This is a genomic window from Psychrobacter sp. CX18 (assembly GCF_057396215.1).
In genome coordinates, this window is the sequence record NZ_JBXYJH010000003.1 from 1 (window position 1) to 57,671 (window position 57,671).

Genomic DNA, 57,671 nt, shown 5'->3' on the forward strand with positions numbered 1-57,671 from the left:
GTCGCATCACCTGTGTATCCTGCTGTACCTTCTGTTGGTACATTCTCAGCGACGGTGGCGTTACCGATTACCGCTGCTCCGTTTACGGGTAGTGCACTGTCTCCTAAAGCTGCTGAACCATCAATGTGACCAATACGCATGTCATCTTCATAGTCTTTGTATACTGAACTATAAGTTAGTGGTAAGTCTGCTTTGATTGGAGCGGTGATTGATATAAGGGCTTCACCATCGTATTGCTTGAAGCCGTTACTTACTTCGGCATCATTGTCTGATGAGGTGGTAATCTCTACTGCGGGTAGTAGATTGTCTGATGCCACATCTGATCTTGCTTGAACACTGGTGTCATCCGCTGCAAAGTCACGTGTTGTTGTGTTGAAGGTACCAAGTGGCCCTGCGTTAACGTTTAAGGTCTGTACGCCAGATTTGTCTGCTGCTGGAGCGTTCTTGATCGCTGCCGCTTCTGCTGTGTCTGTTGCTGCTTGTAATGCAGCTTGGGTGGCCTCTTCTTCAGCTTGGGCTGCGGCTTCTGCTGCTTCTGCGGCTTGTTGGGCTTGGGTTGCTGAGCTTTGTGCGGCTTCAAGGGCGGCGGCTCTGCGATCTACTTCTGCTTGTAATGCTTCTGTATTGCCACCACCAGCGGCTAAGGCGTCTGCTAATGCTTGCTCAGCTTCTGCTAATGCCGCTTGTGCGTCTGCTAAGTCAGACTTAGCCTTCTCTGCTTCGGCTTGGGCACTCTCAGCTTTTGCTTTTTCAGCAGCGGCTTCAGCTTTTGCAGCAGCGGCTTCAGCTTTGGCTTGCTCAAGTTCAGCACTGTTGTCACCACCTCCTGTATCGCCACCTCCTGTATCGCCACCTCCTGTATCACCACCGCCTGTATCACCACCGCCTGTGTCACCACCGCCTGTGTCACCACCGCCTGTGTCACCACCGCCTGTATCACCACCGCCTGTATCAACGCCGCCTGTATCACCACCGCCTGTGTCACCACCGCCTGTGTCACCACCGCCTGTGTCACCACTATTAGGTATGTCAGTAGTCGGTGCATTATAGGATTTAGTTGTAGAGCCATTCGTTCCACAAGCGGCCAAAATGACAGACGTTAAGAGCACAACACTGGCTTTTAACGGGGTTTTTAATTGATTTGATTTAGATATAGAATTTGATGAAATAATTTTATGATGAGACGACATTTGTCTTCCTCCATGAAGCGTATGAGATAATCCATTATGACAACATTTATAAAAAAAGCTTATCTTAATAATAGGTTTAGATAATTACAAATATTATTATAAAAGTCAACAAGTCAAAAATATTTACTAACATAATAGTTATGGTTCAAATAGTAAAAAGCGCTCTAAAGCGCTTTTTATTTAAAACTTAACGAACTTTGGATAATATTACTGCTTCTCAGCGCCAAAGGTACCTTGGAAGGTTGTACCTGTACCAGGAACTGTACCTTTACCACCTTCTACAGAAGCATCTTGGTATATGCCGCCTAAGAACTGAGCATCCTCACCGTAGAAACCACCAGCAGCATCGATACCGTTCACATTTCCAGCAAATGTATTACCATCAATAGTCGCTTCAATACCAATCTTATTACCGTCAGGCATATATTTGAAGTCACCATCAAAGGCAAGCTCACCAGCTACTGAGTTATTCACGAAGTCAACGTCAAAACTTGAAGTACCATTAACGGGTTCAAATCCTACACCGTCACCTAAATGAATGTTCTCAATATAAGTCGCTTTACCTATGTATTGCGCCTTACCTTCATTTACTTGCTTTAAGTAGTCAATATCTGCTTGATTGGTTAAGTGACCTTGTACATACACGTTGGCAACACGAGATAAGTCACCGACGAAACCTGAATTAATCACGCCATAAACATGACCTAATTGCACTTGAGTATCAAAGCTTTCATAAACCGTCTTATAGTTAAAGTTCGGGTTCAGAGCTTCTTTACCTGCTTCAACAGTGACACTCCCTTCATCCTTCAATGAAACTTCAAGTGGTTTTTGTACACTGGTCGGTTGTACCATATCTCCTCGAACGACACCATTATCGAAACTTTGGAAGTTATCTCCTTGACGATTGTCAACTGGTACTTCAGAACCATTTTCTGTCTTGGTTTCTGTATAGTCTGATTTATCATCACGGATGGCAACATATCCTATAGCATCATCTAGAACTACATTGGCAATTGCAATATTCTTTGCCACACTACTTAATGAGGTAGATTGGAAACCCGTTAATTCAGAATCTGGTGCTACATCAGGATTAACAGGTTCATTTGGATCAGTCGGCTCTGCTGGATCAGTCGGCTCTGCTGGATCAACTGGTTGTACTGGATCAGTTGGCCCATCATTATCTTTTTCTGCGCCATAAGTACCTTGAGCACCATTACCAGCATAAACGCCGCCTATGAAGTTAGCGTCTGCACCATAGAATGAACCTTCAGTATTGTACCCTGCATTATCTGCAGCTGCGCCTGAAAACTCATTATCATTGATATTCGCTTTTAGATTAATGTCTCCAACTGTATCAAATGATAATTTACCATCAACTTGCTTTTGTACGAAGTCTGCGGTGAATACTGAGCTACCAAATTCAATGGCATTGCCAATCCCCATCTTGCGATACGTCGCATCACCTGTGTATCCTGCTGTACCTTCTGTTGGTACATTCTCAGCGACGGTGGCGTTACCGATTACCGCTGCTCCGTTTACGGGTAGTGCACTGTCTCCTAAAGCTGCTGAACCATCAATGTGACCAATACGCATGTCATCTTCATAGTCTTTGTATACTGAACTATAAGTTAGTGGTAAGTCTGCTTTGATTGGAGCGGTGATTGATATAAGGGCTTCACCATCGTATTGCTTGAAGCCGTTACTTACTTCGGCATCATTGTCTGATGAGGTGGTAATCTCTACTGCGGGTAGTAGATTGTCTGATGCCACATCTGATCTTGCTTGAACACTGGTGTCATCCGCTGCAAAGTCACGTGTTGTTGTGTTGAAGGTACCAAGTGGCCCTGCGTTAACGTTTAAGGTCTGTACGCCAGTTTTATTAGGTTCTGGCTCAGGTTCTGGCTCAGGTTCTGGCTCAGGATTCGGTTCAGGGCTCGGTTCAGGGCTCGGTTCAGGACTTGGTGTCGGATTTGAATCCCCAACCGTTTCAGAGTTGCCAAACACATCAGACATATCATATGAAGTAGAGCCGCTAGAGGCACAAGATGCAAGGATAACCGATGTTAAAAGTACAACGCTGGCTTTTAAGGGGGTATTTAATTTTTGAATAGATGAGTTGGTATTGACTGAATTGTCATTAGACAACATTAGACTTCCTCCATGAAAGATGTGAATAATCCATTATTTACGTTAGTATTTTTAAATGATAACTGCCTATACAAAGCTTAAATCATATCAATCTAAACTTTATATTTTCAGATTTAGCTATTAAGAACATTAATTAATGCCCTTAACTTTTGAAAGTTTAAAATCAAATCAATTAGAGATTACAGGCTTTGATATGAGAGCTTAACACCAGCAATAAAACCATCATTATCTTCAAACTTACTCACAACACTACCATTTGGCAACTGCCCTGTAGCATCACCAAACTTAAGATACTTACCGCCAGCTGAAACAGCCCATTCAGGCGTGACATTGTATTTTAAACCGCCGCCAATACTATAATATCCATCAACAGTACCTAAAGAGCTTGCTGGATCTCCAGTACCAGAATCCCATCCGACAACCACAGATCCGGCTAGCTTGTCATTAAAACGTTTTGCTAACCCTATATCAACTCTCCATTGATCATCTTTATATTCTATTAAAGGTAAACCCTCTGCAACTGCCCCTTTCGAATAAGCATTGTAGAGAGGTAAATCAATTCTGAAATCGCTCCAAGGTATCCAACGAACATCCAAAGTACCTAATAACTGATGCTTCGCACTTAGGCCAGTTTGAAAATTAAAGTTAACGGACTCTGGTGTTGTAACCGTCGCTTCAGTAATAGCTTCAGGCCCAATATTAGCGGCAAGAGTAGGTGAAATGGGGTTATCAGGATGTAAGTTATTATACTGACCAACATAAACATTTTTAATAAGGGAATTATCAAGTGCAGGCATTAATTCTGATAGTGACGTCTCATGATCAATTTCTGAGCGATAAGTTAAGTTCGCTTTTAAAGCAATCTCAGGCTTACTATATCCTAAACCTGCAACCCAGCCCCACGCATCATCATTATTAGCATTAGCTTCATATCCGGTTAAGGGACCATAAGCCTGACCACGCAGATTCACTTGTGCTTCTGCTTTTTGTAGGACTGGACCACCAAATACCTGGAGACCACTATCTGTTTTAAACCCAATTAAGCCTGTCCATGACTCAGTATGTAAACGAACCTTTGTATGTGTACTATAATCAGGGTCGTCGGCAGTGGCTGAGTTAAGAATATCAGTCGGTACAACCAGAGGACCACCATTAGGACCACCAGTAGCACTGATTAGACTTGCAGTGCCTGGCTGAGATACAAATTTACTCTGACCCTTGTATTCAGCCTCTGCACCATACGGCTCGTCATAGAAGACACCGACACTTATATTGTCATTAACGTCTGTTTTTAACCCATAACGCATAAAAGTATATGGGTCGTCCGTGACATTCCCCGTAGGGTCACCTTTTTTATAGCCAGCTTTGTCCGAGGTAATACCATAAGGGTTAGCGCCGTTGTCATGGCCTGAAACATCGGTATCTATATAAGCATAGTCAATTTCTGCGTAAGTCCCTGGATTAAAGAAGCCTTTAATATCTTGACCCGAGCGATCAATGCCTGAAGCGTACGATAATGAAGCAATGGGAAGAGTTAGTAGTGCTAAGGTGAGCCTAGAAATAGGGAAATTTTGCGACATGTGGAATCCTCCATGAATATAATTTCTCCCGAAAATCCGTCCTAAAGCAGATTTAATGACGAGAGTATCTGGCAGTCCATTACCAAATGAGTAAATACGTTAAAATATTTATAAATTAAATTACAAATATGTATGATATGTTAATTCTTGTAATAAGCATAAATAAAGTCGCTAGTTATAGCAACTACTGTTTTAAGTTTTTCTTAAATAAATAAAAAAACAGCCAAATGGCTGTTTTTTTAAAAAAAGGGTAATACTTTCTAAAAGACTAATTATCCTGATAAGAAATTTGTAAACCTAGTGCATAACCATCATTATCTTTAAAATCACTGACGATATTATCATTAGGAATTTTACCTTTCGCATCACCAAACATTAAGTATTTTCCACCAGCTGAGATCGCCCAGTTCTTATCGAAATTATACTTAGCACCAAGACCAACACTATAATAACCTTCAATAGGTCCTAAAGAAGTTGCAGGATCACCCGCTCCACTGTCCCATCCAACGGTACCCGAAACCGCTAAATTATCAGCTAAACGCTTGCCAAGTCCTAACTCAACTTGCCATTGATCATCTTTATAATCAACTAAATTTAAACCTTTAGGATAAACGCGCTTGGTTGATTCATTATATAGTGGTGGTGTAATAGCAAAATCGCTCCAAGGTACCCAGCGTACTTTTGCTGTTGCTAGCGTCGTTGGGTTAATGCCGGTTTGGAAATCAAAGTTTACTGATTCTGGGGTTGTAATCTTCATATCAGTGGTTTGATTAGGCTCTTGATTAATTCTGGCTAATAACGGCATAGTTTCAGCGGCTGTGACGTCATGATCAATCTCAGAACGGTACGTTAAAGCGGCTTTTAGAGCAATTTCAGGTTTGCTATATTGTATACCTGCAATCCAGCCGTAATCGGTATCACGGTTTACATTAAGGTTATAACCGTTTGCCGTTTCATAACCCATACCCCGTAATTTAACATCTGCTTTAAGACGTTGTGCAACAGGGCCACCGTAAACTTGAAAGTTTTTATTTTGTCCCAGTTTTACACCTAGTAAACCGGTCAAGCTTTCACTACGGACTTCCACCTTAGTTTCTTGACCAATGGTAGACGCTTCTACTTGGGCAGCGCCTAAAACCGCACCAATTTGAGTGGCTTGATCCATTAATTCTTTTGGTGGCGTTCCTCCATTTTGGAGGATCTGTCCAATTTGGTTTCTAACATTGTTATAAGCAGCTTGACCAGCCGCAACGCTCGGAATTTTACCGCCTGAAATATGTTTGACGGTAGCATCTGCATCACCTTTAGCCACAAAGATATTGTCACCTTCGTAGTCCGCAGAAGCGCCCCATGGCTCGTCATACAATACACCAACACTAAACGTGTCATTAATATCAGTTTTAACGCCATAGCGGAAAAAATCATAGTCTTCAGCAATATCATCAATTTTATTACCGTATTTATCTTTACCCGTTACATCTGCATCGATATAAGTATATACGGTCTCAGCATAAGTACCATCTTGTAAGAAGGCAGATATAGTTTGACCAGAGCGATCAAGACCCGCCGCAGAAGCCGTGCTAGCTATTGACAAAACAGTGATTGTGCTTACAAGGGGTTTAATATTAAACAATGGACGCATTGAGTACTCCAAAAATCCATTTATAGGATGACGTTAAGATTAGGAAAGAAAGGTCAGGGGGTATGACTGAAGCAATAGCGAGATAAAGCTATCATTCACGTTACTAGACTTAAAACGTAAAGTAACCACAAGTAAAACAATTATTAATATAGCTGTTACTTTATTACACCATATGTTCAGTTCGTGACAATACTACTCAATCACTAAATAAAATGCAACACTTTGATAATGCTATAAATGTTTTTTAATTTAAACAACGTTAGTTTATATTTAAATTAAGTTTAGAAAAATACAAAATATTCTAGTCTTAAGTCTTAAAGACCATTTATAAGACGTCAATGATAAACATAACGGATATAATGAATATTAGGATCTAATTGAACGTTTAATATATCTAATATATCAGCATCATAAAAGGTTAGGTCCAGTGATAATAGAACTCGCCCTAAGAGAGGCTGAACAGACGTTCGCCTAAAACCGTATTGATACGTTTTAGATGAAGAGTGTCGATATAGGGTTCATTCATAGGTTTAAAATATTATTAAATAATTATTTAATAATGAGGTGGCACTTCAGACTCAGCGTCGAAAGGCGCGATGCCAGAGTCACTTTGCTTATTTAACTGTAGATACATCAGTTGTAGTTGACGCTGTATATCTCGTATTTGCTTATCTTGTTTGGCGATAACCACGTCTAAACTATCCACCGTGAGCTCTAAATACGCCACATTAGCTTGTAACTCCGTGAGTTGTTCTTGAAGCGATAGCGGGTTAATTACAGTGTTTAATGGTTTTGGCATTAAGGGTTTTGACATTTTTTACTTCTTATATAAGACAGTTATAGTGACCTTCGTGCAGACTAATAACGGTATTAGTCTCTAAAGTATTAAGCTCTAAAATAATACGTTCATACCTTGAAACAGTTTATCAGGCAAATAATTTTAATGGATACGAAATAATGTCAACTCATGAACGGCTAAGTGCATGATATACTGTGCTCAATTTTAACACATAACTTACTCTTAAAATAACTCTCTCAAAGTAATTCTATCGAGTTGCTAGTATCAATGTCATTATGTATTAACTACAGTAATAATGGGGTACTAGCACTCTATATAATAATGGTAATCAGAAGTTTATGGCACTTATTCATTTAAAAAATATACATTTGGCCTTTGGCGTTGCCCCTATTTTAGACGGTATTGACTTAAGCATCGAGGCAGGTGAACGCGTCTGTCTAATCGGTCGTAACGGAGAAGGCAAATCCACTTTATTCAAATTAATTGATGGCAGAATTACCCCCGACAGTGGCGAAGTCATTGTTAATAGTAGCGTCAAAGTGGCTATGCTTGAACAGGATGTCCCTGAAAGTACAGGTCGTATTCTTGACATCGTCATGGGCGGCGACAAAAAAACGGCTGAACTATTGATTGCCTATAATGAACAAGCGGATGCCTGTGCCTCAGGTAATATGAACGCTTGTGAGGCAATGTCTGACCTCCAACATGATATTGACGCTGCTCATGGCTGGGACTTAGAACGAGAAGCGCGACAAATTCTTACGACTATGGGGCTTGATCCAGAAGATGACTTATCCTCCCTATCTGGTGGCCGAAAACGACGCGTTTTGCTGGCGCGATCCTTGGTTACCAAGCCTGATATCCTACTGCTTGATGAGCCGACCAACCACTTAGACGTGGCGAGTATTGAATGGTTAGAACAGTTCTTAAAAGATTGGCAAGGTCTTACCCTGCTCTTTGTAACCCATGATAGGGCTTTTGTTGATAAGTTAGCTACTCGTATCATTGAGTTAGACCGCGGCAAATTAACCAGTTATGACGTTACTCAAGGGGCTGGCGGATATGCACGTTATCAAGAGCTTAAAGAGCAGCAGCTATTAGCGGAAGAAAAAAACAATGCCAATTTTGATAAAAAACTAGCACAAGAAGAGGTTTGGATTCGCCAAGGTATTAAAGCACGTCGTACTCGTAACGAGGGTCGCGTACGTGAACTACAACAGCTCCGTGAAGAGCGCAAAAGACGCCGCGAGCAAGTAGGGAATGTCAATATTACGATGACTAGCGGTGATAAAAGTGGCAAACTGGTGTGTAAAGTCAAAAATTTACACCTTGAGTATGATGGTGATGTGTTGGTAGATAACTTTAGTACGACCATTATTCGTGGTGATAAAATCGGTATAATTGGTCCTAATGGGGCCGGTAAGACCACTTTAATCAAAGCCATTTTGGATGAGTCTGATAATGAAATCATTAAAACTGGCAGTGTCACTATGGGCACCAATCTGAAGATTGCGTTTTTTGACCAACTTCGTGATCAGTTAGACTTAGAAGCCAGTGTCGCTCAAAACGTCTCTGAAGGTTCTGACTTCGTTGATGTTGGCGGTAAAAAGACCCACATCATGAGCTATCTGCAAGATTTCTTATTTGCACCTGAACGAGCCCGTACACCTGTTAAAGCATTGTCTGGGGGTGAACGTAATCGTGTTCTTTTAGCAAAACAGTTATTGAAGCCTGCCAACATACTGGTACTCGATGAGCCAACCAATGACTTAGATATGGCCACACTTGAGCTATTAGAGGAATCAGTTGCCAGCTTTAATGGTACTATATTACTCATTAGCCATGACCGCGCCTTTATGGATAATGTGGTAACGTCAACCTGGGTATTTGATAAAAATGACGCCGGTAAGGGTATCGTCAAAGAATACGTGGGTGGCTATCTAGATTATTTGATCCAAAAGCAGCGTGAAAGTGATATAAAACCAAATAACTCTGAGAAAAGTAATACATCTAAAGCCAGAGATAAGTCAAACACGTCTGTCAACAAGAGTAATGACAACATCACCGACACAACACCTAAACGCAAACTTAGTTATAATGAAAAACGCGAGCTTGATGCTCTGCCTGAGCAAATCGCTCAACTTGAACAAGAACAAGCTGAATTACAACTCAAATTAGCGGATGGTAGTTGGTTTACGACAGACTTTGATGCAGCCACGGCCGCCAGCGAGAGACTTGCTGATATTGATGACGCATTAATGCTCAAGCTTGAACGCTGGGATGAATTGGAAAATTAAGATTTCGTAGCAAGCAGCTGACGCTTAATTGTGATGACTGACTATGACAGACTCTATCAATAACCCTAAATTGTCACCTAAGCAGGAATCTAAAAAGATTCCTGTTCACTCTGCAGTACAGAAGTTTAATCCCGAGTCTGCCTCCCTATCACAGTCCGGCAGATCAACTAGGTCAGCAGTTAACCTCTCTGACAACTCATTAAGCTCAGCTCCTAAGCCCGTAGCTATCCCAGAGGGTATGCCAACTATTAGCGAAAATCATAAACAAACCCATAAGGCTAACAAGCAGCCTTTTAAGTTTACCTTCCTACTGCCACAGTACTGGGGCATATGGTTATTTCTTGCTATGTTAATGCCCTTAATATACTTGCCATTACGTTTCCAATTTTGGATAGGAAGGCAACTGGGTATCTTGGTTTATACAGTTGCTAAGAGTCGTCGCAAGGTGACACTTGTCAATCTAGAGCTTGCCTTTCCAGAAAAAATGTCTGAAGAGCGTGAGCGTATGGCAAAGCAGGTCTTCGTCAATCAAGGGATCGGGCTTTTTGAGACGCTATGTGCGTGGTATCGTCCTGATGTCTTTACGCGTACCGTATCTATATCAGGCTTACACCACTTAATTGACGCAAAAAATGCAGATAAAGCAGTCTTATTATTAGGCGGTCACTATACGATGCTTGATCTTGGTGGTCGACTATTTACCCAGTTTCTACCCATTGACTGTGTGTACCGCCCTCAAAATAATAAGCTACTAGACTGGCTAATCTATAACGGACGTCGTCAAATCTTTGATGAGCAAATTGATCACCATAATATGAAAAAACTTGTTTCTAGAATTAGAGACGGAAAAATAGTTTGGTATTCTCCCGATCAAGATTATGGCCTAAAGCACGGCATCATGGCACCATTTTTTGGCGTACCGGCTGCTACAGTTACCGCCCCTCGACGTCTGGCTCGTCTCGGAAACAAGTCCAACCCTCCCGTTGTGATGGCTCTACACACTTATAGACAAACACCAGATAAGCTTCGCCGTGGCAGACGGCCTCATTATCATCTCACCATTACACCGCCACTAGACAACTACCCTACTGATGATGAACGGGCTGACGCTACTCGAGTGAATGAGGTCTTAGAAAGCTTAATTCGAACAGATCCCACTCAGTGGATGTGGTTTCACAAACGCTATAAACATGGTGAATCTGGACGAACTGACTATTATAAATAAGATGCTAATATAAAAAAGACAGCATCAGTCCGGTTTGCTATACAAGCACCCATCAACTGATCTGTCTTTTTTAGTGTAACTTTTCTTGTTTAGTTTAACCTGTCTTTATGTATAACCTATAAATTTTAAAGTCGCTGCTAATTAATCAGCAGCGACCCTATATAATTATCATAAAACTATTTAATTAATGAGATTAAGGACGTTTAACCATATAGTGTCGTGTTAGATAACACCTGATTAAACCTCTGAATTAAATAAGACTGTCTTAAATAACAACAGCACAACTTAGCACTTCATCAACTAAGCAATTTTCAACTGTTAATACATAGTCATTGCCAAGCGCCACTGAAACATTGTCACCGTTTTGACTGGTTTTAGTGCTTAGCACACTGACATCACTAAATAGGTCTGATGAGAACTGTAGCATGTCTTTATAACCTGCATCATTGTTGAAGTCTTTGATAACATCATTTCCTGATAGGGCATCAAAAACAAATATATCGTTGCCTACGCCACCGATTAACGTATCGTTTCCCGCACCGCCATTAATAATATCATCGCCTTCAGCGCCATAGACACGATCATGACCACCCATCGCCATGATGACATCATCGCCACGTCCTGCATGTAAGATATCGGCCTTGCTAGTACCGGTGACAGTATCGTTACCTTCACGAGCGAAAACAGTTTGACCAGCTAGATCATCATCTCCGATAGTGCCTTCTTCATGATCTAAAAAGCTTTTTTGACCACGTTTAAACCACTTCATAAAGAAACGACTGTCTTGTAAGCCACTGTTAGTGATGTCGTAATTGGAATAATGACTGAATATCTCATTTTGGAAGCTGACAGATTCAACATTATCTGCTTCTACTAAATTTATGCCATCTTTATCGACAAAGAATAAGGTGTCATCGGACATTTTGTACATGTCCCAATCACCACTACGCCCTTCTATTCGTACTTCATCAACGCCAGTATTGCCATCGATATGATCAACACCGATGCCAGCTCTGATAATATCATCACCTTGACCACCATCGATATAATCATAGTTAGTGCCGCCTGCTATTTTATCGCCATACTGAGTGCCTATTAAAAAAGCTGAGGTGCCAAAGTGGCTTGAACTGGTAGGGGCAGCGTCATCTTCAACCCAAATCATTCCACGATTAATAGAACTTAAATCGGATACAATAACCGTGCTGTCTTGTTTGGTATCTTCATAAAATGAAGAATCAATCACACGAGAAATAGCATCTGTGGTGATACCATTAATATGTGCATACCAACCCGTTGCTATGTTTATAAAAGAAAATGGGCTGACATCCCATATCGGAGACGCGTATACGTCATTATAGAGCACAAAGTTGTCAGTAGAGCTACTAAACTCCTTATCAGGATTAACAAGGCCAGGGTCTGCAGCTTGAATGGCAGATAAAAAATCAGGTTCATTACCTGTCACACGATGCGTCACATCATTTTCATAACCGACGTTTAGGACCACATCACCATTGTCATAAATCGTCGGCACGGCATGCGCAATGAAATCAGAATCGGTAAAAAAGCCATCTACGATATTTTCTCGCTCTGCTGCCAACACATTGGTAACAGATGCCCCCAAGCTATAGCCACTAAATACCACATCAGTAGCATCTAACCCATTATCAAGGGCAAAATCACGCACCATTTCTAAAATAGGCTCATACAGCTCAACACCCTCACGCGTATTCAGATTAAAATAATCAAGTATGTCTGCGAGAGCATTCGTGCCCGCTACATTAAAGTTAATACGGACCAGATCACCAGCCTCATCATACTGACCAAAGATTTTGGCTTGAGGTCCTGGTAATGCCGTGCCACTATACAGACTTGGAATCGTAAAATAACCGGCATGATCGACACTGTCCGCACTGACGCCAAAATCAGTTGGCGTTAGCTCTTTCCATCCATCGGGTATGCCAACATTGGTTTCATTGGCAAATAAGTCACCCGTAAGTGTACCGAGTATATTAAGAGCATCAGCACCTGGTATAAAGTTAAAAAAGTTAAGCGAATTGGTATATGCAGCCAGTTTACTGGTGTCTTCTACTAGTTTTGTAGATTCTTGAACGGAGTAGTTTTTATAGTCGAACATGCCCATAACGTGTATCCTTACGTAGTTGAGGGAGTATGATAATTGAGTTGATGAAGGAAGAGGTAATAGCTTGTATGCAATAGCGTTTTATCCTTAAGTACGCCATATCACTCAATTATTATGTAAAAATTTCAAATAATCAACTTAAAAATTTCATTAAGATCAGATTAATATCGAAAGATAAGTTATTTGGAATGGGTTGAAAGATGATAAAAACCTCTTATGCTTGATAATTATTGAACTCTCATTCAGAAAAACAACAAAGATTTGATATACTGTTCCATTACATTTTTAGGCACTTATTTATTCGTTGAAATTCGACTATTAACCTGACTCCCTTACCCCCTTATCCATAACAACTCAAATAAGCTATTTTATAAATCGGGAACATTATGAGCCACACTGATGCCAATCAAACACAAACAACCTCAATAGACAGTCAACCTAAACGTATCTTAACCGGAGTTACCACAACAGGTATTCCGCATTTAGGAAATTATGTCGGTGCTATCCGCCCTGCCATACAGTCCTCACACAATAGCCTGAATGACCAAGACCAGTCTTTCTTCTTCTTAGCAGATTATCATGGCATAATTAAATGCTATGACCCTAAGCAAATTCATGAGTCAACCAAAGCCATTGCCGCAACGTGGCTAGCTTGTGGTCTAGACCCAGAAAAAGTAGTATTTTATCGTCAATCAGATGTCCCTGAAATACCAGAGCTTGCATGGATTTTAAATTGTTCTTGCTCAAAAGGGCTGATGAACCGTGCGCATGCTTATAAAGCGGCGGTTGATGCTAACTTAGAGAAGACCAATGTCGACGCTGACCATAATATTACCATGGGTCTGTTTGGGTATCCGGTATTAATGGCAGCAGATATATTAATGTTTAATGCGACCCATGTGCCGGTTGGACGCGATCAAATCCAACATATCGAAATGGCGCGTGATATTGCCGGCACCTTCAATCATAAGTACAAAGACTTATTTGCCCTGCCCTCTGCAGTTGTTGATGATGATATGCCATTGCTGACAGGTCTTGATGGTCGTAAAATGAGCAAAAGTTATGGTAATACTATTCCTCTATTTGGGGAATACAATCCACAAACAGATCCTGAAAAGCAGCTTCGTAAAGCAGTGATGCAGATTGTCACTAACTCACAAGCCCCAGAGGAACCCAAAGACCCAGATGACTCGGTAATCTTTGAGATTTATAAAGCCTTTGCGACTTCTGGAGAAGTTGCAGACTTACGCACTCAGTTTGAAGCAGGGATTGCATGGGGCGATGCTAAGCAAATCCTATTTGAAAAAATCAATGGCGAAATTGCGCCCTTCCGTGAGCGCTATTTTGAGCTAATGGCTAATCCTAAAGAGCTTGAAGAAATCTTGCAGATGGGCGCAGATAAGGCTCGTCGCCATAGCCGTAAACAGCTTGATAAAACGCGCCGTGCTATTGGCATTAAACCACTGGCTAAGCTAAAGTAAATGTAGGATGATCATTAGCGACTTCACTCACTTAGATTAAGGTAAATACGGACTTGAATACGCTCTCAGGCAACTTGAAGCAGCAGGCAGAACAGATTGATAGTGACTCTGAATCTACTCCTGCAAACGAGCTTAGCATTCGGATTTATACGACGCCGGTGCAATCATTGCCTGAGGACTTATACATTCCGCCTCAGGCATTTGCTATTTGGCTAGACCAGTTTGAAGGGCCCCTTGATTTTCTGCTGTATTTGGTCAAAAAAAATAACTTTGACATCACCGATACTGCAATCTTGCCCATTACTGAGCAATATCTGGCATATATTGAAGAGCTTGATGCTGATCACTTTGAGTTGGCAGGCGATTATTTATTGATGGCGTCCACTTTGATCGCAATTAAAACAGAACTCTTGTTGCCCCTACCTGAAAAGATAGAGGATGAGCGTGACCCGAAAGCCGAGCTGATCTCTCGTCTTGAGGACTATGCACAAATTAAGGAAGCTGCGCGACGTTTAGATAACTTGATACGTTTGGAACGAGATGTCTTTTTGGCGATGGCAAGCTTGCCTGACCCTGAGATTATGGCGGCGGAGCTACCCAGCTATCCGGCAACGATGCTGGTTGAAAGCCTCCTTAAAATGCAACTAAAACCTGATTACCAGATGCACAATATAAAAATTGACCCTATCCCATTATCAGATCGTATCGCCAGTATTAGCAGGCAATTAAGTGAGCGTGGTGAAGGCAAATTTATTGAGTTGCTTGACTCTAGCCAAGGTCGACTGGGTGTGGTGGTTAGTTTTGTGGCGGTATTAGAATTAATGAAACGACATATTATTGATGTTGTTGATAGTCCATCATCTAATGGGCTACAACAGATGGAGCATTTATCAGACCAGAAACCTTCAAATCAGCAATCTTCAGACCAGCAACAAGGCATCCCTTCTAATAATAATGATGCGGAGAAAGACAGTACTACCTTACACTCACTTTCTGATATGATTGACAGCACTGAACCGGCTTATACCTTATCAAGTTTAACTCTAAAATGGGTGGCTTAAGACCGTCGCATTTGATATTTATGAACGTTTCAAATATTGGCGTTTCCTATATTTGTATCTCAAGCATTAGGCAATTAAAGACATCAACCTTCATTGCCTTAAAACAAATGCCACAACTCAACTCTCCCTTTATTGATATTTACTTCTACTATGTCTAACGATACATCTATGTCAAATTTACCAGATCAGACAAGCCCTCAGGCTCCGACAGATTTAACCACTTTCAATCGTTATGACCAATTAAGTCGTCGAATCGAGGTATTGTTACACGCCTCAGAAACCCCATTGACCGCCGCTCAACTAAAAAAATATTTATCTCTCTCGAAGCAAGAGCTTGATACAGCACTGGTGGTGCTACAACAACGCCTGACCACAGGGGTGTTGAGTGTCACTGAATCTGCCAGTGGCTATCGGCTCCAGATTCGCAATGAATACAGCGCCTTGATTCAGGAAGTCTTCCCGCAGCGATTAGAGAACCTGAGCCAAGCCTTACTTGAGACCCTCAGTGTCATAGCTTACAAACAGCCTGTTACCCGCAGCGATATTGAGCAAGTGCGCGGCGTAACGGTCTCGAGCAATATATTAAGACAGCTATTTGATAAAGGCTGGATAATGGAAAAAGGCCACCGCGACACGCTAGGTCGCCCTGCTCTCTTACATACCACGCCTGAGTTTTTGGATGCGTTTGGTCTTGAAAAGTTAGAGGATTTACCGCCTTTACCGGATATGAATTTAATCAAAGAGAACGTAGACAGCTAAGTCTCTAGATTAACAAAATAGCTATAGTCAACACTGAATTTTACTCAGCAATAGTAGTAGCGTGTGGTGAAGCGAAGTGTAACCCAATGATTTTTAGAGGTCTCTTATAACTCAGATTTAAATATATAAAACGGAACATAATAAAGTAGCACTTCCTGCCAACCGCTTGTATCTGCCTAGCCAATGGCGTGCAGACTATCATGTCTTGAGTCATTGCTGTTACCTCGACACTGCCTCAAGCCACAGTCTGCATCGCCATTGACGTCGTCAGGATACCGCTCATGTCAGGGCTAGCGGTAACATCGAGTTCTTACAGATAGTTATCGTGGACAAAACTCGTAAGATGTTTTGTAGGGTGGCGTTAGCGAAGCGTAACCCACCATATATAGATCATAATTATTATTTTTACGGCAAGTAAAAGCTGGGTTACGTTTTTTTCTCTACCCACGCTACTTCATAACACGACTCCCTGTTTTCAAAAGAAGCAAAGATGAATGTTTAAGGCTTTGAGAGATTCCCAAACAAGGTTTTTTAGCCCCGATTGTAGCGGATATCCTTGGTGAAGCACTGTGATGCGTGCGCTTGGTAAGTGGCGTTATCGTGGCAGCAGGAACGACACTTAGCATTAGCGCACGCCACAGTGCGAGCCAAGATAGCAGCGAAAGCGGGTAATAGCTCCGACATTATCTAATATACGCTATAAAAGACCATTCATTATGCAAACTAAAAGGTGAGCCAGTTAACTGACTCACCTTTTTATTAACTTCTTTATTGACTTCTTTATTAACTTCAAATCTAGCGCTATTGATAGATATCTGATAGGTTAAGCTTAGCTAACCCCACCTTACATAAAAAGCCAAACCAACTTTAAACACTCTTAGCGCAGCCATGCTCGTGCGTTACGGAACATACGCATCCAAGCACCATCTTCAGACCATTCATCAGGCTTCCAACTATGGTTAATCGCGCGTAGATTACGCTCAGGATGCGGCATCATCAAAGTCACACGACCATCAGTGCTACAGATACCAGTTACGCCGCCAATCGAACCGTTCGGGTTCAATGGATACGTCTCAGTTGGGTTGCCACGACTGTCCACATACCGCATGGCGATTTGTCCATGGTGAGCCATCCCATCAATATCAGTTTGGGTAAGGGTGGCAAAACCTTCACCGTGGGCGACCGCAATCGGTAAGATGCTGTCCTGCATACCTTTGAAGAACAATGATTTATTCCGCTCAATTTTGACATTGACGGTACGGGCTTCAAATCGGGCTGATTTATTGTAAGTAAAGCGGGGGAAGTTCTCTGCGCCTGGGATTAAGTCTTTTAGCTGCGCTATCATTTGACATCCGTTACACACCCCTAAGCTAAAGGTATCCGGACGGGTAAAAAAGCGCACAAACTGCATGCGTAACTCGTCATGGAATAAGATAGAGTTTGCCCAGCCAGAGCCCGCCCCCAAGACGTCACCATAACTAAAGCCACCACAGGCGACCAATCCATTAAAGTCGCGTAGGTCAATGCGACCTGCCAGCAAGTCACTCATGTGGACATCGACAGCATCGAAACCTGCGCGCACAAATCCTGCTGCCATCTCTAACTGACCATTGACACCTTGCTCACGCAAGATAGCCACTTTTGGTTTATTTGGACGACTGTTTAGATAAGGCGCTTCAACTTTTTGATTTAAGTCGTAATTTGCTTGAGCAATCAAACCGTGATGCTTGGTGTCGGCAATTAAGTCAAACTCTTGCTGAACACAGTCAGGATTGTCACGACGTTTGGCAATGTGATAGCTCACTTGTGACCAGGTTTGCTGTAAATCACTGCGATTGAAGACTAAAGCATCCTCACCTTGATGAAGCGGGGTAATAATGGTGAGCTGGTCTTGATTGCTTCCGCCTAATGGGGTTTCAAACGTTTGGCCGATGAGACTCATCATATCACTAACGCCATGCTCATCAGCCAGCGCCATCACCGCTTCAAGATGCTCAGGTAACACTTGAATCACAGCGCCTAGCTCCTCGCTAAATAACTGACCTAGCAGATTGTCATTGGTAAGGTTTAGATTGATCGCTAAGCGATTGGTAAACTGCATTTCAGCCACAGTCGCTAATAAACCACCATCCCCGATATCATGATATGCACTGATAACGCCATTTTCATTACCAGCTTGGATGAAGTTAAAGAAGTTAATGAGATCTTGTGGATCAGCGAGATCGGGACACTCATTACCCAGTTGACTTTGGGTTTGTGCCAAGATAGAGCCGCCTAAGCGCAGTTTGCCCTTTGATAAGTCTAAGCGGTAAAGCGCGGCATCTGTATTTTTAAGCTCAGGTGTCAGGGTTTTATTCACATCTTGCACAGGGGCAAAGGCAGTAATTACCAGACTCATGGGGCTAACGACCGATTTATCCTGTTCATCCTCCGTCCAGTTAGCACGCATAGACAGTGAATCTTTACCCACTGGAATGGCAATACCTAATGCAGGGCACAGCTCTTCGCCGATCGCATAGACAGCATCGTATAAGGCAGCATCCTCAGTATCTTCGCCACAGGCGGCCATCCAGTTTGCGGATAAGGTAATGTCAGAAATCTTGTTAATACGCGCGCCTGCGATATTGGTAATGGCTTCGCTCACCGCTAGCCGTGCTGACGCAGCTGGATTAATTAACGCAACAGGTGGACGCTCCCCGACACTCATCGCCTCACCGGTGTTTGACAACAAGCCTGAGCTGGTCACGGCACAGTCAGCCACGGGTACTTGATAACGACCCACATACTGATCTTGAGTGACCATACCGGTAATAGATCGGTCACCGATACTGATTAAGAAAGATTTACTCGCCACGGTCGGATGACGCAATACATCATGCACCGCTTGCTTTAGATCAAAGCCTTGATGCTGCTCTGCTCCTTCATCTTGATTGCTTACTTGATTGCTTAAAGGCAGATCTGCTAAATCTAATGGTGCAAGCTCTCTGCTTTCACGCTCAAATGAACGCTTCATTTGCGGTGTACCGCCAAGCAACACTTGCATTGGCATATCGACTGGCTGCTCCTCTAGCAACTCATCGTCTACCTGTAAGTGACGTACTTTAGTCGCCGTACCCAAGATGGCATACGGACAACGCTCACGTTGACAGATTGCATCAAATAAGGCTTTACTCTCTGGACGTATCGCCAATACATAACGCTCTTGCGCCTCATTTGACCATATTGCCATCGGTGACATGCCCGCCTCTAAAGACGGAATATGACGCAGATTTAATATCGCGCCCATTTCATGGTCATTGACCAACTCAGGCATGGCGTTAGATAACCCGCCTGCCCCAACGTCGTGAATTGAGACAATCGGATTGCCATCTTTACTGGCCTGACTGGCATCTGCGTCATCACCCGCGAGAGCCCAACAGCGGTCAATCACTTCTTGGCAACGACGTTCCATCTCCGCATTATCACGCTGTACTGAGGCAAAGTCTAATCCTTCATCAAGCTCACCACTGTCTACGGATGACGCCGCACCACCCCCGAGACCGATTTGCATCGCTGGACCACCCAGTACGATCAGTAAATCGCCCTCGATAATGCTATTTTTTTCTACCAAGTTACGCTTAATATTACCGTAACCACCAGCGATCATGATTGGCTTATGGTAGCCACGCATTTGACTACCATCTTGCTCTTTACTGGTATCTAACTGGAACGAGCGGAAATAACCACATAGATTCGGACGCCCAAACTCATTCGAGAAGTTCGCTGAACCTAACGGGGCTTCAGTCATAATCTCTAAGCTTGACGCCATGCGATCAGGCTTGCCGTAGTCTTTACTACTCACTCTACCTGACTGCTCCCATTTCTCTGGCAAATCAGGTAAGTGTAAATGCGAGACATTAAAACCGGTTAAACCAGCTTTAGGTTTGCCACCACGCCCGGTCGCCCCTTCATCACGGATTTCCCCACCAGCACCCGTTGAGGCACCGGCGTAAGGGGCAATAGCGGTTGGGTGGTTATGGGTTTCAACTTTCATCAAGATATCAATAGATTCATCATGAAAGTCATATCGGTGCATCTCGCTTGATAAAATGTCTTCATCCAGTGCGCCACCAAGCTGAACCGTCGGTAGTGGATAAAAGCGCTCTGCTTTAAAGCCTTCCATAACCGCAGCATTGTCTTTGTAGGCGGATAAGATACCTTGCGGATTATTCTCGTGGGTGTTACGAATCATTTTGAACAATGATTTTGGCTTCACCTCATTGTCCACTGTCCACTCAGAGTTGAATATTTTATGACGGCAATGCTCTGAGTTGGCCTGAGCAAACATCATCAGTTCAACATCGGTTGGATTGCGCTTAAGCGCCTCGCCATATGCGTTCATTAAATAATTAATGTCTTCTGTCGACAGCGCAAACCCGAATTTTTGATTGGCATGCTCTAAGGCGCTACGACCTTCATTCATGATATCTACATGGTTTAGAGGCGCTGGGCTATGATCATCGAATAACGCCTCAAGTTTGCTCATGTCATACACTAAGCTTTGGGTCATACGATCATGCAAGATCTGCTCAGCATCCTGCGGTAGTTTAGAAGGCAGATTGTCACCCATTAAGGTAAAGACCACGACTCGCTCAACACGTTCAACATCGAGTTCACAGTTATTAAAAATGTCAGTGGCTTTACTAGACCAAGGTGAGATAGTGCCAAACCGTGGGCTGACAATCACTTGTATTTGGTCAGATTGCACCTCAATAGGTGCCACTTCTTCCCCTTGATTTAATAGGTCCAACGCCTTTTTACGCTCAGCCTCATTAAGCTCTCGTGATAGGACGTATACTTGCTGAGTCTCTATTTGTCTCACTGCGCCTGTCTTACTTAGCGACGTTTGGCTATTTAACTGCTCAATCAGTTGATTGGTTTTAAACTCGGTTAAAAAACGGTGTCCAGCGAGGGTCATCATAAGGCAATTTCCGAAGTATCAAAGTTTGAAGTAGAAACAATTAGTAGAAACAATATATTAAAAAAGAGTATTAAACGTTAATCAGGCTAGTCTTTGAAATAGTCTAGCGTCGTCTTAATTAGGCGTTATTATAGCAAGAAGTCTGCTCAAACGTTGCCTACTTAACTGAATTCATTCAAAGATTATTTACTTAAAGCTAGTCAAAATTACAAAGACTCACAAGGCATTACTTACTTTATCTACTTTCTATAATGGAGGTTATTTAAGATTCCATTTGTTCAATTAAAATTTTTCGAATTTTTAAACTAACCTTAGGAAATTGTAATGAGTAATCAAGCCCAAATCGACAAAATCGCTGACGCTATTAATCAAGTGACTTATGCGATGGTAACCAGTGTTACCAATGAAGGTCATTTACACTCTTGCCCAATGACCACGGCTGAATTTGGCCTAGGGGCACGTGAAATTTGGTTCGTTGGTAGTAAAGGTTCAGATCTTGTTGAAGATATTAAAAGTAATCCTCAGATCAACTTAGCTTACTCAAGTCCTGACGAAAAAAAGTATGTCTCAATCAATGGTAAAGCTGAATTGGTAGAGGATAAAGACAAGCTCGATGAATTGTGGTCACCCGTTATGGCCTCATTTTATGAGCATGGCAAAGAAGATGACGATATCCAGCTGATTAAAGTCGTACCAAATGGTGCAGAATATTGGTTTAGTGGAAATGGCATCATCAATATATTTAAAATGGCTGCAGCAGCCGTTCAAGATGGAAAAACAGCAGAAGACATGGGTGAAAACTTCTCTATTGAGTTTTAATCAATTGAAGCCTTAATCAGTTGAGTCTTAGGCTCTATTTTTAGCACTATTATTCAAATACTCTTTAAATCTAAAACGCCTCAATGATAAATTGAGGCGTTTTTTAATTAGAACGTTTTTGAAAACATATCTTTCGCGACAAACAAGACAAACAATAGGTTTAGTGAGCTTGACCGATTCTAAACCTATGCCTAAACATTGCCTATAATGGTTAGGTAATTTTATACAGAAGCTATAACCTCTTAAAATAATTCAAGTTTAGCTCTATTTAAAATCCTATCCCTGTTTTAAATAAGGCCAGGCTGCTTTCATATATATCATCATAGACCATAGCGTTAATATGACCGCTGCCATCATTAATATATAACCTATTATCTCAAGAGACTCAATATTTAATAACAGTACCGTAATAGCAACCATCTGAAACGTCGTCTTTAGCTTACCTACATAAGACACCGCCACACTGGTACGTGCGCCTAATTCTGCCATCCATTCACGTAGAGCCGACACCGCAATTTCCCTTGAAATAATAACGATCGCTGCAATAGACATAATGATATTTGGATGCCACTGAACCAGTACGATTAAGGCCGCAGCTACCATCAGCTTATCTGCCACTGGATCCAAAAATCGACCAAAGGCAGAGACTATATTCATTTTACGCGCCAAATAACCGTCTAACCAGTCAGTTAGTGCCGCCAATACAAACAATAATGTCAATAATAAGTGGCGCAGCATACTGTCACTAAAGGCTTCCATGTTCATACCGATATTTGCAATTGCATTATCAGATATCATCGGCACGCCAATACCTAACGCTGGCGGCCAATATGCAATAGCCACAAATAACGGTATCATCATAATACGAGCGATGGTTAAATTATTTGGCAAATTAAAGATGCTTTGCACGGCTGTTGGGTGTGCATGGTTTGACTGGGGTGAGGATTGAGTCATAATTAATGTTGTACATCATTTATTTTAAGTTAGCTTAGCATTTAAACCTAAATTTAGTAAGTCTTTAAATTTAGAAAGTTTTTAAATAAATCAAGTAGGTTCTTGACGAAATTAAGTAATGCCTTAACATTCAACTATAATGCAGTAACTTAGATTATATTAGGGTCTGTTGAACATTCAAATATTAGGACTGCTGATAGCTAAAATTGTTACAAACTAGGCGTAAACCGACGATAATGTCTAGACCTTAGCTAGGTTTATAACAACGTTTGGGACAATTTTAGCATCAGCCCTGCGGGGCGGGGCTATTTTTTGTCAATATATTGCGAAATTTTCTAACTTAGAATGACTAAGCGTCAAAAATTTCCCTGTATATTGCCTAAAAAACAGCCTCCGCCAGTTCCACATTTGAATGTTCAACAGACCCAAATAAAAAGGGTGAATAACGAGAGCTGATTATTGACTATTAGATACAAACTATAGATAACAGCTAACCTAAATACCCATCAAAACGAACCACATCGTTTTGCCAACTAGCATCTGCCTCTTTATTGGCAAATACGGGAGCAGTGACTGGTCTTTTAACAATCACCCTGCCGCCCGGTTTTATACAACTTAATGCAAGTTCTAATAACTGTCGTTCTTCTATCAGCTTTGGCGGTAGAGCGATATGATGCAACGCTTGCATATGTTTGCCTACTTTAGCGCCTTTATGCGTGCTGCTATGCTCATAACTATTTTCAGGAAACATTGGATCAAGATAAATCACATCAAACAAGATATCATCTTGTTTATTGACTTCAAGACTCGTTGTCGTGGATTTTGATTGTATCTGCTTTGATAGCTCTGTCATGTATCCTAGTGCTTCTTCACAGCGTATTTGCAATCTGGCCATTAGTTTTTGCCAGTTTTTTTGCTTAGCCATTTGTTGCTGCTCATAGCTTAACAACAGCGCCATACATGGATTTCGCTCTAATAAGAGACACTGCGCCCCTGTACTGGCTAAAATTAGACTATCATGTCCAAAGCCGGCTGTCGCATCAAGCACTCGGCTATCGTCTGTTATTTTGCACGCTTGTAATAGCAATTCAGACTTTCGTCCTGCACTCACCACTCGGCGTTGCAAATGTTTCCACTCGGGCGACACACTTATTTGATTAATGAGCAAAGACAGTTGCTGCTTATCATCAATAATAAGTAGGGGCTGATCAAAAGTTGCACTTAATTGCTTGCGTATTTTTTGAGTAAGCTTCTGCTCAATTTCAGTGAAATCTAATTCAATGGGTAAATCAAATGCTTTAATCAGGCTATCAATCTCATTGAGGGTATCACCTGCAACAGTTGTATGATAAATCAGCGGCACTTTTAAGACTGTTTTATCCCTCTTTATAACCATTGTATTTAAAAACCTATATTTAACCCTGAATCGTGTAATTAAACATCCATGAGACGACTAATACCAAAATACCTGTGATAATGCGTAGCCATGCAAAGAGTGTAAAATCGCGGCGGCTGACCCAATCTACCAACCAACGAATACACAATAATGCCATAATAAAGGATACCGCAACGCCCACACCCAAGACGACCCAGTCTTCATTACTGGACAAAACGTCTTTATGCTTGAGCATATCAAGCAAGCCTGCACCGATAATAACAGGAATACCTAAGAAGAATGAAAACTCAGCGGCTGCTTTGCGCGATACCCCAAGCCACAGGGCGCCAATAATAGTTGACCCTGAGCGTGATGTCCCCGGAATAAGTGCCAAACATTGAAACAGCCCAATAAGTAAGGCTGTCTTTAAACTAACATCTTCTGCCTCTTCCGCTTTGACAGGGATTGGTTTACGCTCCACATAAAATATAAGCAAACCCCCGATAATTAGCATTGTCGCAACGGTGTAAGGGTTAAATAAATACTGCTTAATTTGATCCGCCATCGTAAAGCCGACGATCATGACTGGGATAGTCGCAACAATAAGACTGAGACCCAATTGACGAGGGTTCTTTAATGCATTTGGTCCCTCAGACTTGCCCGTTATCAGACCCATTAAGGCTTGCCATAATCGCCCCCAATACTCATAAATCACCGCTAATATGGCGCCTAATTGAATAACGACGATAAATAAATCCGCTTTATCTTTCGTCCAAAAGCTCATAATGTCAGCTGATAGTATCAAATAGCCAGTACTGGATATGGGTAAAAACTCAGTAATACCCTCGACAATACCCATGATGATGGCTTTCAGAATTAATAATAGATCCAAAATAAGTGCTCACTGTAAATAATAGGTCATTGAACTTAAAAACAATTTTGTCGGCGTTTAAAACTGCCAACCACCTTTACGATACCTTATTGGCTTGAGCGTCACCTTGCTGTTTAAGGGTTTTCCAAGCATCATTACGTAAGTACACCGGTAGCGCTTCACTAGCAGGGACACCCCCCGCTTGTATATACTGGACAATACCTAATTTAGCAATACTCACTGCATCTGGATGAATATCAGTGAATAACGTTTGTTCAGGCTGAGTCGTTAAAAGCGCTGCACCATTGCCAGCGATTGACAATTGCTTCGGTGTCGACTGTTCATAATCCAATAGATACTCTTCCGTGCCTTTTACTTGAGTCATTACTTTAGCCATATCCTGGGATGCTTCCTGACTGAGTTGATACTCACCGAAATAGACCTGTTTCATCCTAGCATCTAACGCAGTATAAACGTGCTCAATACCGTGCTTGTCATAAGCAGATTGTGCAATAGCCGCTAAACTTGAGACGCCAACACAGGGCAAGTTGTGAGCCACTGACAGTGCTTGAATAACAGCTGTATTGATCCTAATACCACTAAAAGGCCCTGGACCACGGTTAAAAATAAGCGCCGTTAAGTCATTTAGTTTAACGCCAGCTTGTTGCAAAGCCATGTCAATCATGGGAAGTATTTGCTGAGTTTGCTCGCGCTTCCCAGTTTGAGTATGGCAACTTAATACCTGAAAATCCTCACGGACGATGGCCACAGAACACTGGTCAAAAACGGTATCAACTGCCAAAAACATAACTACCTCATCATAAACTGGGTAAAAAAATGGATGTAAAATCTAGGGTCATTAAGAGCTGTATAAGCAGGCCCTAATAACGAAAAACCAGATCACTTATAAATAAGTCATCTGGCCTAGGTTTATCTCATAAAATAGCCACTTTAATAAAAACGCATTGCTAAATTATTTAAGATAAATAAATATTATTTAGGCAAAGTAGACGAAATCTGACTTAAAATGTCATTAATTTCGCTATTGGCTTCTTCTTCTTTGTCTAGGCCACCATTTGGGGTCAGTTGATTAACAACTTCTGGCAATAGCTCTGCTAGACCTTGACGTACTTCCGTTTCATCTGCACCCACTTGCTGTGAGACCTGATGAATTTCTTGGTCATCGAACAGTTTATTGATTTGATTTGGATCTAGGTTTTCATTTTGCTGCTGTGCGCTCATCCACGACTTAGCTTGGTTACCAAAACCCATTTCCTGAACTTTTGATAATGCACCAGATAAGCCGCCATTACGTTGGATCCAGTTAAGTACGATAGGCATAAGTGCGGCAATAAGCATAGCTTTGCCACCGCCGCCTCTACGTGCACCAGCACCGCCGCCTAAAACACTACCTAATATACTGCCAAGGCCACCTGCTCCATTGCTGCCCATCCGGCTACCCATCTGACCGCCTAAAGCACCGCCAATAATATCATCCAAGCCAAAGCCATTTCCTTGGCGACTGTTTGCTTGAGGATTGTTTTGATGACCTCCACCCAGTACGCTGCCTAAAATATCACCGAGGCCACCCGTTGCACGTGGCTGAATGCGCTGATTAATCGGGTTACGCTTACCGTCTTCAGGATCCATTGCTTGACGTGCCACTTGTGCCACTAAATTTCCTAATAAACTCATAAAAACTCCTTAGTATTATTTTAAAAGGTATTATTTTAAAAACTGTATTGTCTTTTAAGACTCCATCATCCCTTAGTTTGACAACTTGACTCGCTATTGTCTATAGCTAAATTTTGACAGTAAAATGTCTGTTTATGTGTATTGTGTAACTTGAATTAAAAAGACATTGTTTTACCACCAGTTAGCTAACACTTTAAGCCGTCTCCACACTGAAGCCTGTACTTGATCTTGCCATATCACAACCGTTTTTTTGCGTGTCATAGGGTATGTGGTGTGGAAAGTGAACTGTATACAGGTTGATAGGCTTTGCACTTTTACCAATTGCGCCTCCCAAAGTACTGGTCGTTGTCCCCGCCGATCTTGATATAGGAGTTGCCAACTGGCCTTAGAATCATCAATATCGCAAGCGGTGATGTGTATGGGCTGATATCTGATTATATGACAAATACCATATAGTATGAGACTAATTATGATTATAGCAATACGCCAACTCCAAGTTAGATTGACATTTAACAAAACCAATCCAGTACATAATAAAAATACTGCGGCATACAATCTTTGTAAGACACTAGAGTGAGCGATGTTGCAATCAAGTTGACGACTCAACGTCTTACGCCTTTTTTAACCACATCTAAGTGAATGACAATAGCATTTAAGCTTATAAAGACTAAGATAAATCACCATGCTGTAATTTTTTTAGCTTTAAAACCAGATCAGCTACCTTAGCATTATCAGGCGTATCTTGGTTCATAAAGAAGTTTAACAAATCAGGGTCTTCATAGGTTAGTAGCGCTGCAAATGTCGCTTGCTCATCGGCACTAGCTGACAAATAATGCTGCTTAACATAGGGATCGATATAAAAATCAAGCTCTTTTAACCCTCTACGCGCCTGATAAATAATCCTTCTTTGCTCATTGGTAGGTTCTGGTTGTGTACTCACACAGCTACTCCTAAAGTTAATGGTTAATCAAACATTTAATACTGCGCAGACGTGATAAAAGTAATGCCTTTTAAAGCTTAATTCTAACTATTGAGTTGTTGCCACAATGCCAAGCCTTGTATAGTAAGACCTACATTATGGGTTCTGATAATACTAGCACCCTGCTGTACCGCTAACAAAGCTGCTGCCATACCAACACCATCTCTATCAGTCGCTTTATTATTTTCAAATATAGACAACTTAGTATGAATCAGTACCTCTCTAAGAAATCGCTTACGAGATATGCCAAACAATATAGGCAACTCTAATTCATGAAAACGACTTAGGTTATTTAATAAAGTCTTATGGTGCTGATAGTCTTTCGCAAACCCAAATCCAGGGTCAATAATTATATTTTGACGTGTTACACCCCCTTGTATGGCACACTCAATACGCTGTGCTAATTCTGACAGCACCTCATTGACCACATCTTCATATTGAGCGTTGTCATCCATGGTCGCAGGCTCACCGCGCATGTGCATCAGTACCACAGGAATATCGAGCTTGGCTGCCATTTGTGGCGCACCGTCACGAACCAGTGCCCGTACATCATTCCAGATATCGGCCCCTGCTTTTACAGCTTGTTCAATGACCATCGGTGAGCTGGTATCTATAGATAACCAAGTCTCATCACCAAACTGATCTCTGATCGCCTCGACCACAGGTACAACGCGATCTACCTCTTCTTGTTCTGACACAGGACTCGCATTCGGACGAGTGGACTCTCCACCAATATCGATAATAGTAGCGCCTTCTTTTAGCATTTGTTCGCAGTGCTGTAAGGCAGTATCAATCGTATTAAATTGACCACCATCTGAAAAGGAATCAGGGGTAACATTCAATATACCCATAACTTGCGGTGTTGATAGATCAAGTTGTTTTTCAAATCCATTTGACGTATTAACATTGATAGTAACGCTTGGAAGAGTATGTAGTTGCATAGCCAATATCTTTTAAGTAAATTTTTCAGAATTAAGGGCCGTTAAGACTTTATAAATTTAATTTATGCATTTATTTTAACAGATATGTCATAAAAAAAAGCCCTTTGCAATCGAAAGGGCTTAATATAACAGTTGGACTGACGACTATGAAACTATTAATTGCTACATAGCGGGTAGTGGTGGCGGGGTTGATCCAGAAGACTCCACCTCTTCTTTTTTAGGGGTGACATCTTTTTCCTGATACACTCGAGGCTCACGAGGTTCATTACCCGCTAAGATATCTTGCAATTGGTCTCTATCAATGGTTTCCCAGTTCATTAAAGCTTCAACCATCGCATGCATTTTATCTTTATTACCCTCAATGATTTCACGGGCAATATCATACTGCTCTTCAAGGATACGGCGAATCTCTTCATCTACTTTTTGTTGCGTAGCTTCCGAGATAGTGCGTGTCATACCACCAAAGTAACCTTGTGAGCTGTCATCATCTTCATAAACCATAACGCCAAGCGCATCAGACATACCATATTTGGTTACCATAGCACGTGCCATTTTAGTGGCACGCTCGAAGTCGTTTGAAGCGCCCGTTGTCTTCTGATTCACAAAGACTTCTTCAGCGATACGGCCTCCGAATAAAATCGCAATGTCATTTAACATTTTTGACTTATCCATACTTGTCTTATCAAACTCGGGCAGCTGCCAAGTAACGCCTAATGCCCAACCACGTGGCATAATCGTCACTTTATGTACAGGGTCAGTACCAGGAAGCATCTCTGCGACTAGTGCATGCCCTGCTTCATGGTACGCAGTAGCCCGGCGTTCTTCCTCACGTAATACCATAGATTTACGCTCAGGACCCATGTACAGCTTATCTTTAGCATCTTCAAAGTCGTGCATATCAACACTGGCTTTATTACGGCGTGCCGCAAACAGCGCTGCCTCATTAATAAGGTTCGCAAGTTGCGCACCACTAAAACCTGGTGTGCCACGAGCCAATGCATTGACATCGACTCCGATGGTAGTCGGAAGCTTACGTAAATGTACTTTAAGGATCTCTTCACGACCTTTAATGTCTGGTAGACCAACATGAACTTGGCGGTCAAAACGACCTGGTCGCAGTAGCGCCTTATCTAGTACATCAGCACGGTTAGTCGCTGCAATAACAATCACACCGTCATTGCCCTCAAATCCATCCATTTCTACTAACAGTTGGTTTAGGGTTTGTTCGCGCTCATCGTTTCCGCCGCCCATACCGGTACCACGGCTACGACCTACCGCATCAATTTCATCAATAAAGATGATGCAAGGGGCGTTTTTCTTAGCCTGTTCAAACATATCACGCACACGTGATGCACCGACACCCACAAACATCTCAACAAAGTCAGAACCTGAAATTGAGAAAAAAGGTACCTTTGCTTCACCAGCAATAGCCTTAGCAAGTAACGTTTTACCAGTACCAGGAGGACCTACCATCAAAATACCGCGTGGAATAGTCGCACCAAGCTTTGTAAATTTATCGGGATCTTTAAGAAAATCGACCACTTCAACAACTTCTTCTTTGGCTTCTTCTGCGCCCGCCACATCATTAAAGTTTACTTTAATTTGATCTTCACCAAGCATTTTGGCTTTTGATTTACCAAAGCTCATAGGGCCACCGGCTTTACCTCCCGCACCCCCTTGCATATTGCGCATAAAGAACAAAAAGATACCAATGATGAGTAATACAGGGAAACTTGCAATCAACAGTTGCATCATTACGCTTTGACGTTCAGGCGTTGCTGCTTGTACTTCTACATTATGCTCACGTAATGTTGGCATTAGGTCATCATCGGCCACCGCTGGTAGAACGGTCTCAAATTCAGAGCCGCTCACCTTCTCGCCGGTAATTTGCTCACCGTCAATTTTAATACTTTTTATCTTATCTTCAGTGACTTGAGTAACAAACTCAGAGTAATTGAGCGTATCAGGCTCATTACCGCTATCAAAGTTGCTAAACACCAGTACTAATACACCGATGACAACTAGCCATAATAAGGTATTTTTTACCATGTCGCTCACAAGCTATACCATCCCTTACTTGTTGATGTGTTCAAAATTCTGCTTAATTTAATATTATAACACGAGGCAGAAAACGATTACGGCCCGTCACCCTGTTTCTACACCACATTTGTTTTATGTCACTTATATCTATCAAATATTTAAAAAGAATTAATAATTGAAATATAAGGAGATAGAACATCAATTAAGGTGAGTAATCAAAAACTTTTGACGAGTCGTTACTTATACTTACCTTTATTAGGTCAACCTTCTAATTTATCAAGCGTAAATTAGATAAATATAGTCTGTTCAACTTAGGTTGTATCTGTTAAGAAGAAGCGTTTAGATAGCAGATATGCGACACAATTTAAATAACGGTTAATCTATAGCTACTTTTCGCCTATCCTTTACTTGTCTATTCCTTTACTTGTCTATTCGCCTATCTATTCACGTCACACTTTACCTATAAATCGCTACTTTGTTGCTACCCAAAATACTTCCTTAGATCTTGCTCTGGAAGCATCAGGCTTAATGGTACGAACTTTTGAGAATTGAGATTGTATTTGTTTGCGTAGCTCTTGGGTGCCCTCACCTTGGAATACTTTCATAACCAGTGTGCCACCCTTAGGTAACACCTTTAAGGCGAAGTCCACCGCTAACTCACATAAGTAAATCATACGTGGCTGATCTACTGCTGCATGACCTGACGTATTAGGTGCCATATCAGATAACACCACGTCTACCTGACGATCGCCTACTTCATTCATTAACTGCTCAAAAACAGACTCTTCTCTAAAGTCACCTTGAATGAAAGTCACATTTTCCAACGTATCCATGGGCAAGATATCCGATGCAATTAGAATGCCATTAGCACCGACAAGTCTTCCTGCCACTTGCGACCAACTACCTGGAGCACTACCTAAATCAACGACCGTCATACCTTTGTGAATCAAATTCATCTTCTCATTGATTTCAAGCAACTTGTAAGCAGCACGGGCACGGTAGCCCTCTTTTTGAGCCAACTGTACATAGTGATCATCTAAGTGTTCTTTCATCCAAGCTTTACTGCTTTTAGACAAGGTCTTATTGGTAATACGTGTTGCCAAAATACCCTCACTATATATCCGTTAAACTATAAACTATTTTTCATACCTCAATTCTAGCACTAATTAATGAACAACCCCTTATATAACTATAAAAGTCTTCTATTAAAAGTATTAATCATTAATCTAGTCATGCAATACCAGCAAAATTTCTCTATAATGACCTTCTCAAGTCCATTAGAAAATAAAAGGGCATAGACTTACTTTTAGAAGTCAAAGCGGAGTTTTTAAGTATTATTATTAATTAAGAATTATTAACAAAGTATTAGGGTTAATTCAGGTTTAATAAAGAATATACTAAATAGCATTTATTTTATAATGGCAGATGACAGTAATTGAGTAAATAAAGTAACTGAGTCTATTAAAACAGTTACTAATTATACTGTTTTTACACTCGAACAACCCATTTCCAAGGCTGGTATAGTTAGGCCTAATAATTAATACTGAGACATTATGAATACAACAAATAACAACCAACCAAAACTTGATAGCACAGAGTTACGTCGCTTAAAGGGTATTGGCCATGATTTAAAACCTGTGGTGACTATTGGCAATAAAGGATTAAGCGAGTCCGTTGTTGAGGAGTTAGATCGGGCATTAAATGATCATGAGCTTATTAAAATTAAGACCCCACCGGGTAGTAAAGAAGAGCGTGACGCTTTTAGTGATGAGCTTGCTCATAAAACAGGCGCCTACCTCGTGCATAGCATCGGACGTATGGCTCTTTTATTGCGTCGTAATCCGAATGCCAATCCTAAGCTATCAAATTTAAGCCGCTATAGCGACTAAACCGTCACTATTCTCGATCATACCTTGGCTCTATTTTTAATCGCTCCCTGACATTGAAACTGCTAAATAATTGCTTAATATTGTTTGCATCAACATAAAAGAGGCTGCTAAATGACAATTTAGCAGCCTCTTTTTATATCTGTCTCTTTTTAAACGTTAAGCTCGTGTTGTCATCTTTGTCATTGTCGCCTGAGATGACAATCACTATTAACTTAATAGCGAACAAAATTATTCCATAGCAAGGTAGATGCCTTCGTTTGACGCATCATTTAGGTAACGTGCATCACGCCAAGTGGTGTACGAATAGCTATCGCTGTAAGGACTTTTTCTAGCTTGACGAAAATCTGATACCCAGTTACTACCATCAAAAATCTGAATATGGCCGTGTGGATGTTTAGCAGATCGGTTATATACGACAATATCACCAACTTGTGGGGACGTGTTATTGCTAATTTTGACAAAGCCTGCTTGAGATAAGGTACCACGAGTCGCATACTGGTAAGCAGAAGGGTTAGGGGTAAAGCTATAACCTGCTGATTGAAGCGCTTGACGTACGTAACGTGCACATAATCCAATGGTTCTAGAATGAGCCGCTCTTGAAGCACGTGCTGCTGCTAATGCAGGAGGTGCAGTACTATCTAAACGAGCGCTTGAATAGGCTGAACGATTGGCCGTCGTAGCGAAAGAAGTGGCTGTATATTGGCTTTCTAATTTCTCAGCAAGGGCGCTAAGCTCATCGCTTTTTCGCTGGGCTTGGCTGGTTAGCAGTTCAATATCTTGCACACGTACTGATGTATTAGATGAGACATTAGAATAGTTGTTAACAACGTTTAATCTTTGAGAAGATGGATTAGCTGTTAGTGGCGTAATAGAAGTATTACTAACTGAAGCTAATGAAGCGCTTGCAGATGGCTCAAAGGTCTGTTGAACCGATGCATTTACTTGTGTGGCACTTAGCCCCATTAACGACAAAATAATAAGTGACTTTTTCATAACGCTCCCAAAATTAATCTTTGTAATAAACTATTCAACTTACCTGTTCAATAGTTACCTTAACTTTCATTTAATACCACATTAAAATAGATATTGAAGGTAAATGACCTTATAAAACGGTTTATACTTAAACGACTTTATATATATTTAAAGGTGATCTACCAAAATCTTTTATCCTGAGGCCTGCAATGCAACAACCTTTAAAACCTAATCACTTAGCAAAACTCATCGATCATCAAAAGTCTGCCGCATCTGCTTTGCCTAAGTCTCTAAAAGAGAAATGGACAGAGTTAAATAGGTTAACGCTAGAGATCAAAAACTTATTAGATAATGGGCTACCCCAAGAAGTGTTACAGTCTCTTTGGGTGGTTAAGTACGACAATGGTCATCTCGTCCTATCTGTGCAGTCTCCAACCGCAGCAAATCATCTTAAATACCAATCAAACAACCTAACTCATATACTAAAAGAACAATCTCTTACATTCGGCCAACTAAAAAATATAGATGTAATAGTCAGTTACCCTGCATCTATAGAAGATTTAAATGACGGTCAAGATTATTTAAAACCGAAATCAAAAAATTCAAAATTAACCAATAGTTTTGATGAAACCCATAATAAATATGGGCTCACCGAACCAACGAAGAGAACTATAGCACACACAATAGAGCATGTCATTAATGATGATCGGCTGAAAAACTCCCTAAAAAAGCTTTTAAAACCTAACTAGAACCTAACTATAATGTTTTTTTATGTAATCAAACGTCGTTTTATTAATTTAATAAGTTAATTTTTTTAATAAACTCAATGGTAGCCATTCAGTATTTCCAATTAATTGACGTCAAAATTTTAATTTACTTTTCGCTGAAAGTTAGAAACTCGTTGGGATTATCCAACCTCAAAAACGATAGACATAAAAAAAAGCGAAACCGAAGTCTCGCTTTGAATAATATTGCCATAATGTTTCTTTAGCCAAGTGATTTACGCTTATATTTACTTTCATTTTTTGCTTTTTCAACTTGAATTATGACAACTTATAGTTTATAGGCTCAAAATTTATGTCATAATTAGTTACAATTTCAAAGTTTTTTGGATCATTATAGAGGGCTCTTATTAATTTATTATTTAAAGCATGTCCAGATTTATAAGCACTAAATTTTGCAATTAAACTATATTTAGCCAAATAAAGATCTCCAATTGCATCCAAAATCTTATGACGGACAAACTCATCCTTATAACGAAGCCCTTCTTGATTTAAAATACCTTGTTCGTCTAATACAATTGCATTGTCCAAACTACCACCCAAAGCCAAGTTATGTGCCTTTAAATATTCAATATCCTTAATAAACCCAAAGGTTCTCGCCTTTCCGACCTGCTGAATGTAATTTTGGGTTGAAAATTCAAAGCTGTAGTATTGAGTATCCCTAGGAATACCTGGATGATCAAAATCAATCTGAAACTCTATTAAAAATCCTTCATAAGGCTCAAGCTGAGCCCACTTGTCCCCATCGCTAACACGTACAGGTTTTACTATCTTTAAAAACTGCTTAGGTTGACGCTGCGCTTCAATTCCTGTTTTTAATATAAGGTCTACATATTGCGAAGCACTGCCATCCATAATAGGAATTTCTGAATCAGAGACTTTAATCAGTAGATTATCAATGCCTAACCCTGCTAAGGCGCTTAATAAATGCTCAACAGTTCCTATTTTCACCCCTTCTACTTCCAAGTTAGATGACATAACGGTATCAGATACTAAAAATGCATCTGCGGCTATTAAAGGCGCATCCTCTATATCCGTGCGTAAAAAATGAATACCTGAGTTTACTGGAAGAGGTTCTAACGTTAAGGTGACGTCCTGCCCGCTATGCAGACCGATGCCAACAGCTGTAATAGGCTCTTTAATAGTCCGTTGTTTCATAAGCTCATACTCTCGATTGATTAATGGCGTGATTTTTTGACCTGACATTTAAGGTGTGTTTTAAATCTATTGTTTTAAAACGTTGATTTGATGAATCATTAGTAAAAAAATCACAATGCCGTTTATGGAACAATGCCGTTTATGGATTAGCAGAATTTTAACATAATAAATTCTAATTATAATTTATCCATTGATTGAGTAAACTTAATCATGCCATCTTATTTGATTGCATCAAAGCAGGTTGATACAAAACCGACAACAAAAAAAGCCAAGCGTAAGCTTGGCTAAATTGAGAGGTATTACTCAAGGTAACAACTCTAGATAGTAATGGACTAACTTATCGGTTCTGCTGACGCTTTAAGTAATCTTTAATACTGTTAGTCTTATCCGGAGCAGGCTTAGAGGTCGTCGTATTCGAGGCATGAGGATTAACAGGCTGGATTTGAGTTTGTGCTTTTTGATGGGTATTTAAAGCACTGGTGTGTGTTGCAGGATCCACTGTTTCAGTACTGCTGGCAGATAAAACGACCTTTTGATCATCATTACGTTCATCTAAAGTTAATCCAGTGGCGATAACCGTAACATGCAAATCTTCACCTAATTTTTCATCAATCACAGTGCCAATAAAGATGTTGGCTTCTTCGATATCAGTAATGTCATTGACCACTTCAGTAATCTGGTTTAGCTCATCTAACGTGACCGACTCAGACGACACAACGTTGACGATCAGCCCTTTGGCATTTTCTAATAATAAATTATCCAATAAGGGAGAGCGGATTGCTTTTTCGGTGGCCTGACGAGCGCGATCATCACCGCTTGCACGACCTATACCCATCATTGCGTGCCCTTTAGCGGTCATCGCAGTACGGATATCATTAAAGTCAATATTTATCACACCTTCGCTAGAAATAGTCTGTGCAATACCTTGAACGGCATGCATCAATACATCATCTGCTTTTTTGAATGCTTCTTGCATTGAAATAGTGCCATAGACCTTGAGCAGCTTATCATTTGGTATGGTAATGATAGAGTCAACAAAGTTAGATAACTGATCAATACCTGCCTTGGCAGCTTTGATTCTTTTTCCACCTTCAAACTTAAAAGGCGTTGTTACGACACCGACTGTCAATATTTGCATTTCTTTAGCAATGCGAGCAACAACAGGCGCCGCTCCTGTCCCTGTACCACCCCCCATACCAGCAGTAATAAATACCATATCAGAATCTTCAAGCAACTTACGAATGGCTTCTTCGTCTTGCTCCGCAGCTTCACGACCCACTTCTGGATTAGCGCCTGCGCCCAGACCACGATTAGTATTCGCGCCTAACTGGAGCTTGTGCTCAGCAGTCAGTCGATCCAAAGCTTGTTTATCAGTATTGGCACAGACAAAGGTTACTCCTTTAACCCCTTGTTTTACCATATGCTCAACAGCGTTACCGCCCCCACCCCCAATACCAAATACAGTAAAGTGGGCTTGGCCGTTGTTTAAATCGTGGCTGTTTGTAGCCATTGTATATTTAGACATTATCACTCCTTGGTGTCATCTAATCAGTTGTCTTAGCCTCGAGAGGTCACTAATTAATGACTGTCAAATTTAAAAAATTAAGTTATAAGATGTTTTTAAAAAAATCAATTAAGTTATGTCTGAACATATTAAATTTAGTCTTTTTATTGATAGCTAGAGCTTCTGGCGAGCTTTTTTCACTGTGCTTAAACTGCTCGCTTTGGCTATACAATAAAGCACCGAATGCAGTTTGCAACGCGCGTTGATTGACCCGGGTACTAAGCTCTTTAAATTTATCATCGCTATCAAAACGATTGTAAGCCGTTATCGCTTCGTGCGGCGTTGTGCTATGGACTGGCATTTGTAAAAGGCGTTTTGAGAAACGTACCATACCGCGTATCTGACTACCTCCGCCAGTTAATACTACCCCACCTTGTAAATAGTCCATTAAGCCGACATCAGAAAGTTCTTGGAATATAATACGGTAAAGCTCGATATATCTAGCTTCAATAATTTGAGCTAATTGTAATATATTTATAGTGACTTCATCTGCCATACCCACCCTTGAGAATATCTCAAATCGGCTTGGGTCTATATCTTTTGTTTCAACGGTGCCACTCTGAATTTTGAGCTTTTCAGCCTCCATCATGGTGATACCGAGTTCGGCTGAGATGTCCATCGTTACTTGATTACCACCTTCAGCGATACAATGCGTAAAAATTAATTTATCCTCACGATAAACACAAACGCTTGTGGTACTTGCACCGATGTCAATGAGGCAAACCCCTTGCTGACGCTCTTCCGGAATAAGGCAATACTCTGCACTTGAAACGGCATCAAACAATACGTGGTCAATACTAACGTCACACGCTTGAATAAGTTTTTGAATGTTTTGTCTGCTGGCAACTGGCATCATCATTAAATGATACATGACGGTCGCTTTATTTGCATGAAGACCAATAGCATCATCAACCATTTGTTGTTGATCGTCTAAAAAGATGCCTTGCTGACAATAATGCATTAAATAATGGGTATTCGGCAAAACACTGGCTTTTGCAATACTCAAAGCCTTAACGATGTGCTGAGTTTCAACGACTTCGCTATCTAAATTAACTTCACCAAACCCATTGTGACTTTGTAATTCAGGTGTCGATAAACTTAACCAAACACTATGGATACGGCAATTGGCCATCTCCTCTGCTTGGATCAAGGCTTGACGGATAGATCCTTTTAATCGATCAAAATGTTTAATTTGACCTTGTTGAAAATCTTCCGTTTTAACCTCACCCACACCTTTAATACGAATATCATTTGCAGCGACAACATCGCCAACAACGACATAGACAGCAGTAGCACTAAGATGGATGACAGCTAAAAGATTTTCGGATTTACTCATAAGGGTACGAACATATATATGTACTGTAACGGATTAATAGTATAAAAATATACTTAATATCCTTAATAAAACAGTTAGGTTAGTATAGGTGTTGCTTTTAATAGTTTTAAATAATCAATGATGAAGACAAAGCTTTTGTCTAATCTGGTTTAAAGTATTTACTATTCACAGTACAGCCTTTTAGAATTAAATCCTTAACTAATAGCGTTTATATAAAGATTATAGTAGATATAGTCATCAATAATAATTTTAGTCAATGACAACGACTGCTATATGAGCCGAAACTGCTATATGAGTCAAAACTAATTAAGCACAAACCAATTAAAAAGGATGGTAATTTAACATACTATACATAATATCTTAAAGATATCATACCTTATTACCACGACAAATCGGCATACCCATCATGATTCGTTCACTATACCATTAACTATCGTATTGATTATTTTGTGGTTAATAGCATTTAGGCCAAATAATATTTTCTAAAAAATGCTATTAAAAGTTATCGGTGTTGATCTACATCAACTAATGTCTCGTCATTATTGTTAACGTCAAACTCATTAGTGCTGTTTTCAGTTAATGTAGTGTCCGCTTCAGTGGCCAAGCTTTCATTTAACGGCTGCCTATCATTAGGTGCTTGATGACTATCAGACGTTTGAAACCCCTCTGACTCTTGATAATCGCTTTTCCAACCAATCACAAAACCATTTTTATATCTCAAATCTACAGATTCTATATCGTCGCGTTTGTCTGCCAGTTGATTTTGCAGTATTTGGCTCAGGTTCATCAATTTTTGTGAGGTATGCTCATTATCGACAATAATACGTAAACCATTATCAAAAAGGATTGCCCAAGTCATTCTCGGCGTTAAGACCATGTCGTCAACTTTAATACCGAGGTTTGAGAACCACTTATTGATTTGCTGCATCTGATTCATAATCAAAGAGGATTGTTCCGCATCCCCTTGCAACATAATCAGGTCATCGTCTGACAGCTCAGATTCATTAACTGGCTTAAAAACCTTACCTTCAACATCGATTAAATATTCACTCCCGAAACGTGCTACCGGCTCACGAGGTAAAGCGGTAATAACAACGCCTTCACCCCATTTGCGCTCAATATCAACTTGACTGATCCAGTCTTGTTTCAATATTTTGTCTTTCAACCAAGGTAACTTAGCGGTAAAGAAACTACCTACTTCTTCATTTTTCATGACATCATTTAATCTTTGATACTCAGCAGCATCAAGATTTTTGGGGCTAATCACTACTTTGGCGGGCTGAGAATGGTAAACTCTGTATGAAACTAATATAAATATAGCAACAAACAGCATTACTGCGATAGCCATCCACACTTTTGTAGATAAAAATTTGCTAAGATTCGGCGACGTTTTATTCACAGAGGCTGCCATCTTTTCCATTTCGTTTAATAGCTTATAATTGTAACGCATTTGCCAGTATAGCGATAGCGCCTATGTTTGTTGAGCATGTATCTTTTTATGACAGTACTCACAATTAATATATGAAACCGCAGCTTTGAATAAAATACACACACCAGATAGTTAATAAATCTTATCGTTAACCAAACTTTATCTTTTAAAATAATTTAATATTTTATTGAGTATATTAACACTTAAAACTAAGTAAAATTGATTTTATGATAGGGTTTGTGCCAAAATATGCCAACACAACTGTTCAAAATCCATCCCCCTAGCCTTAGCTGCCATAGGTACGAGGCTATGACTAGTCATACCTGGGACGGTATTAATCTCTAATAGCCAAAAGTTTCCGTCCAAATCTTGCATAGCATCTATACGACCCCATCCCTTTGCATCCACCGCTTTAAAGGCAGATAAGCTGAGTGCCTGTAGATGCGCCTCTTCTTCATCAGATAAACCACAAGGAATATGGTATGCCGTGTCATTGCGACTATACTTTGCTTCGTAATCATAGAAATTTGAGATATCTGCGGGCTCTAAACGAATCACAGGATAAGCCTCGTCATCAAGGATGACAATCGTAAACTCGCGTCCAGTAATCCATTTTTCAGCCATTACCACATCACCACAGCCTGAGGCAAGCTCATAAGCGGCAGGTAACTCATCAAGATGATTCACTTTACTCATGCCAATACTAGAGCCTTCATGAACAGGTTTAACCATCAAAGGCAGTCCTAAGGTATTAACGACTTGCTGCCAATCGGTATCCGCCGTAAGTACTGAAAAAGGCGCAGTGGCTAATCCGCATCCTTGCCATAACTGCTTAGTGCGTACTTTATCCATCCCAATAGCGGATGCCAATACGCCCGACCCAGTTTGTGGTATATCAAGCCAATCTAACAACCCTTGTAATTGACCGTCTTCCCCGCCACGCCCATGCAGGACATTAAACACACGATCATAATTTTTTAGTTCAGTAATGTCCTGATCTTTAGGATCAAAATGAGTCGCATCTACACCCTGTGCTTGCAAGGCCTTTAATACAGCGCCGCCACTGTCTAAAGACACGTCACGCTCATTACTCTTGCCACCAAATACGACAGCGACCTTGCCAAAAATACTCGGATCTTTGATGTCAGCGGTTTGAGTATGAGTAGCTGGCTGTGATTTAGGTTCTGCGTTATTATTTGATGTGATGGTGGAATTTGTCATAGTCTTTGGCGTCTACAGTTATTAATATCATATAAGGTAAATTAAAAAATAGAATGTATTCAAGGGTGATGTCAATTCAGCCTACTTTATCCGTTATTATAATGAATGAAATCAGATCTAATGAGACCCTCTATCCATTGTTATAAATAAAGATTGCGTTATAAATAAAGATTATGGACTGCAAGCTCTTGACTAACTTGACCAACATTACCCGCACCTTGAGTGATCAAAATATCGCCCGCTTGCAGCACCCGCTTCATAACAGGAGCTAAGTCATCTTTATCAACTAGCATTGGCTCCACTTGACCGCGTAGACGTATGCTACGCGCTAAAGACTTCGTATCAGCTCCGATAATCGGCGACTCACCTGCGCTATAAACATCCAATAACATCAGCTTGTCTACTTGTGATAATACAGAAACGAAGTCATCAAAGCAGTCACGGGTGCGACTATAGCGATGCGGCTGAAACAACATAACCAAACGACGATCAGGATAGCTTTCTCTTGCCGCTTTAATGGTTGCAGCGACTTCTACAGGATGATGTCCATAATCATCAATAAGTAAGACATCCCCGTCCTCTTTTGTCACACAGGCTTGTTGCTCAAAGCGACGACCTACCCCTTCAAACTTGGCTAACGCCCGCTTAATCGCTTCGTCATCCACCCCTTCATCGGTTGCCATAGTAATAGCGGCTAATGCATTCAGTACATTATGCTGACCTGGAATATTTAACGTTAAGGGTAATGGCTCACGATCTTTACGCAATACTGTAAAGTGGGTTTTAGTGCCTTCAACCTTGACGTCTATCGCTTGAACATTGTTATACGGCTCGAGGCCATAAGTCTGTACAGGGCGACCAATATCATCAATCATGCTATACAGCTCTTTGTCATCACCGCACACCACAGCCAATCCGTAAAACGGCATATTTTGTAAAAACTGTATATAAGCCGCTTTTAGTTTATCGAAGCTGTTTTCGTAAGTTTCCATATGGTCTTGGTCGATATTAGTGACAATCGCTGCCATAGGATGAAGCGTTAAAAACGATGCATCGGACTCATCCGCTTCTGCGATTAAGTAACGACTACCGCCCAAAGAGGCATTTTTTCCTGAAGCATTAAGCTTACCACCAATCACATAGGTGGGATCAAAGCCTGCTTCTGTCATCATCATTGTTAGTAAACTGGTGGTGGTGGTTTTTCCATGCGCGCCAGCCACTGCAATAGCATGTCGATAGCGCATAAGCTCACCCAGCATATCTGCTCGTCGTACCACCGGCAGTTGCGCTTTTAGAGCCGCTTGTATCTCAGGATTTTTACGATCGATGGCTGACGAGACCACTACCACGTCAGCATTAGCAATATTTCTAGAGTCATGACCGATAAATACGTCTACTCCCAGCTCTTGTAAGCGTTTAGTCACAATACTTTCTTTAATGTCTGAGCCACTGACACCATAACCTTGGTTTTTCATAACCTCGGCAATGCCGCACATCCCTGCACCGCCAATTCCAATAAAGTGAATGCATTTGATACGACGCATTTCTGGAATTTCAATTAATCTTTTGGGCAAGGCAGCTTTTGACATAACGCTCTCTTAATAACAGTTAAAATTTAAATAACTAACCGAGGAACAAGGTCTTATCTTATTATTTAATAGTCAATACAGACATTCAAATAATACAGACGTTCAAACATCGATTAACTATTAATTGAAGACAATTTTAGTTTAATCTCTTTTATATTAGAATTAAACATCCATTCCCCTTAATAAAGGGGTTATTTTATGAAATTTATCGGGATTCAGCGGTTAATTCAGCACAAATATAGTCTGCAGTCATCACGGTAGAACCCGGATTAGCCAAGGCTCTCCCTTTAATTGCCATGGTTTGACACTTTTCTCGGTCCAGATCCATTAACACTTGTGCTAAATATTCAGGGGTTAATTTACTTTGAGGTATTAAATAAGCCGCATCTTCAATAGCCAATGCGCGAGCATTAGCCGTTTGATGATCATCAACCGCATGCGGTAGTGGTACGAAGATGGCTGCCAGACCGACATTTTGAATTTCAGTAACCGTCAACGCACCTGCACGACATAGTATGACATCTGCCCACACATAAGCCTCTGCCATGTCCTCAATAAAAGGTGCTACCGTCACCTCGTGTCGTGATCTATCGACAATCTCATAACTTTTTAGCGTGCTATCCAAGTTATTGCGTCCACACTGATGATAGACTGAAATAGGCTTATCTACTTGTGCTAACGCTGAGGGAACCGTATGGTTAAGGACGGCTGCACCCAAAGATCCACCAATAATCAATACTCTTAAGGGACTATCGTCATTACTATCATATCGCGATTCTGGCGGGTCAATCTGACAAATCTTTTCTCTGACAGGGTTACCCACGGTCTCAAGCTTCGGGTTGTCGATACTTTCACTATCACCAAACGTGTTAGGAAAGGCTTGCAATACTTTTTGAGCAATCTTGGATAAATATCGATTACTCATGCCGGCTATGGCATTTTGCTCATGAATAATCAGCGGCGTCCCCGTCGCTTTTGCTGCTAATCCACCCGGCGCACTTACGTAACCACCGAAACCAACAACGATATCAATATTATTATTTTTTATGACTTTAATACTTGCCAGTACCGCTTTAGACAACGTAAACGGCATTTTGAATAAACGACCGACACCTTTACCACGGAGACCTTGCATATCAATAGTATGGAAGGTATAACCTACTGGACGTACAAGATCATTCTCCATGCCCTGAGGGGTACCTAACCAATGTACCACTGCTCCTCTTTTAGTGAGCTCCTCAGCGACGGCTAATGCTGGAAATACATGTCCACCAGTACCAGCCGCCATCATTAATACCTGAGGAGATGTTGTCAATTTTGTGGCATTAGGAACCAACTCTTTGTAATTACTATTCATTGCAGAAGACGCAGACACCAGAAACTCTCCCGAGATTTTGTGATATATATGGTTATATAAAAGGGACCAAAATAGGGTAAAAATTAAATTGGAAAATCATAGCATATTTTTAATTCTAACAGGTAATACAACTGGGTATTTACATCAATAAAGCATCATTAAAATATGATGGCCGTTGGCAACTTAATGAGAGTCAAGACGATCAAGCGCAAGTGCTACTTTATTCAGCTTAGGGCTAATACTATCAATTTTTAGTTTGTCCAATACTATAGTCATAGCCACATAAAAAAGTTAAGGTGTTAATCTCGCTTAGCCTACACCAGTAGTACTTACACTCGATTGCCTTGTACCTCATTTATTTGACTACGACTATATAGGAAAAACTTTAGGATATGCAGAAAATTGAAACAGTTCTATATTTCTAACTTAGATACAAAAAGCCAAGTAACATATATCGTTACTTGGCTTTCAAAATTTTAAAAATTCATAAAAAAAAGATTTTAAATTGGTACCCTTTCATTAGTAATGTAACCTATATCTTCATTCACTATTTATCTAAAAGGGTTAACCCAAAACTCTTAATACTTCAAACACCAAATTTGCATAATTTTATCGGCTAGTTTAAATTAACGGCGTTTTAGAATACGAGTCTTACCTAAAAATGAAACACCTTTGTAACCACGTAGCTCAAGCGTATTGCCTTTTAACTCGGCTTTGCCAGAGAAAGTCATACCCGTCTCAGGCTCTATTCCTTTACCACTAATATATTTATTTGGATTATTAGGGTCTGCTTTTAGATTCCAAAGTACAGTGGCTCCGGTTAAAGGTTTGTTTTTAAACTTACCTTTACACGTATCACACACTGCTTTACCTGCTGCACGTGGATCTAAAACTTGAACAATTTTCGCTGAAAGCTTCCCGTTACTTTCTGAAAACTGCAACACGGCATCCGGTTGACCCTTATCGTTATAAGTGGTCCATTTTGTATTGTTTAATTGATCGGCAGCACTAGCGCTAAAACCAAAAGCTAAACCAGCAGTTAATAATAATGACTTGGCTAACATATTCATGATACATCCTTGTTTGAATTAAAAGTAAAAGCAGTTTAAGAATATTTAGAAGGGCTTCTCATACAAAAGCAACCTACATAATAAATCTATTAATGCTTCTAAAAATTTAAATGCTTCAAGAGCTTTAAAACTCATCAACATTTAAAAGCTTCTTAAATTAAGAGTACACTCCCTTCTAAACGATACATTTGATAAAGTGATAAAGTTCGACTGCTTCAACTAAACCAGTTACTCATAACACTTTATACTAAATATTATTTATACTAAAAACTATCTAGAATAGATAATACCCTCTCATAATATAAGAGTATGTAAAAAAATCAACCGTTAGCACCCTATGAGACTGATTATTTTGTAATTTTAGTTAGTTAAATCTTACCGTATTATTACTAGTGACATTTTAACGTTTCATCTATCATTTGAAGAGCTGATGAGCCCTTATAAGCTGTCTAGGCCTTTGGTAAATCGACGTTCAATGGCAATAATGAGATCGGTGGCAATATCTGTCCCACACTGATCATTAATCTCTCGAATACAGGTTGGACTGGTGACATTAATCTCAGTAATCTTCCCGCCAATAACATCTAACCCCACAAACATTAGGTTTTTCTCTTTTACGATAGGAGCGACTTTTTTTGCCACTGCCATTTCCTCAGCAGTAACCGCCATGGCGACACCTTGACCACCAGCTGCAAGATTACCACGGGTTTCCCCTTTAACCGGTATGCGTGCTAGACTAAAGGGAATCACCTTTCCATCAACGATTAAAATTCGCTTGTCACCGTCACGAATCTCAGGCAAATAGCGCTGAGCCATAATCGGTAGTGTTTCAAGCTCGGTGAGCATCTCAAGTGTCGAACCAATGTTCGGGCTGTCTGCTGTCAGTCTGAATATACCTGTTCCGCCCATACCATCTAATGGCTTAACAATCACGTCTTGTTGCTCACTGATAAAGCGGCGAATATGCTCCTGTTTACTTGTCACAATGGTCGGACTCATTAAATCACTAAACCACGTGGCAAATAGCTTCTCGTTACAATCGCGAATAGCTTGTGGATCATTCACCACCAATACACCCGCAGCTTTTGCATGATCGAGCATATAGGTACTGTATAAAAATCTCATATTAAATGGGGGATCTTTGCGCATTAAGATTACATCATAGTCCGTGATTGGCTGAGTCACTTTATCTGCTAAGTGATAAAAGTTTTCAGGATCTCGTCGAACAGTCAGGGCCTGCGAATCGACTTTAAGCGCCCCTTTATCTAACCATAGGTCATGAATCTGACAGTAGCCTAATCGATGCCCTCGCTCACCTGCCGCCCACATCATGGCGAGCGTAGAATCTTTTTTATAATTAACGGTTTCGATAGGATCCATGACCACTAAAATATTTAGTGACTGGTTTAGGGTATCTTGAGACATGGATCATTTCTCCGTTATCGCGGTCTAAAAAGTGGTGATTTATCGTGTCGAAAAGAAGATATTTATAACTTCAGACGTTAAAGTTTTGAATGTATAGCCTTGAATTTATAGCTTCAAAATAAATAGCTTTATAGTTTATAAATTAAAAAGAGCTACTCCACCCCATACTGCTCACGGTAATGACGCATTTTTGCTAACTGGGTTGCATCGCCGTTTTTGGCAACATAGTCGATAATATCGTCAATATCTACTAACGCCTTTACGGGTACAGATAGGCTCTGTGCCAGCTCTTGAATGGCAGACTGCTCATTTTGTCCTTTTTCCTTACGATCTAAGGCGACAAGAATACCTGCCACACTTGCTCCCGCGGTCTGAAGCAGTTCAATAACCTCACGCATAGCCGTACCCGCTGTGATGACATCATCTAACACCCAAACGGCTTGACCGCTGACATCGGCACCGACAAGATTTCCGCCCTCACCATGGTCTTTAACTTCTTTGCGGTTATAACCCCAATGGGCGTTGATACCATGATTATTCCAAAGAGCCTGCGCTGTCGCCGCCACAAACGGAATGCCTTTATAGGCGGCGCCAAAGATGACCAACTCATTATTACCGGACTGCTTTACCTGATCTGCCAACACCTCAGCATACCCATTGGCAAGTAATGACAGCATTTCACCTGTTGCCAATAAGCCTGCATTAAAAAAATAAGGGCTTATTCGACCAGATTTAAGAACATATTCCCCAAATTTCAAAACTTCATTTGAAAGAGAAAGTTGAATAAAACGACTGCGACTAAAATCATGAGTGTATGAAGATGCTACCATTAAAAATCCTATAAAAACAAAAAAACACTAAAACTCTTAGAGACCTTTGGTTTAGAACTGGTCGCTAGAAAATTTTTACTTGAAAACCTGTTACTAAGAAAATTATAAGTTAAAAACTGTTCACTTAGGGAAGTGTCAGTCGAGGCATATTATAGACACTTTCAAATGAGTTTGCTGCTTTTATAGCCCCTTATAATTCTATAACCCTTTATGACCAGCCATTAATATAATAACTACTGATATTCGGGTAACGACAGAACAAGGCAGAACGAGAAGAGACATTGATATAAACCGGTTGGCCTAAGTTCTCACTCGTCTTGCCTTTAGAGTTAGTAGTTGAACTAATCGAGTGCTGAGTGGCATGGACGATATCAAACCCTAAATATGCAGCAGCGACTATAACATGTCCAGCGAACAATCTAATTTGGCGATATTGCTTCTCAAACTGTGGATGACTATTAAATTGGCTTAAGACATAGCTACGCATATATTGACAAATTTGCTGAGCAGTCATACGCCGATTGATAGATTGTCTACGTTGACACTGTTTGAGTATATGAACTGCCACACTACATGCCAAGATATCGGTGGTCAAGCTATCGACCCCATTATCAAAGCGCTCTGGATATAATACAAGCTCCCAGTTGGGGGCGAATATATCGTTGATCATCTCTGGCATCACCCTTGCCAACTCAGAAATAGCACTATTGCCACCGTCATTTGTTTTATGGCTTTGCGACTGATAAACCCCATTGCCAAATTCGGCAGTTGAGGGTTGCTTTAATCCAGCATACTGATTATCCGTCTCGTCATCCGTCGTAGTAACCATCTTAGTCTCAGTTTTAAAGCCATAGCGGGTTAGGTTTGGGTATTTTTGATAGACCTGTTGAATATCCGAGATATCTAGTAGCGTCATTTGAGTTAATGGCGCTAGCAGTTTGAGATTATCTTTGGAATCAACGACTGATACAGGCTCAAATAAACGGCTTGGAAGATTTATTAATCCCCCCAGTTGTAATAACTCTAAGTGAGAGGCCATCTCTGGAGAGGCAATTAAATCCCACATAGAGGCCGTTTCAAGCGACTGACGTTGAGATTGACCTGATGGAAACTCTGTCGCTGCCTGACTGGATAAAATACTTTGTAAAGAGTGATGATATCGAGGGGCGGGCACTGGAATGTCCGTTAAAGGACGATCCGGATCTAAGGCCTGATTGTTGGGTTGAATATTGGGATGTGTGATACCCGCATTATTCACTTGACTTGCAAGCAGGGCTTTTTGAAAAGCTTGGATAGCACTGTCTTCTTGGCCCATAGATTGCGACTTGCTTGGAGATTGAAGATTGTGGCTCTGTTGGTTTTGATGCATTTGGTTCGGAGATTGCTGTTTCTGTGATAACTGTTTTTGAGACAGCTGGTTCTCAGACAGCTTGGCACCTTTTATCGAATGAGTGTTGTTAGGCGTGTTCTGTTGTGACGAGCTATTTTGCGCATCGTCTTGAGAATTATCCATTGATGACATACGCCCTCCCGTTAAGCTTAACATACCAGTATTTTAAACGGTTTATTCTATCAGAACCGCTTATTTTAGTAACTAGACGTGACCTATGTTTTTTGACCTGTAGTCATAGCCTTTAATTAACTACCTTTCATCCTTCGTCGCTAGTCTGTTTGATTTTAAAAAAAAGACTCACTGCAACTGTAAAATATAAGTATAGCCTATTTTCCAATCTGGATATTGTAACCAGTCACGGGGAATATTACTGTGTAAGCGTTTTCCACTTAAAGTGCTGTTTTCAGAATCAGGTAGACTACTGCCAAGCTTATCAGCTAGCCAATAGGTTAGTTCATACGACGTTACTGGTGCATAGTCGGTAGCCAAATACATTGGCTTTACCTGCTGAGAGTCCTTTAACGTCAAAACTTGAACAATAATATTGACCAAGTCACTGTCCATAATACGATTTGTCCAAGTATTTTGGGACATGATGGGCTTGTCATTTTCTTGTGCTTTACGAACCCGCATCAATCGATTTGGTCCATAGATACCACTTGGACGAATAATGACTGCTCGCGTGCCAAAACCCGCTTGCAGCACATGTTCTGCTTTCAATATATAACGTGACGCTTCACGCTTAGGAATCATAGGCTCTGTTGTTTCATCGATCCATTGGCCTTCGTCCTGTCCATAGACACCAGTAGATGAGATAAAGACGACTCTTTCAAGATTCGGCAACTTATCAGCTTGTGACGTCAGTCGTTCAGCGATACTCAAATAGGTATTTTTGTAATCCTCTGCTTGATAGTGATTTGGCGTTACAATAATAGCGATATGGGTGAACTCACTCATGGACTCAGCCGTCAGTGTTAACGCATCCGATTGTATAAAGCCAGCATTAGGGTGCAACTGATACTCATCGCGCTTGCCTCTTGCCAATCCCGTTACCTTAATACCTTGGGTAGCAAGCTGATTGGTCACGGGTAAACCTATCGCACCTTGACCAATGATCAGCATATTGGGTTGTGACATTTTTATTCCTTATACACGTTCTAACTTTTATAGATTCCGACTTAATTTGAAGCTGTTAATCACTTCTAAGTCATTAACCACTGAGCCACTTGCTTGTGGACCCGTTTGTCTGAAAGCAATGCCAAGTGACTGACTTCGTACAATATGGCTTTGTGCTCATCCGGTACGTCTAACGTATACTCATCGGTCGTATGCTCACCTAGCGCTGAGGCAATATTGACCAAACCATCGCCCAGCAAGTATCCCACTGCTGAGTCATCATCCGCGTCAGTCAAAGTACCCGCTAAAAAGTAAGCAGAAATGTGATCTGGTAAAGGCGTAAAATAACGCTCATCATCTGATAACACACTACGGGTGGTTAATGACTGCCAATCCTCATCTCTGACACTGCCATGACGCAGATCAAGAATGCCGGAACTTCGAATATCTCCAAGCTTTGATAGTGCACTGGCAAAAGGTAATTTACCGATGGTTTGCTGAACCATATTCCCAATCCGCTCTAAAGCGGCACCGTGATGCGGCGTTCCTATGGCAATCAACTTATTAATATGATGTACCCAGTCATGGTTTTGCTCATTACCATAAAATAAAGCACTTCGTGAAATCAGCCCACCCATACTATGCCCGACCAAATCTATGGTGGTGATATCTGGGTTATGCATAATTAAACGTTGTAATATCTCGGAAAGCTGTCGTCCATTGGTAGAAATGCGTTGCCCTGTATTGTAGTCTAGGTATAGCAAAGTAGGTGTTGGCTGGTTAGTATCAGCATAGCTTTTTAGTATATAGTGGCCTAACCCCTCTTCACTGGTGGGCTGCCAATTTAAGTAACTCATACACAAGCCATGCATAATGATAACCACTGGACCAGTAAGCGGTTGTGACACTGAGTCAGAGTTTTGACCGATAACTTGATCCGACGATTGGTCAGTCATATTAATGGAGACTTTTGCCGACTGTCTAGTATTTGACTGTTGCCACTTAGATGGTGATATAGACTTTGACTTAGCCGAGCATAGACAATAAGGCTTGCCTTCCTTATCATAAAAGCGCATAGGGAGCGCTAAGGGATTACCTTGGGTCACTAAATGATCGCCTAATACGCCATTCAGTATATGGACGGCGGTTGTCATATAGTTTGGCAGAGGTTGTGGCTGTCTATACCGCATAAGCTGTCCGTATTGAGACATACCTAAGGTCAAACTGTGTCCAACCAGCGTGGTAATACTCCGTACAACGCTATAGACCCGCCCACTAATGCCCATGCGCCACAGACGGCTATATTTATCATTAAACAATCTGAAGGGCCGGAGTGCAATTTCACGATGCATGGCTTCTACCATCGTCGTCGTCTCAATAACTCCGGTAATCGACAGCTGGCTGATACCCGCTAGCATATTATCTAACGTGAGTGGTTCTGAAAGGGTGTGCGCACATATATTGTGAGATACCTGATGGTTATTTGGTAAATTCGAGCCTGTCATAGTTTAAAATCCATTTAAGTTACTTCATAATACTATGTATATTATCTAATTAATACTTAGAAGCTGTATTCACACCCTACAGTTGACTATTTTTATCTTAAATATGACATGACTTCAATAACACTCGGTTTAAATCAAATGATCATTCATCCTAACTGCTATACCTATCTATAATCTATAACCTATAAGGATGGGATGAGTATTGTTAGCATCTATTCTCAATCCTTAAATACTATTCTCAGTCCTTAAATACTATTACCAGTCCTAAAATACTATCGCAATATTAAAAGTGTTTAATATACGCCAACTGAATGTCATCACGACCGTCAATGCTATTTTGTAGCTCATAGCTACCTTGTAACCTAATAGCTTGGTTTTTATCGATATCATACTGAGCACCTAGGCTTAAGATCGGTTGCCAGTATCCACTTTTGACATGATTAACACTTGAGCTACCATGGTACCAATAGGGCAACTGCACCTCACTAATAACACGTGCTCTATCACCTAATTGGTAATGACACCCTAGGTTGACTCCGGCGCCCACCCGATATCCTTTACTCAAGCTTTTACCCACTTGCGCTGTCCCTGTCCCTAGGGCATAACATAGATGTGGCGGTAACTCACCAGTACCGGCTTTAGGGGTGCCGAATGCAACGGATAGGCCCTTTTCATAGCCAAAACTTCCCACTAAATGACTGTCGCCTTGAGTCTTATGATCAATGACATCCATTTGTGCGCCATCTTTAACTTGTGTCGCTTGCAAATTAACCCCCCAACTGGATAATAGCGAATCTCCGTTTCGTGCAGTATTAATGGGATTAAATGAGCGGCCACGCAATATTGTCAACGCTTGCAGCTCTAATCGGTCATGGTTGCCTTTTACTTTATCTGACTCTTTATAAGCTCTTAGTTCGACCGCCCCTGTTTCTAGATGAAAGTTTTGTGGATAACCACTAGGACGATCCAATGGCCCATTAAAGCCGCCCCGATATGCCAAGCTTAGATAGCCCGTATTATCTTGTGAGCCTACTCCCACCATAACTTGCTGGCGAGCATGGGCATCAAGGGCATTGTTGTTCGCAGGGGTTAGGTCTGTGATAATTAACTTTTGAGTATCAGCAAGACTGCTAGAAGGCAGTTGGCTTAATTCATTTAATTTGGGATTTTGCTCAGGGTCAGAGTAAGGTTTAGACTGAGACTGCTGTTGCTGTTGTTTTTTGAGGTAATTAAGTTTGGCTTGTGCAAGCGTTTTATCAGAGGGCAAGTAGCTTTGTTGTTTAATAAGGCCTTGTCGATTGAGCAATTGGATAACATCTTTTGGCACTACTGCCACTTTAAACTGGTCTAGTAAGTTACCTTCTGGGCGAACGACATCGATATACCGCAGAATCTCGGATGCACAATTATCTAACGTAAAGTAGTAAGGCAATTTAAGATCTTTGGTCTCCCAAACATGACGCATGATTTGTTGTACTTCGGCATGACTTAGATCGAGTGCATAGGTCCAAACATCTCGATTATCCTGTTGCAAGTACTCTTTAAGAGTTGCGGTATAAGGTTGAATGGTAATTTCATTTGGATAACGTCCAGAAATGGACTTCACTGCATAAATCATAAAGGGGTCGTTAGGATCGCCCCCTACCGTATCGTTGAGTGAATAGGCTTTATCGACAGCGGTAGGATCTTTTAAACTGGCGGTCGAATCTATCAATAATAAAGTGTGACCAAAAGCTGAGACAGGTCTGTCCGGATACTCTCCAGCAAATACAATGGAGAAACGTTGAGGGTCTATTTTTTGCATCCATGCATTAAGTTTAGGACAACTTAGTGAAGGCTGTTGTATTCCAAGCTCAGCGCTTACCCAGTGCGTACGGGCTGGAAAACGACACGCCACACTCTCATTGTTAGCTGTTTGCTTTGCAAGCCCCTCTTCCACTAGCTTGGTAATAAACGCTTCCAATTCTGCTTGAGGATTATTTTTACCGTTTTTACTGATGAAAAAGTCTGGTTTCTCAACCTTACTAGCATAATTTGAATAATAGTCTGATGATTGATGGCTTGCTGAATGATTGAACGTATTCAATGGTGTTTCATGGTAATAATGTAGTCGCAACCATGTGGGATGAGTCGCAAGCTTTTTATTATTGGCCAATTGTATCAGTCGCATAGCAAGTTGAGTGGCTTGAGTATGGTCCATACTGTTGGTTTCACTATCAGCCGTGTCAGCTATTATGGATGTGCCCGCATTATCCATGGGCCCAATTTGGGACTGACTTTGCGCAGCTGCATGCGTATAGGGTGTCCAACAAGCCATCGCACCAAAGACCATTAAATATGCCGCTTTTTTTTTCAGACCTACCTCATTATCTAGCTGTAGAGGCGTGGATAACACATATCTAGTCTTAAACATGATTCACCTTATGTATAGTAGAGTCGGCTCTTATTTATTTGGTGGTTTATTATTCATTTATGAGCATATTTTATAGAACTGACAACAATAACTTTTTTAACTCTTAAAGACGCATGAAATTAGCTTACAAACTATTTTATAGACATTAGATAATGATACTATGACACTTATTTGAAACCCTGTTATCTGACATAAAAAACGAGCCTACCGTTAGATATCATTTAGATTTTTAATACCGCTAATATAGTAGATAATATACATCTACCCTCTTATAACCTCATCAACAAAACCGGTTAATTAACAGTATACCTATGAAGAATCCTCTTTCAAAATTTAATATTAACAAGTCGCCTATCCATCAGACACCTTTTAAGAGCTCTGCGTTAGAGGTAAAGTCTGGCCGTCTGATTTCAGCCGAGTGGTTGCCGTCGCCAAATTATAATCAGCGTCCAGATAACACTGATATTAGGGCTATTGTCATTCACAATATCAGTTTGCCACCAGATCAATTTGAGCAAACAGACGCTAATGGTCAGCACTATGTCAAGGCGCTATTTACCAACACCCTAGATTGGGATGCACATCCTTATTTCAAAAGTATCGAAGGCATAGAGGTATCAACCCATTTGTTTATTGAGCGTAATGGACAAGTCACGCAATTTGTTAATTTTGAAGATAGGGCCTGGCATGCGGGTCGCTCAAGCTACTTAGCTCAGCCTGAATGTAATGACTATAGTATTGGGATTGAGCTTGAAGGCTCAGACTTTAAACCCTTTACTGAAACACAGTATCAGACTTTAGCAACCGTCATTGCTGCCCTTTATCAAGCCTATCCTAAAACTCGACGTCACTTAACAGGTCATAGTGACATTGCACCAGGCCGTAAAACAGATCCCGGTGAGCATTTTGATTGGGTTAAAATACGCCGTATGGTCAGCGAAGTCATCTCATGATGTTAAAGCTTTTATGTTAAGGCTTCCATCTTAAATATAAAGGTTCAATGAGAGAGCCTGCATTTAATTCACGTGAGTTCCATATGAGCGTATCATTCTTACCCAAAGATAATGATATAATCTGCGCAAATTTTATGACCTTTTAAATAATAGGCGTTACGACGACATGGCAAAAAGTAAACTGTTTCGCTCGACTATGATTGTTAGCTCCATGACCATGCTTTCACGTATTTTGGGCTTAGTACGTGATATCGTATTGATGGGTGTCTTCGGGGCGGGCGGTCTGATGGATGCGTTTTTAGTCGCCTTTAAAATTCCCAACTTTTTACGTCGATTATTTGCAGAAGGGGCGTTTAGTCAAGCCTTTGTTCCCGTATTATCTGAATATAAAGAACGCTTTACCTTACAAGAGGTTCAAATACTGATAAGCCGTACCTCGGGGGCACTGCTTTTAGTGCTCAGTATGTTGACCGTCGTGGTGATGATAGCCTCACCTTGGGTCATCACTCTATTTGCCCCAGGATTTTCTGACGACCCTGAAAAGTTTCAAACCGCCAGTGACCTACTGCGTTTAACCTTCCCTTACCTGCTATTTATTTCAATGACCGCGTTTGCAGGCAGTGTACTCCAAAGCTATGGTCATTTTGCCGCACCTGCCGTTGCGCCCGTATTACTAAATCTAAGTATGATTGCGGGAGCTTTGATATTCGCACCGATGTTTGACAAACCCATCATGGCGCTAGGTTATGCGGTTGCCATAGCGGGTCTGCTACAGTTCTTTATTCAGTTACCACAGTTGTATCAGCAAAAATTGTTAGTTGGACCCAAAATAGATTTGCAGCATGAAGGGGTTCGTCGTATCTTGAAGCTTATGCTACCTGCAATCTTTGGCGTATCGGTGACCCAAATCAACTTGCTGCTGAATACCGTGCTCGCCTCATTAATGATAACCGGATCTGTTTCTTGGCTATATGCAGCGGAGCGTCTGACCGAATTGCCTTTAGGACTCATCGGTGTCGCTATTGGTACGGTAATATTACCGAGTTTATCGACCAGCGAAGCCAATAAAGATGATGTCAGCTTTCGTAAGACTCTAGACTGGGCCTCCCGTCTTATTCTTGTCGTTGGGTTGCCAGCTACTTTTGCGCTGTTTGTGTTATCCGATGTATTGATGCAGACTTTATTTATGCGTGGTGAGTTTTTACTAGACGATGCGAGTATGAGTGGTTTTGCGCTACGTTGTATGTCAGGTGGTATATTAGGCTTTATGCTCATTAAAATCTTTGCACCTGCCTTCTTCGCGCGTCAAGATACCAAGACACCGGTCAAAATTGGTATTATTACAGTCGTTGCCAATATGATATTTAGCTTAATATTTGTCGGTCTCTTCTACTACTTAAAACTGCCTCTTCATGGTGGACTGGCGTTGGCCACTACCGGCGCATCCTTTGTGAATGCGGGTTTATTGTACTATCTGTTGCATAAGCGCAATTTGTTTCGTTTTGGACCACACTGGAAAAAGCTGTTTTTTCAGTTCTTGTTTGCCAGTATCGTGATGGTCGGCTGTCTATATATGATGCTGCCATACTTCCCTACGCACGCCTCACATTGGCACCGAGTATTTGCCCTATTGCTTATCTGTGCGGTCGGTGCTGTGGTATATGGCGTTGTATTACTGGCTTCAGGCTTCCGCCCTCGTCAGTTAAAACATGGTTAGGATTTAATAAGCTTGTATCACTTTAGACTATCTATATGACGAGTGCTAAGCGTTTTAAGATAGAGCGGTTTAGCCTCGATTGCAGCGGATATACTGCTTGAGCGCGCAAATTGCGGAGGCTTAGGATGCAGTGGCTCGCGAAGCAGGAGACACGGCATCCTTTAGCATTCCGCTATGCGTGCTCAAGCAGATAGTAGCGAAAAAGCGAGATTGGCTCCATAAAAAAACCACCGCGATAAACGGTGGTTTTTTTGTACACTACCCTTTCTAAATAACTAACCCTAAAATGAGCTATTTTTTAGAATGAATATCCGCTATTACTCAGCGTCAGTTTTTTTGCCTTTACTACGGCCACCAAACGCGCCAAAGCGTTTGTTGAAGCTTGCCACACGACCTTCGTTAGACGTTTTACGTTGCTCGCCTGTGTAAAAAGGATGTGACGCACTTGAGATATCTAGTGGGTAGTAAGGGTATTCTTTGCCTTCGTATTCACGAGTGGCTTTGGTTTTTGCAGTAGAACGGGTTAAGAAGTACACGTCAGCATTGGTGTCGTGGAATAATACTTCTTGGTACTCTGGATGGATATCTTTACGCATTTTGATTTCTCTCTTTGTCCGATATACAGCTGAGCTGTATTAGCTGTACGTAACTGAGGCACTAGCGCATTTGTATGATTAGCCATCGTGTCACTGGCGTATTCCAGCACAAAACACCAATCATTTGCATCTCTAGCCTTCCCCAGTGGGAAGTTAAGGCGGTAATTTTACAGACTTACAAAGCTACTTGCAAGTTAAATAGTTGTGAAATAACCGCAACCAACTTCGCTATCTCACTCTCGGCTACTATATTCAACTGCTTTAACTGATATCTAACTGCTTTTACTGATACTCTAATATCAAAAACAAACTTAGTTATAAATAGCTAAAAACAAACAATGACTATAGCTTAAAAACTATAGCCATTGTGCTAATCAGTTGTGCATATATTGTGATAACT

At 41.0% G+C, this 57,671-nt stretch carries 43 protein-coding genes; 10 read left to right on the forward strand and 33 right to left on the reverse strand.

What is annotated here, in order from left to right:
* From AC2SLT_RS02180 to AC2SLT_RS02200, 5 genes are all read right to left on the reverse strand, one after another.
* Positions 1-1,190: hypothetical protein (locus AC2SLT_RS02180; protein WP_486545821.1), on the reverse strand; the 1,190-nt coding region annotated here is incomplete at its 3' end.
* A gap of 207 nt (positions 1,191-1,397) precedes the next feature.
* Positions 1,398-3,338: a transferrin-binding protein-like solute binding protein gene (locus tag AC2SLT_RS02185; protein WP_486545822.1), complete on the reverse strand. Its 1,941-nt coding sequence runs from the start codon at positions 3,336-3,338 to the stop codon at positions 1,398-1,400.
* A 179-nt stretch (positions 3,339-3,517) separates the two neighbouring features.
* A complete protein-coding gene (locus AC2SLT_RS02190) occupies positions 3,518-4,918 on the reverse strand; it encodes an OmpP1/FadL family transporter (protein WP_486545824.1) in 1,401 nt (466 codons plus the stop codon).
* A gap of 268 nt (positions 4,919-5,186) precedes the next feature.
* On the reverse strand, positions 5,187-6,560 hold the full coding sequence (locus tag AC2SLT_RS02195) for an OmpP1/FadL family transporter (protein WP_486545826.1): 1,374 nt from the start codon (positions 6,558-6,560) through the stop codon (positions 5,187-5,189).
* A gap of 553 nt (positions 6,561-7,113) precedes the next feature.
* A complete protein-coding gene (locus AC2SLT_RS02200) occupies positions 7,114-7,374 on the reverse strand; it encodes a SlyX family protein (protein ID WP_486545828.1) in 261 nt (86 codons plus the stop codon).
* Between the two features lie 323 nt (positions 7,375-7,697).
* Here AC2SLT_RS02200 and AC2SLT_RS02205 point away from each other — a divergent pair, with 323 nt between their 5' ends.
* Both AC2SLT_RS02205 and AC2SLT_RS02210 read left to right on the forward strand, forming a co-directional pair.
* Complete coding sequence (locus AC2SLT_RS02205) at positions 7,698-9,656, forward strand: ATP-binding cassette domain-containing protein (protein ID WP_486545830.1); 1,959 nt, start codon at positions 7,698-7,700, stop codon at positions 9,654-9,656.
* A gap of 238 nt (positions 9,657-9,894) precedes the next feature.
* Positions 9,895-10,881: an LpxL/LpxP family acyltransferase gene (locus AC2SLT_RS02210; RefSeq protein WP_486546317.1), complete on the forward strand. Its 987-nt coding sequence runs from the start codon at positions 9,895-9,897 to the stop codon at positions 10,879-10,881.
* A 265-nt stretch (positions 10,882-11,146) separates the two neighbouring features.
* Here AC2SLT_RS02210 and AC2SLT_RS02215 read toward each other — a convergent pair whose 3' ends face one another.
* On the reverse strand, positions 11,147-13,021 hold the full coding sequence (locus AC2SLT_RS02215; protein ID WP_486545832.1) for a calcium-binding protein: 1,875 nt from the start codon (positions 13,019-13,021) through the stop codon (positions 11,147-11,149).
* Positions 13,022-13,407: 386 nt separating this feature from the next.
* Between AC2SLT_RS02215 and trpS the strand changes: the two genes are divergently transcribed.
* The 3 genes from trpS to scpB all read left to right on the forward strand — a co-directional run bounded on the left by trpS (position 13,408) and on the right by scpB (position 16,322).
* The gene (gene trpS / locus AC2SLT_RS02220; RefSeq protein WP_486545834.1) at positions 13,408-14,502 is read left to right on the forward strand and encodes a tryptophan--tRNA ligase; all 1,095 of its coding nucleotides are present in this window, start codon (positions 13,408-13,410) and stop codon (positions 14,500-14,502) included.
* A 74-nt stretch (positions 14,503-14,576) separates the two neighbouring features.
* Complete coding sequence (locus tag AC2SLT_RS02225) at positions 14,577-15,563, forward strand: segregation and condensation protein A (protein WP_486546319.1); 987 nt, start codon at positions 14,577-14,579, stop codon at positions 15,561-15,563.
* 168 nt (positions 15,564-15,731) lie between these two features.
* Positions 15,732-16,322 carry an SMC-Scp complex subunit ScpB gene (gene scpB, locus AC2SLT_RS02230; protein ID WP_486545836.1) on the forward strand — a complete coding sequence of 197 codons (591 nt, stop codon included), beginning with the start codon at positions 15,732-15,734 and terminating at the stop codon, positions 16,320-16,322.
* An 877-nt stretch (positions 16,323-17,199) separates the two neighbouring features.
* Here scpB and purL read toward each other — a convergent pair.
* A complete protein-coding gene (gene purL / locus AC2SLT_RS02235) occupies positions 17,200-21,282 on the reverse strand; it encodes a phosphoribosylformylglycinamidine synthase (RefSeq protein ID WP_486545838.1) in 4,083 nt (1,360 codons plus the stop codon).
* Positions 21,283-21,606: 324 nt separating this feature from the next.
* Here purL and AC2SLT_RS02240 point away from each other — a divergent pair, with 324 nt between their 5' ends.
* Positions 21,607-22,101, forward strand: coding sequence for a pyridoxamine 5'-phosphate oxidase family protein (locus AC2SLT_RS02240; protein WP_486545840.1), 495 nt, complete (start codon positions 21,607-21,609; stop codon positions 22,099-22,101).
* A 276-nt stretch (positions 22,102-22,377) separates the two neighbouring features.
* On the opposite strand, the gene pgsA is transcribed toward AC2SLT_RS02240, so the two are convergent.
* The 10 genes from pgsA to rlmE all read right to left on the reverse strand — a co-directional run bounded on the left by pgsA (position 22,378) and on the right by rlmE (position 32,059).
* Positions 22,378-23,055, reverse strand: a complete 678-nt coding sequence (gene pgsA, locus AC2SLT_RS02245; RefSeq protein ID WP_486545842.1) for a CDP-diacylglycerol--glycerol-3-phosphate 3-phosphatidyltransferase — start codon at positions 23,053-23,055, stop codon at positions 22,378-22,380.
* 490 nt (positions 23,056-23,545) lie between these two features.
* On the reverse strand, positions 23,546-24,451 hold the full coding sequence (locus AC2SLT_RS02250; RefSeq protein ID WP_486545844.1) for a class I SAM-dependent methyltransferase: 906 nt from the start codon (positions 24,449-24,451) through the stop codon (positions 23,546-23,548).
* A 19-nt stretch (positions 24,452-24,470) separates the two neighbouring features.
* A complete protein-coding gene (locus tag AC2SLT_RS02255; RefSeq protein ID WP_486545845.1) occupies positions 24,471-25,322 on the reverse strand; it encodes an undecaprenyl-diphosphate phosphatase in 852 nt (283 codons plus the stop codon).
* Positions 25,323-25,398: 76 nt separating this feature from the next.
* Entirely contained in the window at positions 25,399-26,109 is a 711-nt protein-coding gene (tsaB, locus tag AC2SLT_RS02260) for a tRNA (adenosine(37)-N6)-threonylcarbamoyltransferase complex dimerization subunit type 1 TsaB (RefSeq protein WP_486545846.1), read from the reverse strand.
* 185 nt (positions 26,110-26,294) lie between these two features.
* A complete protein-coding gene (locus tag AC2SLT_RS02265) occupies positions 26,295-26,996 on the reverse strand; it encodes a YidB family protein (protein WP_486545848.1) in 702 nt (233 codons plus the stop codon).
* 171 nt (positions 26,997-27,167) lie between these two features.
* Positions 27,168-27,602, reverse strand: a complete 435-nt coding sequence (locus tag AC2SLT_RS02270) for a hypothetical protein (protein ID WP_486545850.1) — start codon at positions 27,600-27,602, stop codon at positions 27,168-27,170.
* A 61-nt stretch (positions 27,603-27,663) separates the two neighbouring features.
* Positions 27,664-27,936 (reverse strand): FAD assembly factor SdhE, encoded by a 273-nt coding sequence (locus AC2SLT_RS02275; RefSeq protein WP_486545851.1) that lies wholly within the window; start codon positions 27,934-27,936, stop codon positions 27,664-27,666.
* A gap of 83 nt (positions 27,937-28,019) precedes the next feature.
* Positions 28,020-28,916 carry a dihydropteroate synthase gene (gene folP / locus AC2SLT_RS02280; RefSeq protein WP_486545853.1) on the reverse strand — a complete coding sequence of 299 codons (897 nt, stop codon included), beginning with the start codon at positions 28,914-28,916 and terminating at the stop codon, positions 28,020-28,022.
* A 162-nt stretch (positions 28,917-29,078) separates the two neighbouring features.
* Positions 29,079-30,965 carry an ATP-dependent zinc metalloprotease FtsH gene (gene ftsH / locus AC2SLT_RS02285; RefSeq protein ID WP_486546320.1) on the reverse strand — a complete coding sequence of 629 codons (1,887 nt, stop codon included), beginning with the start codon at positions 30,963-30,965 and terminating at the stop codon, positions 29,079-29,081.
* A gap of 461 nt (positions 30,966-31,426) precedes the next feature.
* Positions 31,427-32,059 (reverse strand): 23S rRNA (uridine(2552)-2'-O)-methyltransferase RlmE, encoded by a 633-nt coding sequence (gene rlmE / locus AC2SLT_RS02290; protein ID WP_486545855.1) that lies wholly within the window; start codon positions 32,057-32,059, stop codon positions 31,427-31,429.
* A gap of 450 nt (positions 32,060-32,509) precedes the next feature.
* On the opposite strand from rlmE, the gene AC2SLT_RS02295 reads away from it, so the two are divergent.
* On the forward strand, positions 32,510-32,845 hold the full coding sequence (locus AC2SLT_RS02295; RefSeq protein WP_486545856.1) for a YhbY family RNA-binding protein: 336 nt from the start codon (positions 32,510-32,512) through the stop codon (positions 32,843-32,845).
* Between the two features lie 228 nt (positions 32,846-33,073).
* Here AC2SLT_RS02295 and AC2SLT_RS02300 read toward each other — a convergent pair whose 3' ends face one another.
* A complete protein-coding gene (locus AC2SLT_RS02300; RefSeq protein WP_486545858.1) occupies positions 33,074-33,838 on the reverse strand; it encodes a CHAP domain-containing protein in 765 nt (254 codons plus the stop codon).
* A gap of 188 nt (positions 33,839-34,026) precedes the next feature.
* Here AC2SLT_RS02300 and AC2SLT_RS02305 point away from each other — a divergent pair, with 188 nt between their 5' ends.
* Complete coding sequence (locus tag AC2SLT_RS02305) at positions 34,027-34,566, forward strand: hypothetical protein (protein WP_486545860.1); 540 nt, start codon at positions 34,027-34,029, stop codon at positions 34,564-34,566.
* A gap of 294 nt (positions 34,567-34,860) precedes the next feature.
* Here the strand turns inward: AC2SLT_RS02305 and lpxC are convergent, their stop codons facing one another.
* The 14 genes from lpxC to AC2SLT_RS02375 all read right to left on the reverse strand — a co-directional run bounded on the left by lpxC (position 34,861) and on the right by AC2SLT_RS02375 (position 54,005).
* Complete coding sequence (gene lpxC, locus AC2SLT_RS02310; RefSeq protein ID WP_486546321.1) at positions 34,861-35,757, reverse strand: UDP-3-O-acyl-N-acetylglucosamine deacetylase; 897 nt, start codon at positions 35,755-35,757, stop codon at positions 34,861-34,863.
* Positions 35,758-36,094: 337 nt separating this feature from the next.
* Positions 36,095-37,282 (reverse strand): cell division protein FtsZ, encoded by a 1,188-nt coding sequence (ftsZ, locus tag AC2SLT_RS02315; protein ID WP_486545861.1) that lies wholly within the window; start codon positions 37,280-37,282, stop codon positions 36,095-36,097.
* Positions 37,283-37,364: 82 nt separating this feature from the next.
* Positions 37,365-38,657, reverse strand: coding sequence for a cell division protein FtsA (ftsA, locus tag AC2SLT_RS02320; protein WP_486545862.1), 1,293 nt, complete (start codon positions 38,655-38,657; stop codon positions 37,365-37,367).
* A gap of 502 nt (positions 38,658-39,159) precedes the next feature.
* Positions 39,160-40,068 (reverse strand): cell division protein FtsQ/DivIB, encoded by a 909-nt coding sequence (locus tag AC2SLT_RS02325; RefSeq protein WP_486545864.1) that lies wholly within the window; start codon positions 40,066-40,068, stop codon positions 39,160-39,162.
* A gap of 243 nt (positions 40,069-40,311) precedes the next feature.
* A complete protein-coding gene (locus AC2SLT_RS02330) occupies positions 40,312-41,229 on the reverse strand; it encodes a D-alanine--D-alanine ligase (RefSeq protein WP_486546322.1) in 918 nt (305 codons plus the stop codon).
* Between the two features lie 236 nt (positions 41,230-41,465).
* Positions 41,466-42,896: a UDP-N-acetylmuramate--L-alanine ligase gene (gene murC / locus AC2SLT_RS02335; protein WP_486545866.1), complete on the reverse strand. Its 1,431-nt coding sequence runs from the start codon at positions 42,894-42,896 to the stop codon at positions 41,466-41,468.
* 205 nt (positions 42,897-43,101) lie between these two features.
* Entirely contained in the window at positions 43,102-44,253 is a 1,152-nt protein-coding gene (gene murG, locus AC2SLT_RS02340) for an undecaprenyldiphospho-muramoylpentapeptide beta-N-acetylglucosaminyltransferase (RefSeq protein WP_486546323.1), read from the reverse strand.
* 626 nt (positions 44,254-44,879) lie between these two features.
* Entirely contained in the window at positions 44,880-45,323 is a 444-nt protein-coding gene (locus AC2SLT_RS02345) for a DUF2147 domain-containing protein (RefSeq protein ID WP_486545868.1), read from the reverse strand.
* Positions 45,324-45,761: 438 nt separating this feature from the next.
* On the reverse strand, positions 45,762-46,748 hold the full coding sequence (gene gshB / locus AC2SLT_RS02350; protein ID WP_486545870.1) for a glutathione synthase: 987 nt from the start codon (positions 46,746-46,748) through the stop codon (positions 45,762-45,764).
* Between the two features lie 152 nt (positions 46,749-46,900).
* Positions 46,901-47,578, reverse strand: a complete 678-nt coding sequence (gene pyrE, locus AC2SLT_RS02355) for an orotate phosphoribosyltransferase (RefSeq protein ID WP_486545871.1) — start codon at positions 47,576-47,578, stop codon at positions 46,901-46,903.
* Positions 47,579-47,786: 208 nt separating this feature from the next.
* On the reverse strand, positions 47,787-49,100 hold the full coding sequence (locus AC2SLT_RS02360) for a hypothetical protein (protein WP_486545873.1): 1,314 nt from the start codon (positions 49,098-49,100) through the stop codon (positions 47,787-47,789).
* 168 nt (positions 49,101-49,268) lie between these two features.
* Positions 49,269-50,108 (reverse strand): SDR family oxidoreductase, encoded by an 840-nt coding sequence (locus AC2SLT_RS02365; RefSeq protein ID WP_486545875.1) that lies wholly within the window; start codon positions 50,106-50,108, stop codon positions 49,269-49,271.
* 65 nt (positions 50,109-50,173) lie between these two features.
* Positions 50,174-51,592, reverse strand: coding sequence for a PGAP1-like alpha/beta domain-containing protein (locus tag AC2SLT_RS02370; RefSeq protein WP_486545876.1), 1,419 nt, complete (start codon positions 51,590-51,592; stop codon positions 50,174-50,176).
* Between the two features lie 283 nt (positions 51,593-51,875).
* Positions 51,876-54,005, reverse strand: a complete 2,130-nt coding sequence (locus AC2SLT_RS02375; protein ID WP_486545877.1) for an Lnb N-terminal periplasmic domain-containing protein — start codon at positions 54,003-54,005, stop codon at positions 51,876-51,878.
* A gap of 311 nt (positions 54,006-54,316) precedes the next feature.
* Here AC2SLT_RS02375 and ampD point away from each other — a divergent pair, with 311 nt between their 5' ends.
* Positions 54,317-54,958, forward strand: coding sequence for a 1,6-anhydro-N-acetylmuramyl-L-alanine amidase AmpD (gene ampD, locus AC2SLT_RS02380; RefSeq protein WP_486545879.1), 642 nt, complete (start codon positions 54,317-54,319; stop codon positions 54,956-54,958).
* A gap of 166 nt (positions 54,959-55,124) precedes the next feature.
* Positions 55,125-56,675 (forward strand): murein biosynthesis integral membrane protein MurJ, encoded by a 1,551-nt coding sequence (murJ, locus tag AC2SLT_RS02385; protein ID WP_486545880.1) that lies wholly within the window; start codon positions 55,125-55,127, stop codon positions 56,673-56,675.
* A 317-nt stretch (positions 56,676-56,992) separates the two neighbouring features.
* On the opposite strand, the gene AC2SLT_RS02390 is transcribed toward murJ, so the two are convergent.
* Entirely contained in the window at positions 56,993-57,271 is a 279-nt protein-coding gene (locus AC2SLT_RS02390; protein WP_486545882.1) for a type B 50S ribosomal protein L31, read from the reverse strand.
* Positions 57,272-57,671 lie beyond the last annotated feature (400 nt).

Bases quoted from the DNA above. Each gene is read 5' to 3' on its own strand.
- murG (WP_486546323.1), bottom strand. From the start codon at position 44,253: ATGAATAGTAATTACAAAGAGTTGGTTCCTAATGCCACAAAATTGACA.
- pyrE (WP_486545871.1), bottom strand. From the start codon at position 47,578: ATGGTAGCATCTTCATACACTCATGATTTTAGTCGCAGTCGTTTTATT.
- murC (WP_486545866.1), bottom strand. From the start codon at position 42,896: ATGTCAAAAGCTGCCTTGCCCAAAAGATTAATTGAAATTCCAGAAATG.
- AC2SLT_RS02205 (WP_486545830.1), top strand. From the start codon at position 7,698: ATGGCACTTATTCATTTAAAAAATATACATTTGGCCTTTGGCGTTGCC.
- ftsH (WP_486546320.1), bottom strand. From the start codon at position 30,965: ATGGTAAAAAATACCTTATTATGGCTAGTTGTCATCGGTGTATTAGTA.
- AC2SLT_RS02210 (WP_486546317.1), top strand. From the start codon at position 9,895: ATGCCAACTATTAGCGAAAATCATAAACAAACCCATAAGGCTAACAAG.
- AC2SLT_RS02375 (WP_486545877.1), bottom strand. From the start codon at position 54,005: ATGTTTAAGACTAGATATGTGTTATCCACGCCTCTACAGCTAGATAAT.
- AC2SLT_RS02365 (WP_486545875.1), bottom strand. From the start codon at position 50,108: ATGTCACAACCCAATATGCTGATCATTGGTCAAGGTGCGATAGGTTTA.
- purL (WP_486545838.1), bottom strand. From the start codon at position 21,282: ATGATGACCCTCGCTGGACACCGTTTTTTAACCGAGTTTAAAACCAAT.
- AC2SLT_RS02325 (WP_486545864.1), bottom strand. From the start codon at position 40,068: ATGGCAGCCTCTGTGAATAAAACGTCGCCGAATCTTAGCAAATTTTTA.
- AC2SLT_RS02295 (WP_486545856.1), top strand. From the start codon at position 32,510: ATGAATACAACAAATAACAACCAACCAAAACTTGATAGCACAGAGTTA.
- tsaB (WP_486545846.1), bottom strand. From the start codon at position 26,109: ATGTTTTTGGCAGTTGATACCGTTTTTGACCAGTGTTCTGTGGCCATC.
- ampD (WP_486545879.1), top strand. From the start codon at position 54,317: ATGAAGAATCCTCTTTCAAAATTTAATATTAACAAGTCGCCTATCCAT.
- murJ (WP_486545880.1), top strand. From the start codon at position 55,125: ATGGCAAAAAGTAAACTGTTTCGCTCGACTATGATTGTTAGCTCCATG.
- AC2SLT_RS02360 (WP_486545873.1), bottom strand. From the start codon at position 49,100: ATGTCATCAATGGATAATTCTCAAGACGATGCGCAAAATAGCTCGTCA.
- AC2SLT_RS02200 (WP_486545828.1), bottom strand. From the start codon at position 7,374: ATGTCAAAACCCTTAATGCCAAAACCATTAAACACTGTAATTAACCCG.
- AC2SLT_RS02190 (WP_486545824.1), bottom strand. From the start codon at position 4,918: ATGTCGCAAAATTTCCCTATTTCTAGGCTCACCTTAGCACTACTAACT.
- AC2SLT_RS02265 (WP_486545848.1), bottom strand. From the start codon at position 26,996: ATGAGTTTATTAGGAAATTTAGTGGCACAAGTGGCACGTCAAGCAATG.
- ftsZ (WP_486545861.1), bottom strand. From the start codon at position 37,282: ATGTCTAAATATACAATGGCTACAAACAGCCACGATTTAAACAACGGC.
- scpB (WP_486545836.1), top strand. From the start codon at position 15,732: ATGTCAAATTTACCAGATCAGACAAGCCCTCAGGCTCCGACAGATTTA.
- AC2SLT_RS02300 (WP_486545858.1), bottom strand. From the start codon at position 33,838: ATGAAAAAGTCACTTATTATTTTGTCGTTAATGGGGCTAAGTGCCACA.
- ftsA (WP_486545862.1), bottom strand. From the start codon at position 38,657: ATGAGTAAATCCGAAAATCTTTTAGCTGTCATCCATCTTAGTGCTACT.
- AC2SLT_RS02215 (WP_486545832.1), bottom strand. From the start codon at position 13,021: ATGGGCATGTTCGACTATAAAAACTACTCCGTTCAAGAATCTACAAAA.
- AC2SLT_RS02305 (WP_486545860.1), top strand. From the start codon at position 34,027: ATGCAACAACCTTTAAAACCTAATCACTTAGCAAAACTCATCGATCAT.
- AC2SLT_RS02195 (WP_486545826.1), bottom strand. From the start codon at position 6,560: ATGCGTCCATTGTTTAATATTAAACCCCTTGTAAGCACAATCACTGTT.
- AC2SLT_RS02345 (WP_486545868.1), bottom strand. From the start codon at position 45,323: ATGAATATGTTAGCCAAGTCATTATTATTAACTGCTGGTTTAGCTTTT.
- AC2SLT_RS02390 (WP_486545882.1), bottom strand. From the start codon at position 57,271: ATGCGTAAAGATATCCATCCAGAGTACCAAGAAGTATTATTCCACGAC.
- lpxC (WP_486546321.1), bottom strand. From the start codon at position 35,757: ATGAAACAACGGACTATTAAAGAGCCTATTACAGCTGTTGGCATCGGT.
- folP (WP_486545853.1), bottom strand. From the start codon at position 28,916: ATGCAACTACATACTCTTCCAAGCGTTACTATCAATGTTAATACGTCA.
- gshB (WP_486545870.1), bottom strand. From the start codon at position 46,748: ATGTCTCAAGATACCCTAAACCAGTCACTAAATATTTTAGTGGTCATG.
- AC2SLT_RS02250 (WP_486545844.1), bottom strand. From the start codon at position 24,451: ATGGTTATAAAGAGGGATAAAACAGTCTTAAAAGTGCCGCTGATTTAT.
- AC2SLT_RS02240 (WP_486545840.1), top strand. From the start codon at position 21,607: ATGAGTAATCAAGCCCAAATCGACAAAATCGCTGACGCTATTAATCAA.
- AC2SLT_RS02370 (WP_486545876.1), bottom strand. From the start codon at position 51,592: ATGACAGGCTCGAATTTACCAAATAACCATCAGGTATCTCACAATATA.
- AC2SLT_RS02185 (WP_486545822.1), bottom strand. From the start codon at position 3,338: ATGTTGTCTAATGACAATTCAGTCAATACCAACTCATCTATTCAAAAA.
- pgsA (WP_486545842.1), bottom strand. From the start codon at position 23,055: ATGACTCAATCCTCACCCCAGTCAAACCATGCACACCCAACAGCCGTG.
- trpS (WP_486545834.1), top strand. From the start codon at position 13,408: ATGAGCCACACTGATGCCAATCAAACACAAACAACCTCAATAGACAGT.